54 protein-coding genes and 1 tRNA gene (2 of these 55 running past the window's edge) are annotated in these 57,671 nt (G+C 54.1%); 29 read left to right on the forward strand and 26 right to left on the reverse strand.

Features of this window, described 5'->3' with window-relative positions; genetic code table 11:
- Positions 1 to 3,471 carry the 3' portion of a hypothetical protein gene (locus HBM95_04480; protein ID NIH42193.1) on the forward strand. 3,234 nt of this gene lie to the left of the window's left edge, so the window shows 3,471 of its 6,705 coding nt (coding positions 3,235-6,705); the start codon falls outside the window, past its left edge; it ends in the stop codon at positions 3,469 to 3,471.
- 102 nt (positions 3,472 to 3,573) lie between these two features.
- Positions 3,574 to 3,834 carry a hypothetical protein gene (locus HBM95_04485; GenBank protein NIH42194.1) on the forward strand — a complete coding sequence of 87 codons (261 nt, stop codon included), beginning with the start codon at positions 3,574 to 3,576 and terminating at the stop codon, positions 3,832 to 3,834.
- A 23-nt stretch (positions 3,835 to 3,857) separates the two neighbouring features.
- Here the strand turns inward: HBM95_04485 and HBM95_04490 are convergent, their stop codons facing one another.
- The gene (locus HBM95_04490; GenBank protein NIH42195.1) at positions 3,858 to 4,052 is read right to left on the reverse strand and encodes a hypothetical protein; all 195 of its coding nucleotides are present in this window, start codon (positions 4,050 to 4,052) and stop codon (positions 3,858 to 3,860) included.
- Positions 4,027 to 4,455, reverse strand: a complete 429-nt coding sequence (locus tag HBM95_04495; protein ID NIH42196.1) for a hypothetical protein — start codon at positions 4,453 to 4,455, stop codon at positions 4,027 to 4,029. Before HBM95_04495 ends, HBM95_04490 begins: the two co-directional genes overlap by 26 nt.
- 271 nt (positions 4,456 to 4,726) lie before the next feature.
- Between HBM95_04495 and HBM95_04500 the strand changes: the two genes are divergently transcribed.
- The gene (locus HBM95_04500; GenBank protein ID NIH42197.1) at positions 4,727 to 5,641 is read left to right on the forward strand and encodes a hypothetical protein; all 915 of its coding nucleotides are present in this window, start codon (positions 4,727 to 4,729) and stop codon (positions 5,639 to 5,641) included.
- 79 nt (positions 5,642 to 5,720) lie between these two features.
- On the opposite strand, the gene HBM95_04505 is transcribed toward HBM95_04500, so the two are convergent.
- The 13 genes from HBM95_04505 to gspG all read right to left on the reverse strand — a co-directional run bounded on the left by HBM95_04505 (position 5,721) and on the right by gspG (position 16,466).
- Positions 5,721 to 7,277: a hypothetical protein gene (locus tag HBM95_04505; protein NIH42198.1), complete on the reverse strand. Its 1,557-nt coding sequence runs from the start codon at positions 7,275 to 7,277 to the stop codon at positions 5,721 to 5,723.
- 127 nt (positions 7,278 to 7,404) lie between these two features.
- Positions 7,405 to 7,893, reverse strand: a complete 489-nt coding sequence (locus tag HBM95_04510) for a type II secretion system protein (GenBank protein ID NIH42199.1) — start codon at positions 7,891 to 7,893, stop codon at positions 7,405 to 7,407.
- Complete coding sequence (locus tag HBM95_04515; GenBank protein NIH42200.1) at positions 7,880 to 8,242, reverse strand: prepilin-type N-terminal cleavage/methylation domain-containing protein; 363 nt, start codon at positions 8,240 to 8,242, stop codon at positions 7,880 to 7,882. The genes HBM95_04510 and HBM95_04515 overlap by 14 nt, the downstream gene beginning before the upstream one ends.
- A complete protein-coding gene (locus HBM95_04520) occupies positions 8,229 to 8,705 on the reverse strand; it encodes a type II secretion system protein (protein ID NIH42201.1) in 477 nt (158 codons plus the stop codon). The genes HBM95_04515 and HBM95_04520 overlap by 14 nt, the downstream gene beginning before the upstream one ends.
- On the reverse strand, positions 8,705 to 10,588 hold the full coding sequence (locus tag HBM95_04525; GenBank protein NIH42202.1) for a bacterial type II and III secretion system family protein: 1,884 nt from the start codon (positions 10,586 to 10,588) through the stop codon (positions 8,705 to 8,707). The genes HBM95_04520 and HBM95_04525 overlap by 1 nt, the downstream gene beginning before the upstream one ends.
- Positions 10,589 to 10,590: 2 nt before the next feature.
- Entirely contained in the window at positions 10,591 to 11,103 is a 513-nt protein-coding gene (locus HBM95_04530; GenBank protein ID NIH42203.1) for a hypothetical protein, read from the reverse strand.
- Complete coding sequence (locus HBM95_04535; GenBank protein ID NIH42204.1) at positions 11,100 to 11,618, reverse strand: hypothetical protein; 519 nt, start codon at positions 11,616 to 11,618, stop codon at positions 11,100 to 11,102. The genes HBM95_04530 and HBM95_04535 overlap by 4 nt, the downstream gene beginning before the upstream one ends.
- Positions 11,602 to 12,117, reverse strand: coding sequence for a hypothetical protein (locus HBM95_04540; GenBank protein ID NIH42205.1), 516 nt, complete (start codon positions 12,115 to 12,117; stop codon positions 11,602 to 11,604). Before HBM95_04540 ends, HBM95_04535 begins: the two co-directional genes overlap by 17 nt.
- A complete protein-coding gene (locus tag HBM95_04545; protein ID NIH42206.1) occupies positions 12,095 to 12,811 on the reverse strand; it encodes a hypothetical protein in 717 nt (238 codons plus the stop codon). Before HBM95_04545 ends, HBM95_04540 begins: the two co-directional genes overlap by 23 nt.
- Positions 12,795 to 14,414 carry a type II/IV secretion system protein gene (locus HBM95_04550; protein ID NIH42207.1) on the reverse strand — a complete coding sequence of 540 codons (1,620 nt, stop codon included), beginning with the start codon at positions 14,412 to 14,414 and terminating at the stop codon, positions 12,795 to 12,797. The genes HBM95_04545 and HBM95_04550 overlap by 17 nt, the downstream gene beginning before the upstream one ends.
- Positions 14,414 to 15,583, reverse strand: coding sequence for a type II secretion system F family protein (locus HBM95_04555; protein ID NIH42208.1), 1,170 nt, complete (start codon positions 15,581 to 15,583; stop codon positions 14,414 to 14,416). The genes HBM95_04550 and HBM95_04555 overlap by 1 nt, the downstream gene beginning before the upstream one ends.
- Positions 15,580 to 16,044 carry a lytic transglycosylase domain-containing protein gene (locus tag HBM95_04560; GenBank protein NIH42209.1) on the reverse strand — a complete coding sequence of 155 codons (465 nt, stop codon included), beginning with the start codon at positions 16,042 to 16,044 and terminating at the stop codon, positions 15,580 to 15,582. The genes HBM95_04555 and HBM95_04560 overlap by 4 nt, the downstream gene beginning before the upstream one ends.
- 2 nt (positions 16,045 to 16,046) lie before the next feature.
- Positions 16,047 to 16,466 (reverse strand): type II secretion system major pseudopilin GspG, encoded by a 420-nt coding sequence (gene gspG, locus HBM95_04565; protein NIH42210.1) that lies wholly within the window; start codon positions 16,464 to 16,466, stop codon positions 16,047 to 16,049.
- A gap of 404 nt (positions 16,467 to 16,870) precedes the next feature.
- On the opposite strand from gspG, the gene HBM95_04570 reads away from it, so the two are divergent.
- The 8 genes from HBM95_04570 to HBM95_04605 all read left to right on the forward strand — a co-directional run bounded on the left by HBM95_04570 (position 16,871) and on the right by HBM95_04605 (position 26,840).
- Positions 16,871 to 18,700, forward strand: coding sequence for a hypothetical protein (locus HBM95_04570; protein ID NIH42211.1), 1,830 nt, complete (start codon positions 16,871 to 16,873; stop codon positions 18,698 to 18,700).
- Positions 18,701 to 19,065: 365 nt separating this feature from the next.
- The gene (locus HBM95_04575) at positions 19,066 to 19,785 is read left to right on the forward strand and encodes a FadR family transcriptional regulator (GenBank protein ID NIH42212.1); all 720 of its coding nucleotides are present in this window, start codon (positions 19,066 to 19,068) and stop codon (positions 19,783 to 19,785) included.
- The gene (locus tag HBM95_04580) at positions 19,782 to 20,795 is read left to right on the forward strand and encodes an ABC transporter ATP-binding protein (protein NIH42213.1); all 1,014 of its coding nucleotides are present in this window, start codon (positions 19,782 to 19,784) and stop codon (positions 20,793 to 20,795) included. The genes HBM95_04575 and HBM95_04580 overlap by 4 nt, the downstream gene beginning before the upstream one ends.
- Entirely contained in the window at positions 20,792 to 21,874 is a 1,083-nt protein-coding gene (locus HBM95_04585; protein NIH42214.1) for an ATP-binding cassette domain-containing protein, read from the forward strand. The genes HBM95_04580 and HBM95_04585 overlap by 4 nt, the downstream gene beginning before the upstream one ends.
- 44 nt (positions 21,875 to 21,918) lie before the next feature.
- A complete protein-coding gene (locus HBM95_04590) occupies positions 21,919 to 23,391 on the forward strand; it encodes an ABC transporter substrate-binding protein (protein ID NIH42215.1) in 1,473 nt (490 codons plus the stop codon).
- Positions 23,392 to 23,409: 18 nt separating this feature from the next.
- Positions 23,410 to 24,351, forward strand: a complete 942-nt coding sequence (locus HBM95_04595; protein ID NIH42216.1) for an ABC transporter permease — start codon at positions 23,410 to 23,412, stop codon at positions 24,349 to 24,351.
- A 2-nt stretch (positions 24,352 to 24,353) separates the two neighbouring features.
- Positions 24,354 to 25,229, forward strand: coding sequence for an ABC transporter permease (locus HBM95_04600; protein ID NIH42217.1), 876 nt, complete (start codon positions 24,354 to 24,356; stop codon positions 25,227 to 25,229).
- Between the two features lie 9 nt (positions 25,230 to 25,238).
- Positions 25,239 to 26,840, forward strand: coding sequence for a gamma-glutamyltransferase family protein (locus tag HBM95_04605; GenBank protein NIH42218.1), 1,602 nt, complete (start codon positions 25,239 to 25,241; stop codon positions 26,838 to 26,840).
- A gap of 76 nt (positions 26,841 to 26,916) precedes the next feature.
- Here HBM95_04605 and HBM95_04610 read toward each other — a convergent pair whose 3' ends face one another.
- On the reverse strand, positions 26,917 to 27,687 hold the full coding sequence (locus tag HBM95_04610; GenBank protein NIH42219.1) for an amidohydrolase: 771 nt from the start codon (positions 27,685 to 27,687) through the stop codon (positions 26,917 to 26,919).
- Between the two features lie 108 nt (positions 27,688 to 27,795).
- A complete protein-coding gene (locus tag HBM95_04615; protein NIH42220.1) occupies positions 27,796 to 30,240 on the reverse strand; it encodes an acyl-CoA dehydrogenase in 2,445 nt (814 codons plus the stop codon).
- A 239-nt stretch (positions 30,241 to 30,479) separates the two neighbouring features.
- On the opposite strand from HBM95_04615, the gene lpcA reads away from it, so the two are divergent.
- Complete coding sequence (lpcA, locus tag HBM95_04620) at positions 30,480 to 31,058, forward strand: D-sedoheptulose 7-phosphate isomerase (GenBank protein ID NIH42221.1); 579 nt, start codon at positions 30,480 to 30,482, stop codon at positions 31,056 to 31,058.
- A 53-nt stretch (positions 31,059 to 31,111) separates the two neighbouring features.
- Complete coding sequence (locus HBM95_04625) at positions 31,112 to 31,879, forward strand: class II glutamine amidotransferase (protein NIH42222.1); 768 nt, start codon at positions 31,112 to 31,114, stop codon at positions 31,877 to 31,879.
- Here HBM95_04625 and HBM95_04630 read toward each other — a convergent pair.
- A complete protein-coding gene (locus tag HBM95_04630) occupies positions 31,850 to 32,590 on the reverse strand; it encodes a murein L,D-transpeptidase (protein ID NIH42223.1) in 741 nt (246 codons plus the stop codon). The genes HBM95_04625 and HBM95_04630 overlap by 30 nt on opposite strands.
- A gap of 298 nt (positions 32,591 to 32,888) precedes the next feature.
- On the opposite strand from HBM95_04630, the gene HBM95_04635 reads away from it, so the two are divergent.
- From HBM95_04635 to nqrM, 7 genes are read left to right on the forward strand one after another with little or no spacing between them, the layout of a single operon-like run.
- Positions 32,889 to 34,232, forward strand: a complete 1,344-nt coding sequence (locus HBM95_04635) for a Na(+)-translocating NADH-quinone reductase subunit A (protein ID NIH42224.1) — start codon at positions 32,889 to 32,891, stop codon at positions 34,230 to 34,232.
- Between the two features lie 2 nt (positions 34,233 to 34,234).
- On the forward strand, positions 34,235 to 35,470 hold the full coding sequence (locus HBM95_04640; protein ID NIH42225.1) for an NADH:ubiquinone reductase (Na(+)-transporting) subunit B: 1,236 nt from the start codon (positions 34,235 to 34,237) through the stop codon (positions 35,468 to 35,470).
- Complete coding sequence (locus HBM95_04645; protein ID NIH42226.1) at positions 35,463 to 36,257, forward strand: Na(+)-translocating NADH-quinone reductase subunit C; 795 nt, start codon at positions 35,463 to 35,465, stop codon at positions 36,255 to 36,257. Before HBM95_04640 ends, HBM95_04645 begins: the two co-directional genes overlap by 8 nt.
- Complete coding sequence (locus HBM95_04650; protein NIH42227.1) at positions 36,250 to 36,888, forward strand: NADH:ubiquinone reductase (Na(+)-transporting) subunit D; 639 nt, start codon at positions 36,250 to 36,252, stop codon at positions 36,886 to 36,888. Before HBM95_04645 ends, HBM95_04650 begins: the two co-directional genes overlap by 8 nt.
- A 6-nt stretch (positions 36,889 to 36,894) precedes the next feature.
- Positions 36,895 to 37,491 carry an NADH:ubiquinone reductase (Na(+)-transporting) subunit E gene (nqrE, locus tag HBM95_04655; protein NIH42228.1) on the forward strand — a complete coding sequence of 199 codons (597 nt, stop codon included), beginning with the start codon at positions 36,895 to 36,897 and terminating at the stop codon, positions 37,489 to 37,491.
- Between the two features lie 10 nt (positions 37,492 to 37,501).
- Positions 37,502 to 38,725 (forward strand): NADH:ubiquinone reductase (Na(+)-transporting) subunit F, encoded by a 1,224-nt coding sequence (nqrF, locus tag HBM95_04660; protein NIH42229.1) that lies wholly within the window; start codon positions 37,502 to 37,504, stop codon positions 38,723 to 38,725.
- Positions 38,725 to 38,928, forward strand: a complete 204-nt coding sequence (gene nqrM, locus HBM95_04665; protein ID NIH42230.1) for a (Na+)-NQR maturation NqrM — start codon at positions 38,725 to 38,727, stop codon at positions 38,926 to 38,928. The genes nqrF and nqrM overlap by 1 nt, the downstream gene beginning before the upstream one ends.
- A 30-nt stretch (positions 38,929 to 38,958) precedes the next feature.
- On the opposite strand, the gene HBM95_04670 is transcribed toward nqrM, so the two are convergent.
- Positions 38,959 to 39,822 (reverse strand): glycerophosphodiester phosphodiesterase, encoded by an 864-nt coding sequence (locus HBM95_04670; GenBank protein ID NIH42231.1) that lies wholly within the window; start codon positions 39,820 to 39,822, stop codon positions 38,959 to 38,961.
- 158 nt (positions 39,823 to 39,980) lie between these two features.
- Here HBM95_04670 and dinB point away from each other — a divergent pair, with 158 nt between their 5' ends.
- On the forward strand, positions 39,981 to 41,039 hold the full coding sequence (gene dinB / locus HBM95_04675; protein NIH42232.1) for a DNA polymerase IV: 1,059 nt from the start codon (positions 39,981 to 39,983) through the stop codon (positions 41,037 to 41,039).
- 61 nt (positions 41,040 to 41,100) lie between these two features.
- Here the strand turns inward: dinB and pepD are convergent, their stop codons facing one another.
- Entirely contained in the window at positions 41,101 to 42,558 is a 1,458-nt protein-coding gene (pepD, locus tag HBM95_04680; GenBank protein NIH42233.1) for a cytosol nonspecific dipeptidase, read from the reverse strand.
- Between the two features lie 260 nt (positions 42,559 to 42,818).
- Here pepD and gpt point away from each other — a divergent pair, with 260 nt between their 5' ends.
- The 3 genes from gpt to HBM95_04695 all read left to right on the forward strand — a co-directional run bounded on the left by gpt (position 42,819) and on the right by HBM95_04695 (position 45,085).
- The gene (gene gpt / locus HBM95_04685; protein ID NIH42234.1) at positions 42,819 to 43,277 is read left to right on the forward strand and encodes a xanthine phosphoribosyltransferase; all 459 of its coding nucleotides are present in this window, start codon (positions 42,819 to 42,821) and stop codon (positions 43,275 to 43,277) included.
- Between the two features lie 104 nt (positions 43,278 to 43,381).
- Entirely contained in the window at positions 43,382 to 44,626 is a 1,245-nt protein-coding gene (frsA, locus tag HBM95_04690; protein ID NIH42235.1) for an esterase FrsA, read from the forward strand.
- Positions 44,627 to 44,683: 57 nt separating this feature from the next.
- Complete coding sequence (locus tag HBM95_04695) at positions 44,684 to 45,085, forward strand: sigma factor-binding protein Crl (GenBank protein NIH42236.1); 402 nt, start codon at positions 44,684 to 44,686, stop codon at positions 45,083 to 45,085.
- A gap of 112 nt (positions 45,086 to 45,197) precedes the next feature.
- Here the strand turns inward: HBM95_04695 and phoE are convergent, their stop codons facing one another.
- Positions 45,198 to 46,250 (reverse strand): phosphoporin PhoE, encoded by a 1,053-nt coding sequence (gene phoE / locus HBM95_04700; protein ID NIH42237.1) that lies wholly within the window; start codon positions 46,248 to 46,250, stop codon positions 45,198 to 45,200.
- Positions 46,251 to 46,555: 305 nt separating this feature from the next.
- Between phoE and proB the strand changes: the two genes are divergently transcribed.
- The 4 genes from proB (at position 46,556) to HBM95_04720 (ending at position 50,498) form a co-directional block, all read left to right on the forward strand.
- Positions 46,556 to 47,659, forward strand: coding sequence for a glutamate 5-kinase (proB, locus tag HBM95_04705; GenBank protein ID NIH42238.1), 1,104 nt, complete (start codon positions 46,556 to 46,558; stop codon positions 47,657 to 47,659).
- Between the two features lie 11 nt (positions 47,660 to 47,670).
- A complete protein-coding gene (proA, locus tag HBM95_04710) occupies positions 47,671 to 48,924 on the forward strand; it encodes a glutamate-5-semialdehyde dehydrogenase (GenBank protein NIH42239.1) in 1,254 nt (417 codons plus the stop codon).
- Between the two features lie 111 nt (positions 48,925 to 49,035).
- Positions 49,036 to 49,111 (forward strand) — tRNA-Thr (locus HBM95_04715).
- A 163-nt stretch (positions 49,112 to 49,274) separates the two neighbouring features.
- Positions 49,275 to 50,498: a tyrosine-type recombinase/integrase gene (locus HBM95_04720; GenBank protein ID NIH42240.1), complete on the forward strand. Its 1,224-nt coding sequence runs from the start codon at positions 49,275 to 49,277 to the stop codon at positions 50,496 to 50,498.
- A 95-nt stretch (positions 50,499 to 50,593) separates the two neighbouring features.
- On the opposite strand, the gene HBM95_04725 is transcribed toward HBM95_04720, so the two are convergent.
- The 3 genes from HBM95_04725 to HBM95_04735 form a co-directional block, all read right to left on the reverse strand.
- Positions 50,594 to 52,219, reverse strand: coding sequence for an ATP-dependent helicase (locus HBM95_04725; protein ID NIH42241.1), 1,626 nt, complete (start codon positions 52,217 to 52,219; stop codon positions 50,594 to 50,596).
- Between the two features lies 1 nt (position 52,220).
- The gene (locus tag HBM95_04730) at positions 52,221 to 53,921 is read right to left on the reverse strand and encodes an AAA family ATPase (protein NIH42242.1); all 1,701 of its coding nucleotides are present in this window, start codon (positions 53,919 to 53,921) and stop codon (positions 52,221 to 52,223) included.
- Positions 53,922 to 54,327: 406 nt separating this feature from the next.
- Positions 54,328 to 54,762 carry a hypothetical protein gene (locus HBM95_04735; protein ID NIH42243.1) on the reverse strand — a complete coding sequence of 145 codons (435 nt, stop codon included), beginning with the start codon at positions 54,760 to 54,762 and terminating at the stop codon, positions 54,328 to 54,330.
- Between the two features lie 1,070 nt (positions 54,763 to 55,832).
- Between HBM95_04735 and HBM95_04740 the strand changes: the two genes are divergently transcribed.
- Positions 55,833 to 56,051 (forward strand): hypothetical protein, encoded by a 219-nt coding sequence (locus HBM95_04740; protein ID NIH42244.1) that lies wholly within the window; start codon positions 55,833 to 55,835, stop codon positions 56,049 to 56,051.
- Positions 56,052 to 56,448: 397 nt separating this feature from the next.
- Here HBM95_04740 and lpxP read toward each other — a convergent pair whose 3' ends face one another.
- Complete coding sequence (gene lpxP, locus HBM95_04745) at positions 56,449 to 57,357, reverse strand: kdo(2)-lipid IV(A) palmitoleoyltransferase (GenBank protein NIH42245.1); 909 nt, start codon at positions 57,355 to 57,357, stop codon at positions 56,449 to 56,451.
- Positions 57,358 to 57,541: 184 nt separating this feature from the next.
- On the reverse strand, positions 57,542 to 57,671 hold the 3' portion of the coding sequence (locus tag HBM95_04750) for a hypothetical protein (GenBank protein ID NIH42246.1). 59 nt of this gene lie beyond the right edge of the window; 130 of the gene's 189 nt are visible here — the last part of the coding sequence; its start codon lies off the right edge, out of view; it ends in the stop codon at positions 57,542 to 57,544.

The raw sequence follows: 57,671 nt of genomic DNA on the forward strand, positions 1-57,671 counted from the left end.
ACAATTAAAAGCATCACCCTGAACAAAACCGCCGGGCTGAAGGTCGGCGACACGGTAAGCGTGGAAAAGGTGGACGTGGAGCAAAACGGCGGCGGCGAGGTGACGCTGAGCTACCAGTGGCATCGTGACGGTGGCGCGATCGACGGTGCCACGTCGGGCAGTTATCACCTGACGGAGCAGGACGCGGGGGCAACCCTCTTTGTGGCGGTAACCGCCACCAACGCGGACAAAAATGAGGGGTATAAGGCGTCGTCGAAAACGGAGCCGGTGGTCGGGAAGGCATCGACCGTGACGGTGAGCGCCAGCGCGGACAGCGTGGAGGCGAACGGGCTGAACACCATTACCTACACCGCCACGGCGAAGGACCGCTTTGGCCGTGCGGTCGTGGGCGAGGCGATTGTCTGGGATATCGATAAACCGGAGCTGGTAAGCCGGGGAGAGGCCAGCGCTGCTACCGGCGCGGAAGGCGCGGGAACGATGACCGTCACCACGAAAAAGACCGGTGGAACCGTCACCGTGAGCGCCACGGTTAACGGGAAAAAAGGTGAGTCCGACGTTGAGGTTTATGGCACACCGTGGGTGACAGACCTGCATATCTCCGGCACACCGGAGGTGGGGCAGACCCTGAGGGCGGAATACACCTTCACGGCAAACGGGGCCGGTACGGATGCCTCCACCTGGCAGTGGCAGTGGAAGGAGGGTGAAGCATGGAAAAATGCTGAAGACGGAACGGCAAAAACCTTCACGCTACCGGACAGCTATGCGGGTTACAGCGTGCGGGTGGTGGTGACGCCGAAGGGCAGTAGTCACCCGTCGCTGACCGGGACGGTACAGGAGAGCCAGGCGGTGGCGGCGTACGGCGCCCCAGCGGTGGAGGGCCTGCGTATCTCCGGCACGCCGGAGGTGGGGCAGAACCTGAGAGCGGATTATACCTTTATGGCGAACGGAACCGGTGCGGATGCCTCAACCTATATCTGGGCGAGGTACGAGAAAACCAGCTGGATGCCGATCGAGGGGGCCACCGATCGGGAATATACCCTCCGGGCCGAAGATGCGGGTTACAGCATTAAAGTGACGGTAATACCGAAGGGCAGCAGCCAGCCGACGCTGGCCGGCGCGGCCCAGCCAGGCCCCGCAGTGGATGTTTATGGCGCGCCCTCGGTGACAGATCTGCGTCTCTCGGGCACGCCGGAGGTGGGTCAGGCCTTAAGGGCAGAATACACCTTCATAGCGAACGGAACCGGTGCGGATGCCTCAACCTATATCTGGGCGAGGTACGAGAAAACCAGCTGGATGCCGATTGAGGGGGCCACCGATCGGGAATACACCCTTCGGGCCGAAGATGCGGGTTACAGCATTAAAGTGACGGTAATACCGAAGGGCAGCAGCCAGCCGACGCTGACCGGGACGGTTCAGAGCAGCCCGGAGGTGAACGCTTTTGGGGCGCCTTCGGTGACGAATCTTAGGATTTCCGGCACGCCGGAGGTGGGTCAGGCCTTAAGGGCAGAATACACCTTCACGGCGAACGGAACCGGTACAGATGCCTCAACCTATATCTGGGCGAGGTACGAGAAAACCAGCTGGATGCCGATCGAGGGGGCAACGGGTCGGGAATATACCCTTCGGGCCGAAGATGCGGGTTACAGCATTAAAGTGACGGTAATACCGAAGGGCAGCAGCCAGCCGACGCTGACCGGGACGGTACAGAGTAGCCCGGAGGTGAACGCTTTTGGGGCGCCTTCGGTGACGAATCTGAGGATTTCCGGCGCGCCGGAGGTGGGTAAGGTCCTCAGGGCTGAATACACCTATACGGCAAACGGAAGCGGTACGGATAACTCTACCTATATCTGGGGGAGGTACGAGAAAACCAGCTGGATGCCGATCGAGGGGGCAACCGGCCGGGAATATACTCTGCGGGCCGGAGATGCAGGTTACAGCATTAAAGTGACGGTAATACCGCAGGGCAGCAGTCAGCCACAGCTGCAGGGCGAGACACAACATAGCCCGGCGGTAGATGCGTATGGCGCGCCGACGGTGACGAACCTGAGTATTTCCGGTACGCCGGAGGTGGGGCAGACCCTGAGAGCGGATTACACCTTTACGGCGAACGGTACCGGTGCAGATGCGTCTACCTACATCTGGGGGAGATATGAGAAAACCAGCTGGATGCCGATTGAGGGGGCAACGGATCGGGAATATACCCTCCAGGCCGGGGATGCTGGGCACAGCATTAAAGTGACGGTAGTACCGGGAGGCAGTACTCAGCCGTCGCTGCCCGGCGCGGTGCAGAACAGCCCGGCGGTAGACGTTTATGGTGCGCCTTCGGTAACAGATCTGCACATCTCCGGCACGCCGAAGGTGGGGCAGACCCTGAGGGCAGAATACACCTTCAAGGCAAATGGGGCCGGGACGGATGCGTCCATCTTCCAGTGGCAATGGCAGGACGGTGCTGCATGGAGGAATGCGGCAGGCGGCACGGCAAGTACGTTCACGCTGCCGGACAGCTATGCGGGCTATAGCGTGCGCGTGGTGGTAACGCCAAAGGGAAGCAGTCACCCGTTGCTGACCGGTGTGGCACAGGAAAGTCCGCCGATGGCAGCCTATGGTGCGCCAGTAGTGACGGGGCTACGTATTTCCGGCACGCCGAAGGTGGGGCAGACCCTTAGGGCGGAATACACCTTCAAGGAAAACGGGGCCGGTACGGACGCCTCCGGCTTCCAGTGGCAGTGGCAGGACGGGGCAACATGGAAGAACGCCGCAGGCGGCACGGCAAGCACGTTCACGCTGCCGGACAGCTATGCGGGTTACAGCGTGCGGGTCGTCGTAACGCCGAAGGGCGCTGGCCAGCCGTTGCTGCCCGGAACGGTACAGAATAGCCCGGCGGTAGCGGTATATGGCGTGCCGTCTGTGGTGGGGCTGAGGATCTCCGGCACGCCGGAGGTGGGGCAGACGCTGAGCGCGGAATATACCTTCACGGCAAACGGATCGGGTTCGGATGCCTCCACCAGGCAGTGGCAGTGGAGGGATGGTCAGACGTGGAGAAATGTTGCAGGAGGCACGGCAAAAACGTTTACGCTGCCGGACAGCTATGCGGGCTATGACGTGCGGGTAGCCGTAAAGCCTAAAGGTTCAGGGCAACCTGAGCCCGGCAATGAGGTCTTTAGTAATGCTGTTACCATAAGATCTAAGCCCGTGCCTTTCGTTACAAATTTGGGATACAGCGGCAAAACCGGGGCCTGTAACAGAATAACGGCAACCTACACTTATAATGCTAATGGCGGAGCATCTGAAGGCAACACTATATTTCAGTGGAAATGGGGAAGCACCGTCGTTTCCAACGTACAAGGCGTTACTTTAGGCTATTGGGGTGAGGTCACACTGTATGTGACGCCAGTAAATAAAGACGGTATCAGAGGTAAGACGGAATCAAAAACGTTTAAAAACACGGGCTCAAGTACCTGTGATTGGTAAGTAGGTTAATTCTTTCTGAGGTACTTTTGTAAACAGGGGGGCATAAGCCCCCCTGAATCCTACCTGTCGAATATTTGTTTACGGAGTACAGGGATAAAATTAATGAATAATGTTTATCCTGAAAAGCAAGCATCACTACTCATCGGTGATGCAGCCACGCATTTATCCTTGCAGGGTATTAATATTGATCATGTTTCGCTCAGTCATTACCTGAGTAAAAAACTTGAGTATGCCAGGCGTATTGATGATTGCTTGTATGCTGAGGTGATTGGTATTGCACTTGCAATGTTGAAGGAAAACGCCAGGCCAGCCGAACGGTTCTGTTATAACGATGAGGCGTGTCGCGATAAACCTGTCGCTTAAAAGCATGGCGTGTTATTGCATTATCAGTCCTGCCTTTTGTTGCCTCGGGCAATTTTCACTTGTTCAGCAAAATCCAGAGCTTCTTTATAATCAAAACTACGCGTTCTGGCGTTATGCCTGCCGGGTAACGGTGCCGGTATTTTAACGCCGAACAGCTTTCCCGTTGTCATCAGCGCATAAACTAATTCAGCCTCACTCACGTCGGCCATCTTTGCCATAATATTCGTCCTGATACAAAAACTTAATTTCACCTGCCTTCCTCCTTTTATAATGTTCAATAATATTGTCGAGATTGGGGAGCATAAAGTTCATGGCATCAATGGTGTCCCGCCAGCCCGCCAGGGATTCATTTGCTTTTACATACCATGCATGCTGCTCGCTCCGGGGGAGATGGCCGGTGATCAAAACAAGCATGTCGGGTTTTATTCTCCTGATGAACTCCAGATACTTCACCAGATGCGTCTTCGTACCAAATGTGTCTGCATCAACAATGCAGAGCATTTTGTCTCGGGCGATAAAGTAATAGCGTGCTAGTTCCGCAAGGCCCTTTTCGAATAAAAAAGAGTTCGTCCGCACACAAACCCGAATTTTTTCAGGAGTCTGTTTAATTGATTGATCCATCTTTTGTCTCGCTTATTATGGCACAAAGTATGAGATGGCTTTCAAGCCTACTCTTCCAGTCTGAATACTGGCAAGGCAGTATATTCATTCCTCAGAATAAAATAAGGCGGAATGAGTCTTGCGATTAATAAGAATTGTCTCTGCATCCGTGAGTTAAAAACAAATAAACGATGATTTTATTCAGAGTCATGTTTTACTGTCTGATACATTAAGGTATGGTCACTGTTGAGCAAATTTGTACTTTTTTATATTTCTCAAAGAGGACATTTTCATGACAAAGACCGTCGTAGCATTAGCCATGCTTAGCGCTTTTTCAACGGCATCAGTACTTGCCAGTGACTACGCGCGAATGATCAATATTGAAAACCCTGACCATCTGAAAATCAGGGTTCAGAATGCTATTTATGAAGAGGGTTACGATAGCGATTTTATTCCTCATGTCTGGTTTGGTAACGAAGATAACGGCGTGATGAATATCATTGTCGATAATGGTGCGGTGCTGAACGAATCTATTGAAAACGGCCTTAACTGCAACTATGCCATGATTGTCAGTAAAGACAACGGCGTCAACTTACAGGCAAACGGGAAAAACTGTCGTTATAAGAAAAAGAGTTACCGTTCCATTAACTCTCCGGTGATCACCATTATTAATGATTCATCTTTAACGCTTCGCCCCTATTTTTCCGTTAACGGGAATGATTTTTTTGCTGCCGCCAGCGCGATCATCCCCAACGGGATCCGCATGTTCACCGGGGACAGTGGCGACTGGAAAAAACAGGGCGTTCGCCACGGGGATAACCTGAAAGTGAAGTTTAGCTACACGCTGGCAGAGTCGGGTTCGCAAAAAGAGGTCGTCTGCCCGTCTCTTGACACCTTAACGGAAAACCGACTTTATCGCCTTCAGGGCGGTGAGCAAAATGCGCTCTGCGTCCTTGAGAGTAATGAGATTCACATTAAAAACGATCGTATTGTTGCCGGATGGAACAAACCTCTGACCAAAGCAGAGCTGCTGCAACGGATCGAAGCCACCGCCGCAGACGATGATGTCATCATTGATATGCCAGATGATAAATTCAAGGCCCTCTTTACCCAGCCGGATGAATATAAAATCCCGCTGAAAGCAGGGGATGCAAAGGCGACGATCACATTAGTGGTTATCAAAGGGACCATTCCCATCGCGCAGTAAAAACCGAAATAGGTTAGCGAAAAGCTAACAAGCCGTCAGGCAACATCTCAAAGAGCATGTTGCCTGACGCGTCATAGTCTTATGGAATGGCGGTCATCACCCATTGTGGTCGATATTTTTGCTCCCCACCTTTGATACCACACCAGGCCATTAGCGGGTCGGTAACAGCGCCAGTTTTTTCATAGAGTAACATTGTACTGCTCTCCGGGTTGGGTTCGGATGCTTTAACCCCTGCGGGTAGCCACCATTTGCAGGCAAACTGGGAAACATCGGGTATGGAGCCCGGATCCGGAATGACCTGCGCCACATTGACGCTCGCATAACCTTTCAATGATTTCTGAGCGGCAGCCACCTGGTCATTGATGATAAAAGACGTATCGGGAATCGCGCCATCAGGAAAGAATGCTTTAATCTGCGGCCAGATCCGGGCAATCGGCATTGCCTGGTTATAACCATTCACCAGCTCACCGCTGGTACTGAGCGCCAGAACACGCTGCGTGTAGTTATCGATCAGCGGCGCACCTACGCCCGGCTTCATAGGGTTGTTCTTATTACCCATATCGTTGTTGTATGTGCTACAACGATGCCGGAACTGACCCGCTTCGCGGTCGTATAGCTCAATAGCACAGTGGGTGCCATCTGACTTATTCACTGCAGCATACAAACGCGCATTATCTTTTTTAAACTGCGCCTGCGGCAGATAAAATTCGGTTTTTTGGGTGGCAATGTCGTTAGCCTTCGTCTCATCTCTTGGATCAATTCCTAAATAACCCAGTGATTTGACAAAATCTTCCTGCGCTTTATCGCCCGCAAAATCTAACGACAATAAACGATATTTACCGTCTCTGCTGGATGACTTGCCAAACGCTTTCACTTTGGCCGTTTTCTTTATCTGATAACTGGTACAATCATTTGGATTGACCTCAACCTCCTGAACAAACCAGACCTCTGTGGTTCTCACCTTTTTATCTTCTTTTAACGGGAAACTGCTCAATACCAGCAGGTCACCATCAACCCCTTTTTCGCCGATGCGCCATCCGGTATTGTAATGCGGTTTTTCTCGGTCATAGGTATCGCGGATCACCGCGACGGGTTTTGTATAGTTATAGATAAAAGGTGAGTCTTTAAAGCAGGAGTGCGGGAGCGGGTTTTTGTCACCCGGAATGATATTAAACAATGACATATCCTGAAGCGCTGGCTCGCCCCTGACCTGGAAGGCAATTTCGGCCTGTCGGGAAGAGGGAAGTGCAGAACCATCGGCAGCTAACAACCGTACCGTTACGCTATCACCAAAGATGGATAATGCATCGAAACTGACATGGTGCTCATCTGAGCCGCTCAGAATTTTCTCAGCCGCATAACGGTAAACTTCGTTGTTATTTTTACCTGCAATTTCCACTATCGCATCGGCGGGCAGGTTAGCATACGAGATATGGACATCAAGCAGCGCCGCATCTTCTATAACAACCGTCTCCTGCGTTTTATTTTGATTAAGATAATTATCAGCGACCTCCAGTGGGGTATTCGTTGCATGATTATTTACCGTTATTGCCTGCTTGCCTGCAAATACAGGAAGGATGCTTTGAGATCCCACGGCCAGTGAAATAAGAAGGTAAGCCAGTCGTTTTTTTGGCATATACGCACTCTCCAGTTTGTGTATTTCCGCACGTCCAGAGTGACGATCAATAACATGCCCGCCATGGCCCCGCTGGTAAGAAAAAGATATATTTTTATGATATTGTGTCTAACACCGTATTATTCCATTAGCGACCACAGGCCGCAGGCAGCGGGGCCTGCGGATCGCTCTCTACCTGAAATTTCCAGTCGTAATACGTTTTGGCTTTGGCAAACTGTTTTGGATCGTGACGAAAGCCGGTTTTTTTCCGTGGTGTACCTTTTCCGAGACTGCGCACGCCAATCCATCGCCCCTGAGGGTCGAGGATCATTCCCCAGTTTTTACTCCCGGTTAGCGGGTCGGCGTAGTGCTGGCGCAGGTGATAAAGCGGTTTTCGCCCGCGTTTATCAATAAGTAGCTGTTCAAAACGCACGGGAAAACAGCCATCACCGTTGCCGCGGTAGGCTTGTATTGCTGCGCGGATTTGATCGCCGCGAAATAAAAGCTCAGCCTCCTGCTGCGCCTGATAACGCATCTGCACCTCGTCGCGGCTTTTCAGCAGCGACAACGCCAGCGTGGAGAGCGCAATCAGCAGCAAAAGATAGGTAAAGCCTCCCTGTTGTTTAATCGAACGCATCGGGATGATCCTGCCCGGGTTTAGGTGGCGTCTCGACGTCAATAATTTGCCCTTCGTCATCGGTCTTCGCTTCCCAGATATCGCGGCGGTTGGTGATCGGATCCAGCGGCATCTGGCGCAGGTAACCGGCCTCGATCAGATCCTCCAGGCTGTATGGCCCCGCCAGGCGATCGCGGCGGTAGTGATCGATCGCGCTGCGCAGCGCATGCAGGTTATGCTCGCGCACCACCTCTTTGGCTCTGTCCGCGTGCTGGAAAAATCGTGGGGCGACAAGGGTCATCAATGTCGCGATGATTGCCATCACCACCAGCAGCTCGATGAGCGTAAAACCTTTTTCACCATTGCGCATAGGGCACTCCATTCAAACCGCTGGCCGTACTGGTGCTGCTGACATCAAACACGTCTTTCCCTCCGCCGCTGAAATCGCCGGGTGGCTGTGTGGATGCGCGTAACCGCCAGGTCTCTTCATCATTTTTTCCCTCGCAATCGCACATCGGATCGCGCGGAATATGGCGCAGAAAGTAGATCATCGCGCCAGTGGGCGACGTCTTATCCCGCACGCCTTCCACCAGGCTTTTTAGCGACGGCGGGTATCCGGATTCGCTGGTTTTTTTCTCAATGATGCCGTCCACGCTTGCCTGGTGATAACGGTCAATGGCATCGCGCAGCGTGCGCAGCGACTCGCGTAGCTGCGTCTCCTGCTGCCGCTGGTGGTAGTTACGCATCAGCGGCGCTGCGGCAGCGGCAAGCGTGGCGAGTAGCGCCAGCGTGACGATCATCTCAATCAAGGTAAAACCGCGCTGGCGCTGCATTACGATGCTCCGTTTTCCGTTTCAGACTCATCGAGGATCGGTGGCGGCAGGGTTGCCGCGCGGTCAGGGAAATGAGCCGGCGGCGCAAGCGCCGGTGCGGTAAACCCGCTGCCAGGCTCGTCGCGCTGCAGGTCGCGCAGCTGGATGCTGTCGCCCGTTAAATCGTCGCTGCCCATCTCAATGGTACTGACGTGGCTTCCCGGTAAATCGAGGTTGCGTTCGATGGTCGGCGTAATTAACAGCACGACCTCCGTGCGCTCTTTATTGTCGGAATTGCTGCTAAACAGGCGGCCCAGCCCTGGGATGTCACTTAATAATGGCGTTCCTTTTTGGGTCGTGGTTTCATCCTGCTTGATCAGCCCTGCCAGCATCTGGGTCTCGCCGTTCATACTGCTGAGCGTGGTATTGGCTTCGCGTTTCGTGGTGCGGTAATACTTTGCGCCGTTCTCACCGGGTTCCTCGGCACCCAGGGCACTGAGCGTGAACTTCACCTCCATTGAGATATTGTCATCCATACTGACTTCCGGAGTGACTTCCAGCTTCAGGCCGACATCCTGATAATCCACTTTCTGTTGCGAAATACCGTCGTTGACGGTTGTGGTCAGTACCGGGATAGTTTGACCAATATCGACCAATGCTTTTTTATTGTTTTTCACCCGGATCCGCGGGTTTGCCAGCACTCTGGCGTTGCTCAACACCTTTTTCATGTCAATGGTCATATTGTCGACATCGACCATGATATTTTTGGCGCTCAGGTCGCCCAGCGGGATCCCACTTCCCTTTAAATCACCGTCTTTACTTTTGGCAAAACCCGCGCTGATGGTTTGCGGCAACTTCACGCCAAGCGCTTCAAGATCGTTGGTATTCACCTCCAGCACCTCAACGGCCAGCGTGACCTCCGCTTCAGGCCGGTCGAGCGTCACTAACAGGCGCTCCGCTTTTTCCACGCTCTCTTTTGGCCCGCGCAGGGTGACGGAGTTGGTTCGCTCATCAACGTGCACATCCTTCAGCTTGACCATGTTGCGCAGGGCGACATTGACATCTTTCGCTTTCGCGTAGCCCAGGAAGATGGTTTTGACGACCACGTCACGATAAATCTTCTCTTTTTGCGCGGTAGCGGGGTAGATCAGCAACGTATTGCTGTTCAGCACTTTTTTCCGCAGGTTATTCGACAACAGCAGCACGTTGATGGCATCTTCCGCAGTGGTGCGTTTGGCGATAAGGCTGCCGGTGGTGCTGGAAGAAATATCTTTGTCGAAGATGATATTGACCCCGGTCATCTGGCTGATGGTGTTAAAGATGGCCATCAGGCTGTGCTCGCGAAAATTAAGCGCAATCGTTTTTTGCAGCTCCCGGTTCAGACGCTGCTCCGGCTGGTTGATCCGTGAAACCTCACGCATCAGATGATCGCGCAGGGCGCGCGCCTGTGGCCAGTTAGGGTCCTCTTCCAGCACCTGCTGGATTTTGTGCAGCGCGCGTGCCGGGTCGCGGGTGCTGTTAGCCACCGCCTCCTTATACAACGTGTCCAGCGCCCGACGGGCATCGAGTTTACGTAGCCCCTGCAGGGCGCGCAGGTTGCCGGGCTCATAGGTAAGCGCATCGCGCCACATTTGCGTCGCCAGGGTGTAGTTATTCTGACGCACCGCGAGATCGGCATTTTTCAGGTAGTCATTTACCAGCTTTTTGCTGATATCAGCCTGCTCGGCGCGAAGCGCAATATCCTGCGGACTGGCAATGCGCTGTTGGTCTATTTCCTTCAGCCGCTTAACCAGTACCTGTGGCGAGGCGGTCACCGATTCCCGGGCCGGAGGCGCCGCACGTTGTGCACAGCCGCTCAGTAGCGCGCATGACAACAAAAAAGTGAGAGCAATTGTTTTTTTCATGATTAATGTGTCGGTTCCGATTGCAGTTCATCCAGTTCCAGCCGCTGCTGGGTATGGGTGGGCTGCCATTCAAACAGGAGGTGGTCGTTCGCCACCGCTTTTAAAATCCAGTTGTTGACCGGCGAGCTACCGATCCAGATCCTGCCGTCCGCTCTGCAGTGCTCGCAGACCGGCCAGGTCTCTTTGCCATCCGTCAGCACAACGATCCTCTGACGGTTTTCCCACCAGGCGCCGAGAAGCTGGAACGGTAGCGGCGGTGCGGTCGGTATTGCCTCTTCAGGCCGATCGCTGTCCGGCTGCTCTTCTGCCGCGTCTTGCGCCCTGCTGTGTGGGGTTGAAAAGAGATCGACGCGCGTTGGGTGAGCCGTCTCAGGCTTTGCCGGCGCGGGGCGCGGGCGTGAGACCGGCTGCACCTCAGGCGGCGCTTGCGATATCTCTTCATCGGCAAACTGGCTCCAGAACACAGCACCGGCTGTCAGCACCAGTGCGAGCTGTAAATAGCGCGGCAGTTTCATGGCGACTCCTTCAACAGACGAAGCTGCACGGTGGCGCTGAGCTGGCTTTCCGATGGCCCGGCGCGCCGCAGGCTTAGCTGCTCAATGCGTAACGGCAGGGTGCGGCTCAGCGTTTCCAGCGCGTCCACCAGCGGCAGATATTCACCGCGCAGCGGAATATCCAGCCGTAGCGCGGTTTTACCGTCGTCGTTTTCCAGCTGGTAGCGGCTGGCGTCCACCTTCATTCCCCGGCTCCTGAGCTGCTCAAAAATGAGCCTGACCTGCTGATATTCTCCGAGGCTGATGCGGTTCTGGAGTTCCGGCTGCTGTTTATCCAGCGGCAGCGCGGTTTGTAGCTGCGTCTGGATCCGGGCAAGGTTCTCCTGCAAATGAATGGTGTGCGGCCGCACGCCGCCCAGCCATAACACCAGCAGCCCAGCGGGAAGCCCGGCGAGCACGAGCGGAAGCGTTCCGATGCGTCCGGCAAACAACGCCGCCTGCCAGCGCAGCACGGCGGATTTATTCTGAAGCCGCATGGTGCTCCTCCGTCGTCACCTTGACGTCGAGTACCGCGTTAATCGGCCAGGCGGGATCGCCCTGCGCCGACTGGCGATGGTTCTCCAGCACCACATGCGCGGGCAACTGCTGTAGCCGCTCGCTAAAGGCGAGCAGGGCGTCAAGATTGCTTGCATTCACCGTCAGTCGCGCATCGCCTTTACTGGCAATGACGTCAATGCTCAGTAGCGCAATATCAGGAGTTAGCACGCTGCCGATGTTGTCCAGCAATTTGATAGCTGGTGGGACGGCCTGTAGCTGCTGAGACATGCGCAACCGGCGCTGCTCTGCTTCACGCAGCTGGCGCAGAGCCTGCTGCCGTTGGGCGAGCTGCTGCTGTACCTTCGACGTCTCCAGCTCAATGCGCTGGTGCTCAAACAGGCCATACACTACGGCGCTGGCGAGCGGTAAACAGAGGAGTCCGGTTAACAGCAGCGTGCGTGCGGCCCACGGGGTGCTACGCGTAAACAGCGGTGCCATGTAGACTCTCCTGTAGCGCGACTTCCTGGTGATGCTCGCCGTCGGTATGAATGACGTAGCCTGGACATTCCTGCATTCCGCTTAGCCGGGCGATAACCCGCAGCTGGGCGTCCATCTCCTGCTGTGGAAGAGTCAGTGTCCAGACGTCACGCCAGCTGTGATGCTGACGGCTGGCAATCCGGCTATGGTGGGGACTCATCGCCACAAACAGGCCGTTTTCCGGCAGGGCGCGGGCGAAGTGGCTTAACAGCTTTTGAAACGGCGTGACAACCCCGCGAAAACGCAGCCGCTCCCGACGCGCCAGCGCGCCAAGCAGATGCCAGCAAGGTTGCTTCAGGCACGCGGCCAGCGCCGACTGCTGCCAGTTCAGGGTCTCGAAGCGCACCAGCCAGTCGACGGGCGGACTCGCGCGATGAACCGCCTGTTGTCGGGCGAGCTGGAGCAGCTCCTGCGGTGTGGTCACGCCGTCATGCCAGGGCTGGATTAAAAACGTCAGATCGTCGGTATCGAGGTGAAATTCCACCGCGTCACGCCACGGTAAGGCGGCGGGGCGCAGGCGCAGCAGCGTTTCGAGCGCGGCCTCCAGAGGCTGATCGGGCTGGCGTTCATGCGTGGCAAGTACCACATTGTTGCGGCGCAACCGCACTGCATGAGGCCAGATGTCGCACTGCCAGGTGTTAGTGAGTGATAACACGGTTCACCTCCTCCCAGGTGGTTTTGCCTTCGACCACGGCGCGCAGCGCGATGGTTGAGAGCGGAACAAAACCGTCATTCAGCGCCACCTCCTTTAACTTGCGCCGGGGCGAGCGCGCCAGCATTGCTTCTTTCATCGCATCACTGAAATGCAGCACTTCCGCCAGCGCCAGCCTGCCGCGAAAGCCGCTGTCGCGGCAGGTATCGCAGCCCCGCCCTCGACGCCAGCGGGGCGTAAGCTGCTGTAGCGGGCCGGATTGCCACGCCGCGAGAAGGTCATCCGTGGGCGTGGTGTCATCAATACAGTCCGGGCAAATCTGGCGAACCAGCCGCTGCGCCACGACGCCGTTAAGGGCGGTGATCAGGCTGGCGGGCTCGACCTGCATATATAAAAAACGTTCCAGTACGCTAAAGACGTCATTGGCGTGAACCGAGGAGAGCACCACGTGGCCGGTGAGCGCCGCCTGCACGGCAATGCCGGCGGTTTCGCCATCGCGGATCTCACCCACCAGAATGATGTCCGGGTCGTGACGCAAAATGGCGCGCAGGCCTCGGGCGAAGGTGAGCCCTTTTTTATCGTTGACCGGAATTTGCAGCACGCTGTTGAGCTGGTATTCCACGGGATCTTCAATGGTGATGATTTTGCATTCACCGCTGTTGAGTTCGCTGAGTGCCGAATAGAGGGTGGTGGACTTCCCGCTCCCCGTAGGTCCGGTGACGAGCACCATACCGTGGGGCAGATGGGTTAACTGACGAATGGCGCCCAGCGTGTGCTCATCAAAGCCGAGCGTCTCCAGGCGCAGGTTTTGATCGTGTGATTTATCCAGCACGCGCAATACGGCATCCTCGCCGTACACGCCCGGCATAATGGACACGCGAAAATCGACGGGACGCTGGAGAATTAACGCCTTAAAGCGTCCGTCCTGAGGCGTGCGCCTTTCGGAAATGTCCATGCAACTCAATACCTTGAGACGGGAGATCACCTGTTCCGCCTGCTGAAGCCCGGCGCAGTGGCGAATGCTGTGCAGGACGCCATCGATGCGGTACTTCACCATCAATCCATCCGCTACGGCGCAAAGGTGAATATCGCTGGCCCGGCTTTGCAGGGCATCAAACAGCGTGGCGTTAACCAGCTTAATGACGGCATGGGGTTCACTGGCAATGGCCGCAGGGGTGATCTCCAGCCACCGGGCCTCTTTATTCTCTTCACTCTGCTGCTGTTCCAGCTGATCGAGCGTGCGCTGCTGTTTGGCGAGATCATCAAGCCGGGCATTAAGCTGAGAAAGCGGAGCCAGCGCGGGTAACGCATTCACGTTATAGGCCCACTGGCGCAGCGCCAGCGAAAACGGATCGCCCAGCGCAACGTGGAGCTGACCGTTCACGCGCAGCGGCAATGCCCGCTGGCTGAGTGATTCGGTCAACGGTACGGCTTCGAAATCCTCTTCGCTGTCGGCGAGCTGTGTGGGTGAGAGCGGCGTGAGCCCCAGGGAACTGGCGGCTTCTTCTAATGCGCCGGGGAAACTGTCCAGCAGTTCCGCCAGGGCCTGACAGCGCTGCTCGTCCGGCAGGTCGAAAAGGGGGTCTACAGACGGTGAGTGAGACATTATTGCAATCCTCCTGCCAGTTCAAAAATGGGCATGTACAGTAAAAACACGACGAGCCCAACGATGCCGCCAACGACCATCATCAGAATCGGTTCAAAAATTTTGCTAAAGGTTTCAATCGCGCGTTCCAGCGATTCATCATAAAAAGCGGCGATCCGCTCGCACATGGCAGGCAGTTCGCCGCTGCGCTCGCCGACCTGCAGCAGACGGCTGGCGACAGGAGTCGTCATCTGCTGGGCTTCCAGCATGCGGGAGAGCGACTCGCCGGCGGCGACGTCGCGGATAACCTGTTCAACCTGCTGACGATGCGTGGCGGGCAGGATCTCCCGGCTCAGCATTAACGCATCAGGCGCGGGGAGGCCGCCCTGCAGCAGCAGGCCCAGTGTGCGGTAGAAACGCACCAGCACAGAAAGCTGATGCTGCTGGCGTAAGGCGGGAATGCGCAGCAACAAACCGAGCGCACGCTGGCGCAGGCGCGGGCTACGCACCGCCATCACGATGCCTGCAACCGCTGCCGCACAACCGGCCAGCAGCAGTGAACCATGGGTTTGCGTCAGACGTCCCCACCAGAGGATAAGCTGTGCGCTGGCGGACGGGTTCTTCATCCCGTCAAACACCACGGAAAAACGCGGAATAATAAAGCCGAGCAGAAAGAACAGAATTATCCCGCCGGCGGCGATCACAATCGTCGGATAGAGCAGGGTTGATTTAATCCGCTTGCGCAGAATTTCCATTCTTGATTCGTAAAACTGAAAACGCTTTAGCGCTTCGGGTAAGTGTCCGGTTTGCTCAGAAGAGGCGACGGTATTAATCAGCAGAGGCGGAAAGAGCGCCGGTAGCGCCATCATCGCCTGGGATAGCTGTGCTCCTTCATAGAGCTTTTTAACCAGCGTATCCAGAACCAGCGAGGTGCCACCGTCGCGGCTGCTTTCGCGCAGCGCTTCGACGGCCTCGACCACGACCAGCCCGGCCTCCAGCAGGGCGATAAGCTCCTGCAAGAACAGATTCAATGGAAAGCGTTTCTCCTTGCGGGCAGGGCGTTCCTGTACCTGCAAAACGATGCCGCCGGCGGCAATAATGCGGGCGCTGGCATCATCAGGCGATGCGGCAAGCACGGTTTGATTGACGCGCTTCCCCCCCTGAAGGATGGTGACGATATATGGTTTCATTTTGGCGACAGTGTATGGCTCTGCCTTTTAAGGCGGGCATAATGCGGAGCCACTTTTTTTATATATTGTTGACGAAGCGCGCGGCGTTGCGGCGTATTTGCCGTTCCGGCGTTATATGCGCCCACCGCGTCCCAGGTATAACCAAAGCGCTGGATTTGACCTGCCAGGATCCAGGCGCCGGTCATGACACTTTGGCAAGGGTCGGTCAGCAGATCTTTTTGACTAATACGAAATTTACGCAGCGCATCGAAGTGAATGCTATTGATCTGCATCAGCCCGACATCCAGTGAGCCATCACGGTTTTTGTTGATGGCCCGCGTGTTGCCGTTGGATTCCACTATCGCTATCGCCTGTAATAGCTCTGGCTCAATACCGTAACGTTCTCCCGCCAGCTGCCAGCAATCGGCACGGCATGAAAATACGCTGAAGATAAACAGCGAATATAAGGACAGGCGCAGCATGTTCAGAACCCGTACGTGACAGGCTTACCGTCTTTACCGCCGGAGGTAATTTCGACTTCATTAATAGCGTCTTTTGTCCGGGCGGGGTTATGCCACTGGTACGGATTGCCCCAGGGATCTAACGGCACATGCTGGCTGAGATAAGGGCCATTCCAGTTTTGTACGTTGGACGGTTTTTCGGTCAGTGCTTTCAGCCCTTGCGTTTCACTTGGATAACTGCCGGTGTCGAGGCGATATTGCCCTAGCGCCTCCGCAAGTGAGCGCATCTGTCGGGCAGCGGTTTTCTCTTTAGCCGAGTCGACATTGGAGAAGACCTTAGGTCCGACGAACCCTGCCAGCAGCGCAATAATCATCAGTACGACCAGCAATTCAAGCAGGGTGAAACCACCCTGTTTTCGCATCACGTTTGTTGCGTATTTCATTGAGAGCGTCCTTATTGGATATAAGTTGTGATTAATTTCTGAATTTTCCCTGAAAAAAGAGAGGGCACACAGGTATGCCATCTTTTTTAATTAGTGAAGATGGGAAAACTAAATAAAGAAGCGTCTTACAGGATGCGAGAATTTTCCCGGGCTGTCGTTGAGGTATTTATTATAAATACGAGAGATATTTCTGAGTGAAGTCGTAGGTTTTTGATGGTGTTCAATATACATCGAGCAAATAAATATAAATAACGCGTTTTTTTTTGGCAAAAGAAATTTCTTATTTAACGCGGACGGATTCCTGATTCGCCACTCTTTAATCCCCAACGATCTCAGCGCTAAAAAAAAAGACAATTTGAGAGGTAATCCACAGGACTATCATCACAAAGCAATAAGGAACTTTGATGAAAAAACTTACATTATCTCTGTTAATTGGTAGCGCATTAATGGCGCAGTCGGCTTTCGCGGCGCAGGCACCGCGAGCGGTCACCTATCTGACCTCCTGGGGGGTTCCGGTTGAGTCCGTTGAGGATATGAAAGAGGTGAAAGCGGATACGTTCCTGCTTTCATTTGGTGGCTGGGATGCAAGCGGTAAGCTGTCCAGTTCAGATAATATTGTTGCAGTACCACAATATGATCCCTGGTACATTAATGCGCCAGCCTATGTCGTGTGGAGTCAGTTGAAGCTGGCGCATCCGGAGAAAAAAATGATGCTGGCGCTCGGCGGTGAGACTTATTCCTCCATGTGGTCTTATCTGAATAACGCGCAAACGCGAGAAACGCTGGCGCAGAATCTGGTGAATCTGCTGAACACCAACTTCCCGGTGTATAAAAAGAACCTGAAGCCGGAAGAGATGGTCGGCGAATGCCTGAGCGCCGACTGGCAAGGCAAATGTAATATGGCGAACTACCAGAAGGCGGGTACCGTTCAGCTTGACGGCATCGATTTTGACTTTGAAAAACCCGAGCGCGTCACGCCAGAGGAAAACGCAAACCTGTTGGATCTGGCTGAACGGGTTCGTAGCAAGCTCAATGCGTCCGGCAGCAAAAAGCTGCTGAGCCTGACCACCTATCACGTTGGTGCTGACCCGGAGAACTGCGCAAACAGCGCGGTAACCGAGAATTGTTCCTTCGTTGAGGCGGCTCGCTCTTCACACCACGGCGAAGTTCTGCCGCTGCTGACGCAGGGGAAAAACGTTTTCGATTTCTTCAACGTCATGGCCTATGACGCTGGCCCGCGCTTTAAGTATGACGTGGCGATGGCCAACTACGCCCGGGCGGTGGGGGATAAGAGTAAAATCGTTCTCGGCCAGACTATCAACTCCCAGTGGGGGCCAGAAGGCCGCTTTGTTGAGAGCCGGCAGAACAACGTAAACCGTGCGGGATGGCAGGCGCAGAACGGCTATGGCGGTTTCTTTATCTGGACATTGGGTTCAAACGATCAGCAGCTTTCCATGTCGCAGCAGGTTGACTACTTCAATGAAATGAAAGAGCGCGCGGACCTGATGTCGCCCGAACGCCCGCAAGACACCGTCGCGCCAACTGCACCAACAGGACTGAAGGTGCTGAACAATGGCTTGACGATCACCCTTGCCTGGCAGCCCTCCACCGATGACCATGGCGTGGTGGGATATGACATCTACCGTAATGACAAAAAAGTCGGAACTTCAACGGACACCCAGTGGACCGATAGTGCGGTTGAAACCGGTGGTGTGGTGTATCGCTACAGCGTGAAAGCACATGATGCAGCGAACAATATTTCCGAAAGCAGCAACGTGGTTGAGGTGGAAACCGTCCAGGTCGAAGAGGGACGCCCGGGCGCGCCAACCGGTCTGACCCTGGTTTCTTCGACGGAAAACAGCCTGACGGTGAAATGGAATGCGGTAGATAAGGCGGTGAAATATCGCGTACTGCGCGATGGTGCGGAGTTGCTTACCGTGAGCGAAACGCAGATTTCCGACAGCGGCCTGCGCGCGGGAACGACTTACAGCTACCAGGTAATCGCCGAAAATGCCAAAGGTCATCAGTCTCTTGCGAGTGCGCCGCTTAAAGCCACGACGAAAGAGGGTTCAGTGACGCCTGAGCCGGAAGGCGAGTGGAAAGTCGGTACGAGCTATAAGACCGGAGAAATCGTTACCTATAACGGCACACAGTATCGCTGCGTGCAGGGTCATACGTCTCAGTCCGACTGGACTCCTTCAGCGGTTGCGACGCTTTGGCAGCCTGTACCTTAATCTTTCGCGGCCCTCGCAAGGGGGCCTTTTTCAGGCGTGAGCGCGACTTACCAATTACTTTTTGTTAACTAATTGTTATCATTTATAGTGCAATAAATTAACATAAGCGCTGTTTTGGTGCAATAATTGCACTGTTTTTGTGCGTTTTGTGTTCTTTTCTGGTCTCTGCCGTCTTCGGAACCCGCCTGCATCTGTAACAATACGTTGCTGTAACCCCTTCATTTCCTGTCGTTTTTCAAAATCTATTTTGAACCAATTCAAAATTGGTTCGTTTATTGCTTAATCATTAGCACGATAAGTAGCACCTCATATCAATAACTTATCGTTCATAACAAGAAAATAATGATGATAGTGAGCGAACCAATATGGAAAAACCGTCACGGTTTCTGGCCAATTCCAGCACCGCGCTTGAGCAGCTGCGCGGGCTAATCAACCAGCATGAGTCAACACCAGGCATTCCGCTGCCCACGGAACGTGAGCTGTCGGAAACACTCGGCGTAGGACGACGCGAAGTGCGTCGCGCGCTGGACGTGCTGGAAGAAGAGGGGCGGATCTGGCGTAAACAGGGGAAAGGCACCTTTATTGGTCCGGCTGCCCCGGTTGAACCGCTGGCCCTTCAGGGATTGGTTCAGCAGACCAATCTGCTGGAAGTGATGGAAGCTCGTATACAGATCGAACCCGGCTTAGCCCGGCTTGCGGCACTGCGTGCCACCAGGGAAAACCTCGCGCTCATGCAGCGCATGCTGGAACGCATCGACAAGGTCAGCCCGGATGACCGCGATCTCAACGAACTGTGGGATAGCGCCTTTCACCGCGCTATTGCCGAGGCGGCGGGTAATCGCCTGATGCTCGGTCTGTTTGATGCCATTGATGCTGTGCGGCGCGAACCCGGCTGGCAGCATCTGCGTGAATTGGCCCGCACGCCCGAACGTGTCGACAGCTACAACGACCACCATCACAAGATCATGTCCGCGATTATCCATCGCCAGCCTAATGAAGCAGCGGCCGCCATGCGCGAACACCTGCTCAGCCTGCAAACCGCCCTGATTCAGGCGATCCATCTTGAGGACGACTTCACGCTATGACGACGATCCCGTTTAAGGACTCCGCGCCTGTACTCCGGCTGAATAATCTCAACGTTAAATTTTCCGGCTCGCCGGTCAGCGTCCTGGACGGCATTTCCCTGACGGTCAAAGCGGGCGAAACGCTGGCGCTGGTGGGCGAGTCCGGCTGCGGAAAAAGTATCACCTCACTGGCGCTGATGGGGCTACTGCCCGCCAGCGCGCAGATCGTCAGCGGCGAGATGCAGTTTCGCCGCCACGACCTGCGCAAGCTCTCGCCGCGGGAGTATGCCGACCTGCGCGGAAGCGAGCTGGCGATGATATTCCAGGAGCCGATGACCTCACTCAATCCGGCGTTTACCCTGGGGGATCAGCTGAGCGAAGCGGTGATGCGGCACCAGAACGTTTCGCGCGCCGAGGCGATGAAGGTCGCGCTGCAGATCCTCGAGAAGGTACAGATCCCGGCGGCGGAGATGCGCCTCAAGGCGTATCCGCACCAGCTTTCCGGCGGCATGCGCCAGCGCGTGATGATTGCGATGGCGCTGATCAACCATCCTAAACTGCTGATTGCTGATGAACCGACCACCGCGCTGGACGTCACCATTCAGGCGCAAATCCTGACCCTGCTGAACACCCTTAAAGAAGAAATCGGCACGGCGGTGCTGATGATCACCCACGATTTGGGCGTGGTGGCAGAAGTGGCCCAGCAGGTGGCGGTGATGTACGCCGGGCAGGTGGTGGAGCAGGGAAGCGTGGAGGCTATCTTTGCCGACCCGCAGCACCCGTACACCATCGGCCTGATGGGCTCGATCCCCTCGCTGGGGGCACGCAAAGGCCAGCTCTCCACCATTCCCGGATCGGTTCCGCTCCCGGAGTCCATGCCGAAAGGCTGTCGTTTCGCGACGCGCTGCCCGTTTGCGCAGTCGCGCTGCCATGATGAAAAACCGCAGCTCACTACGCTCGGCGCGGGCCATCAGGTTGCCTGCTTCCGCGTGCCGCTCGAACACCACATTGCCCTGGGAGAGACCGCATGACCACGCCCATTCTTGAAGCCCGGGACCTCAGCAAGCTTTTCCCCGGCCCGAAAAAACTCTTTTCTCCGGCCCGGTTTGTCACGGCGGTCGATCGCGTTTCGCTTGCCGTGATGCCGGGCGAAACGCTGGCGATTGTTGGCGAGTCCGGCTCCGGGAAATCCACCCTCGGTCGTCTGCTGCTGCGCCTTCTGGCCGCCAGCGAAGGGCGCGTGTTTTACCAGGGGGAGGATATCACCGACGCCTCCGGCGCCCGTCTGAACCAGCTCCGGCGCGAGCTGCAGATTATCTTCCAGGACCCTTTTACCTCGCTGAACCCGCGCATGACGGTGGAGCAGATCGTCGGCGAGCCGCTGTGGCTGCACCAGAACATGAAGAAAGCGGATCGTCAGTATCGCGTCGCGGAGCTCCTCAAGACCGTTGGCCTGCCTGCCGCCTGGGCCGGGCGCTATCCGCACGAGTTTTCCGGCGGGCAGCGCCAGCGTATCGGCATTGCGCGCGCGCTGGCCTCGGGGCCAAAGCTGCTGCTGGGCGACGAGCCGGTTTCCGCGCTGGATGTGTCGGTGCAGGCGCAGGTGGTCAACCTGCTGGAGAGCCTGAAGCACCAGCTGGGGCTGACGATGGTGATTGTCGCCCACGGTCTGGCGGTGATCCGCCACATGAGCGACCGCGTGGCGGTCATGTATCTTGGGCAAATCGTTGAGCTTGCTACCGTCGACGAGATCTTTGACGCACCGCTGCACCCTTACACGCAGGCGCTGATCGCCTCGGCTCCCCAGATGCAGCCCGGCGTGGAACGCGACGCGCCGCTGCTGCAGGGGGATCTGCCGAACCCGGCTAACCCGCCGTCCGGCTGTCGCTTCCACACCCGCTGCCCGTACGTCACCGATGAATGCCGGCAGGTCGAGCCGATTAATCAGGTGCTCGACGGCGGGCGTCAGGTTGCCTGCCACCGCTGGCAGGACATTAATCGCGATCGCAGCGTTATCCAGATCGCACCGCCATCCGCAGCCTTTCTGCGCCGCCGCGCGCTGTTTGAACACGCGGCTACTCACTCCTCCCTTCCTTCAAGGAACTCATGATAATGACAATGCGTAATTCTCTTTTGACCGTACTGGGAAGTGTTATGTTGCTTGGCGCGGCGCTGCCCGCCCATTCTGAAAGCGTGCTGCGGATCGGTCTGGGGGCAGACCCGGACATGCTCGACCCACATCTGGCGCGCACCTACTATGGCCGCTTCGTCTTTGCCTCCCTGTGCGACAGGCTGGTGGACGTCGACGAGCACCTGAAGGTGGTGCCGGGTCTGGCGAAATCCTGGGCCTGGAGCGAAGACGGAAAAACCCTGACCATGGATCTGCGTGAAGGCGTGACCTTCCACGACGGTGAAAAATTTGATGCCGCCGCCGCGAAATACAACCTCGACCGCGCCCTGACCCTCAAAGGCTCCCTGCGTAAAAGCGAGATCTCTTCCGTGGAGTCGGTAGAGGTCACCGGCCCGATGCAGATTGCGCTGCACCTGAAAACCCCTGACGCCGCGCTGCTGATGCAGCTTACCGACCGTGCGGGCGCGATGATGGCACCCGAAGCCGCGAAGAAGCCTGACTTTGCCGCCCATCCGGTCTGTTCCGGCCCGTACAAGTTCGACAGCCGCGTGTCGCAGGACCGCATTGTTCTGACCCGCTTCGACAATTACTGGAATAAAGACGCCTACCACTTCGACAAAATTATCTATCTGCCGATCCCGGACGCCTCCGTGCGCCTCGCGAACCTGCGCGCGGGCGATCTCGATCTAACCGAAGGCATCGCCGCCAGCGACGTTAAAACCGTCGAAGCCGACAGCAAGCTGGCGCTGGCGAAGATAACCGGTCTGGGCTATCAGGGGATCACCTTCAACATCAACAATGGCAAGGTCCCGGCGAACGATCCGTTCAGGGATGCCCGCGTGCGCGAGGCGTTTTCTCAGGCTATCGACCGTGAGGCGTTAAATCAGGTGGTCTTTGAAGGCCTCTACACCCCGGCAAACCAGGCGTTTTCTACGGTGAGCCCGTATCACGTCAACCTGCCGGTGCCACCTCGTGACGTCGAGAAGGCCAAAGCGCTGCTCAAAGCCGCAGGCGTCACCGCGCCGCTGACCGTCAACCTGCTGGTGCCGAACAACCCAACCTCGCAGCAGGTGGGACAGGTGCTGCAGGCGATGGTTGCTGAGGCGGGCTTCACGCTGAACCTGCAGATGACCGAATTCGCCACGCTGCTGGATCGCCAGCAGAGCGGTGACTATCAGCTGAGCTTCTCCGGCTGGTCGGGACGCCCGGACCCGGACGGCAGCATCTACGGCTTTATCCACAGCAAAGGTACCCTGAATGACGGCCGCTACAGCAACGCTCAGGTCGACGAGTGGCTGACCCAGGCGCGCCAGAGCACCGACCAGGCCGCGCGCCAGCCGCTGTATGACAAGGTGGTGAAGCAGCTGCAAACCGACATGCCGATTGCCTACCTCTACTTCGAGCCGCGCATTTTTGGCCTGAACAAAAGCGTGCAGGGCTTTAAGCCGTACCCGGACGGCATCGTGCGTCTGGCCGGTTTGACGCTGGCGAAATAAAGGTCCTGAGGAGAACCCATGCTGGAACTGATTTGCAAACGTCTGCTGCTGGCCGTACCGACGCTGTTGCTGGTGAGCATGATGGTGTTCGGCCTGCAAAAGCTGCTGCCCGGCGATCCGCTGATCGCCATGGCCGGGGAAGAGCGCGACCCGGCGGTGATCGCCCAGCTGCGCGCGGAGCTGAACCTGGATGCGCCGATCCCTGTGCAGTATTTTCACTGGCTGACGCGGGCGCTGCAGGGCGATCTGGGCGTCTCCTTACGCACGCACGAACCGGTGACTGAGCTTATCGCCAGCAAGCTGCCGGTTACGCTGGAGCTGTCCCTGCTGGCGATGATTATCGCGCTGGTGTTTGGCATTAGCATGGGGATCCTCGCGGCGGTGAATAAAAACAGCTGGGTCGATCACGGGGCGAACTTCGTGGCGATCTCGGGGATCTCGATACCCCACTTCTGGCTGGGGATCCTGCTGATTCTGGTCTTCTCGGTGAACCTGCAGTGGCTGCCCGCGTCCGGCTACGTGCCGTTCAGTGAAGATCCGCTCCAGAACCTGCGCACGCTGCTGTTGCCCGCGTCCGTGCTCGGAACCGGCCTCGCGGCGACGCTGATGCGCCACACCCGCGCGTCGATGATTGCGGTGCTGAAGGCTGACTATATCCGCACCGCCCGGGCTAAGGGGCTGCTGCCGAAAGCGGTGATCCTGAAGCACGCGTTTCGCAACGCGCTGGTACCGGTGATCACCCTCACCACTCTGCTGTTCGGCGAGCTGCTGGGCGGCGCGGTGCTGACCGAGCAGGTCTTCACCATTCCGGGCTTTGGCAAGATGATCGTCGATTCGGTGTTCAACCGTGACTACGCGGTGGTGCAGGGCGTGGTGCTGATCGTGGCGATCGGCTTTCTGCTGCTCAACCTGCTGGCCGACGTGCTTTACGTCCTTATCAACCCGAAAATGCGAGGTTAACGATGGCGGAACTGACGACGCAAACCGTTGCGCCCGCGCTGCCGCGCGCGGAAAACCGGGTGCTGAAGAAATTCCTCGCCAACAAAAGCGCGGTGATTGGCGCGCTTGTGGTGGGCTTCTTTGTGCTGGTGGCGCTGCTGGCTCCGTGGATTGCCCCGTTCGATCCGGTCAAAGCCAACTTCCTGGCGGTGCGTAAAGCGCCGTCGGCGATGTACTGGTTCGGCACCGACGAGCTGGGACGCGACATTTTGTCCCGCATTATCTGGGGGGCTCGCACCTCGCTGATGGCGGGTTGTATGTCGGTGGTTATCGCCGTGGTCATCGGCGTGCCGCTGGGGCTGGTGGCGGGCTACTTCCAGAAGATGTGGGACGGCGTGATATCGCGCTTTATCGAGGCGCTGCTGGCCTGTCCGTTCCTGATCATGGCGATCGCGCTGGGGGCGTTTTTAGGCCCGAGCCTCACCAATGCCATGATCGCCATCGGTCTTTCGGCAATGCCGATCTTTGCCCGCCTGACGCGCGGGCAGGTGATCGCCATCCGCAACGAAGAGTACATCGACGGCGCGCGGGCGATTGGCCTGCCGGATCGCTGGATCATCATTAAATACGTTTTGCCAAACGTGATGTCGCCGATCCTGGTGCAGGCCACGCTGGCCATCGCCTCGGCGATTATCGCCGAAGCCAGCCTGTCGTTTTTAGGGCTAGGGCAGCAGCCGCCCAATCCGTCCTGGGGCTCCATGCTCAACACCGCGAAAGGGTTTCTTGAGCAGGCACCGTGGATGTCCGTTTTCCCCGGCGTGGCGATTTTTCTTGCCGTGCAGGGCTTTAATTTACTTGGCGACGGGCTGCGCGATGCGCTCGATCCGCGCCATGACTAAGGAGTCATGATGACCAAAGCGCTTGATTTTACGTCCGGTTACGATTCACGACGCCCACCGATGATGGGCCATAATGCCGTTGCCACGTCGCAGCCGCTGGCGGCGCAGGCGGGAATGAAAATGCTGCAGCTGGGTGGCAACGCCGTCGATGCGGCCATTGCTACCGCGATGGCACTGACGGTGGTTGAGCCGACCGGCAACGGGATCGGCAGCGACGCCTTTGCCATCGTCTGGGATGGTGAAAAGCTGCACGGCCTGAACGCATCCGGGCGCTCGCCGGCCAGCTGGCATGCGGATCTGTTTGCCGGCAAAACGGCGGTACCGGAAATCGGCTGGGACGCGGTGACGGTGCCCGGAGCTGTGTCCGGCTGGGTTGCCCTGGCGGAACGTTTTGGCACGCTGCCGCTGACCACGCTGGCGCAGCCTGCGATTGACTACGCGCGCAACGGTTTCCCGGTCTCACCGCTGATTGGTCATCTCTGGCAGCGCGGCTATAACAAGCTGAAAGATCAGCCGGGCTTTAGCGCCTGCTTTGCGCCGGAAGGCCGCGCACCGCGCGTGGGAGAGATCTTCCGTAACCCGGCGCAGGCTAATTCGCTGGAGCTGATTGCCGAAACCAACGGCGACGCGTTTTACCGCGGCGAGCTGGCGCAGAAAATTGCTGCTTTTGCCAAAGAACACGGCGCGCACCTGACGGCTGAGGATCTGGCAAACCACCGCGTGGACTGGGTCGAGATGCTGTCGCGCGACTTCGCGGGCGGCTCGGTGCAGGAGCTGCCGCCAAACGGCCAGGGGATCGCCACGCTGATTGCGCTCGGTATTCTGGAGCAGTGCGGAATTGAGAAGCATCATCCGGACTCCGTGCAGTCCCTTCACCTGTCCATCGAGGCGATGAAGCTGGCGCTGGCGGATCTCGACCGCTACGTGGCGGATGAAGAACACATGGAGTTCGCCGCAAAAGAGCTGCTGAGCGACCATTATCTGAAGTCGCGCGCGGCGCTTATCGACCACGATAAAGCCTCTGATTTTGTCTACGGCTCCCCGACGCAGAGCGGCACGGTCTACATCAGCACCGCCGACGACAGCGGGATGATGGTCTCGTTTATTCAGTCCAACTTTATGGGATTTGGATCAGGCATCGTGGTGCCGGACACCGGGATCAGCCTGCAAAACCGGGGCTGTGGATTTGTGCTGGATCCGAATCATCCGAACGCGCTGGCGGGCAGCAAGCGTCCGTTCCACACCATCATTCCGGGCTTTGCGATGGACGGCAGCGGCCAGCCGCTGATGTCCTTCGGCGTGATGGGCGGCCCGATGCAGGCGCAGGGGCACATGCAGATGGCGCTGCGCATAATGCTGCACGGGCAAAACCCGCAGGCGGCCATCGACGCGCCGCGCTGGCGCGTGGTGCAGGGCAGGGAGGTGATCGTCGAATCGACGTTCGATCGCAATACGATTGCGGCGCTGCGCGAGCGCGGGCATCAGATCGTAGTGGAAGATCCGCTCCAGGATTACAACTTTGGCGGTGCGCAGGTGATTTACCGCATGCCGGAAGGGCACTACGTGGCCGCGACGGAAAGCCGCAAAGACGGGCAGGCGTTAGTGAGTTAATGTTTTATCCCCCTAATGCGAGCAGCGAACAATCCCCTCTCCCCTTTGGGGAGAGGGTCAGGGTGAGGGGAAAATTTCACCCAATGCTAAACGGATCCGCATCCTGCCACGCCGGAAACTTCTCCCGATATTCCTTCAGCGCCGTTAACGACAGCTCGGCATCAATGCGCGTCGCCTGATGCGGCTCGGCGGTGGCAATAATCTCGCCCTGCGGATTCACCACCCGGCTGTCGCCGCGGTAGTGATGCCCGTTGCCGTCCGTTCCCACGCGGTTACAGCCCACCACGTACGCCTGGTTCTCAATCGCGCGGGCCACCAGCAGCGCCTGCCAGTGCAGCGAGCGCGGCGCGGGCCAGTTGGCGACGTACAGCGCCAGGTCGTAATCGTTGCGGTTGCGCGACCACACCGGGAAGCGCAGGTCGTAGCAGACCAGCGGCAGGATGCGCCAGCCGCGCCACTCGAACACCACGCGTTCGTTACCGGCTTCATAGTGATGATGTTCATCGGCCATGCGGAACAGGTGGCGTTTATCGTAAAAATGCACTTTTCCTTCCGGCTCCACCAGCAGGAAGCGGTTCACCGGTCCGCGCTCCGTCTGCAGGGCGGCGCTACCGGCGATCAGCGCGTTGGTCTGCTGCGCTTTGGCATGCATCCAGGCGACCACCTCTTCCTGGGGCATCGACTGTTTAGCCGCTTCCATCGCGAAGCCGGTGGTAAACATCTCCGGCAGGACAATCACATCTCGCCCGGTAATTTCTTCCAGTTGACGATCAAAGTGGCGCAGGTTGGCAGGACCATCCATCCACACTAAAGGCTGCTGCAAAATCGAAATCTTCAAACCAGGCACGATACAGACTCCTCAAACGACCCCTTTTTGACACTGTAGCACGTCATTACGAGAAAATGTGGCAATAAAAAACCCCGCACCGGGCGGGGTTTGTCAGAGCGAAGCGGGTTATGCCGCTTCAGGTTTGCGGTGCTTCTCCGGCAGCTTTACCGGCTGCGTCGCCAGCTCTTCCGGTTCGAAATCATCCACGTTAATACTGCGCAGACGGCTCTCTTCGGCTTTCACCAGCAGCGCAGCTTCGTCGTTATTGATAATGCCACCGGCCAGCGCCTGTTTCGCCAGTTCGTCCAGACGGGTAAACGGCAGGTTTTTACCCAGCTGTTTACAAATTTTCTGGTGAATCGGATCGGCGGCCATCACGTCCAGCAGCGCCTCTTCCAGCAGGCCCACCGGGTTATGCGGCGTTGGCGCCAGATACTGACCGCGGCCGATACGGGAGCGGGTTGCGCTCGGAACCTGCAGGATCTTCGCCACCTTGTGGTCCAGTTTGTCCGACGGCGCCAGATGATGGCGACCGGTCGGGAAGATCACCGCGCGCAGGGCGCCCGCCACGAAGCGGTTCGGGAAGTTGGCCAGCAGGTCGTCAATCGCCTGTTCCGCCTGATACATTGCATCTTGTACGCCCCAATGCACCAGCGGCAGATCCGCTTCCTGACGGCCTTCGTCGTCGTAGCGCTTCAGGACCGCAGAGGCCAGGAAGATCTGGCTCAGCACATCACCCAGACGGGCAGAGATACGTTCGCGACGCTTCAGGCTACCGCCCAGCACCGCCATAGAGACGTCAGACAGTAGAGCCAGGTTGGCGCTCAGACGGTTCAGATGCTGGTAGTAACGTTTGGTCGCATCCCCGGTTGGCGTTGCGCTGGTCAGGCCGCGCGTCAGGCCGAGCCAGAAGCTGCGCACCTTGTTGCTGCCCACGTGACCGATATGTTTGAACAGCAGCTTGTCGAAGGCATCCACGTCGTTGTTCTGCGCGGCGGCCATCTCTTCCAGCACGTATGGATGGCAGCGAATCGCCCCCTGGCCGAAGATCATCATGCTGCGGGTCAGGATGTTTGCCCCTTCCACGGTGATGGCAATCGGTGCGCCCTGATAGCCACGCGCCAGGAAGTTGCCTTCGCCGAGCATAATGCCTTTACCGCCTGCGATATCCATCGCGTCAATAATCGACTGCTGCGCGCGGTGGGTACAGTGGTACTTCACAATCGCGGACAGCACGGCCGGTTTTTCGCCCAGCATAATGCCGTAGGTAATCAGGGATGCAGCGGCGTCCATCACGTAGGCGTTGCCCGCGATACGCGCCAGCGGCTCTTCGATACCTTCCATCTTGCCGATGGAGATTTTGAACTGACGGCGGATATGGGCGTACGCGCCAATCCCCATTGCCACCGACTTCAGACCGCCGGTTGAATTCGACGGCAGGGTGATCCCGCGGCCCACCGACAGACATTCAACCAGCATGCGCCAGCCCTGACCGGCCATTTTCGGGCCGCCGATGATGTAGTCAATCGGCACGAAGATATCCTGACCGCGGGTCGGACCGTTCTGGAACGGCACGTTCAGCGGGAAGTGACGACGACCAATTTCAACGCCCGGAGTAGAGGTTGGGATCAGCGCACAGGTAATGCCCAGATCTTCTTCTCCGCCCAGCAGTTTTTCCGGGTCGGAGAGCTTAAACGCCAGGCCGAGCACCGTGGCGATAGGCGCCAGGGTGATATAACGTTTGTTCCAGGTCAGGCGCATGCCCAGTACCTGCTGGCCCTGCCATTCGCCCATGCACACTACGCCGGTATCCGGGATTGCGCCTGCATCGGAGCCCGCTTCCGGGCTGGTCAGCGCGAAGCAAGGGATTTCCTGACCGCGCGCCAGGCGCGGCAGGTAGTGATCTTTCTGCTCTTCCGTACCGTAGTGCTGCAGCAGCTCGCCCGGCCCTAAGGAGTTCGGCACGCCAACGGTAATCGCCAGGATCCCGGAGACGCCCGCCAGCTTTTGCAGGACGCGAGCTTGAGCGTAAGCGGAGAATTCCAGACCGCCGTACTCTTTCTTAATGATCATCGCGAAGAAGCGATGCTCTTTCAGGTACGCCCACAGCTCCGGCGGCAGGTCGGCCATCTCGTGGGTGATAGCGAAGTCGTTTGCCATGCGGCACGCTTCTTCCACCGGGCCGTCGATAAAGGCCTGCTCTTCGGCGGTCAGACGCGGCTGTGGATAGTTGTGCAGCTTTTTCCAGTCCGGGTTGCCCTGGAACAGATCGCCTTCCCACCAGGTGGTACCGGCGTCAATCGCTTCTTTCTCCGTGCGCGACATTGGCGGCATCACTTTACGGAAGCCCTTGAACACCGGCGCGGAGATCATCGACTTGCGCATCGGGGCCAGGTTAAACGGCAGAAGAATGATGGCAAGAGGGACTAAAATCCAGATATTCCAGAGGCCTGCGACGCCAAGCGCAGCCGTCCAGGCCAGAAGAATCAGGCTGCTCAGGAATAAACTGACGCGGTGATAGAACAACACACCGAGCAGTACAACGGTTGCGAGAATGCTCAAAATCATCATAAAGAAAAGCTCCCTTGCTTGTAGGAGGTCTGACCACTTGTGATGATATGGTTGTAGTTGATGTGAATTCCTTTAGCAATGTGTTTACAAAATAATTACAACCTGGTTCACATTGTTCGTGTTTTCGCCGGCACAAAAAATCAAAACGCCGGACGATTCGCATGGCTTTAGCTTCTCGCTTTTCCCGCTATCCGGTACACTCCACTGTGTTATTTCATCAATACTGAAGGATTATCCTCATGTACCAGGATCTTATTCGTAACGAACTGAACGAAGCGGCGGAAACGCTGGCGAACTTTCTGAAAGATGATGCCAATATTCACGCTATTCAGCGCGCAGCGGTCCTGCTGGCCGACAGCTTCAAAGCCGGTGGCAAAGTACTCTCCTGCGGTAACGGCGGTTCCCACTGTGACGCCATGCACTTCGCCGAAGAGCTGACCGGACGCTATCGCGAAAACCGTCCGGGCTACCCGGCGATTGCGATTTCCGACGTGAGCCACATCTCCTGCGTAGGCAACGACTTCGGTTACGACCACATCTTTTCCCGCTACGTTGAGGCAGTAGGCCGTGAAGGCGACGTGCTGCTGGGTATCTCTACCTCCGGTAACTCCGCGAACGTGATCAAAGCGATCGCCGCCGCGCGTGAAAAAGGGATGAAGGTCATCACCCTGACCGGTAAAGATGGCGGTAAGATGGACGGTACGGCGGATATCGAAATTCGCGTTCCGCACTTCGGCTATGCAGACCGCGTTCAGGAAATTCACATCAAAGTGATCCACATCCTGATCCAGTTGATCGAAAAAGAGATGGTTAAGTAAGGCTTCGCTGGGGGGCGCCAGCGCCCCCCGCAGTTGTGGAGTGGAGGTAATCTATGTGCGAACTGCTCGGGATGAGCGCCAATGTGCCAACCGATATCTGCTTTAGTTTCACCGGGCTGGTTCAGCGCGGTGGAGGAACCGGGCCGCACAAAGACGGCTGGGGCATCACCTTCTACGAAGGCAAAGGGTGTCGCACGTTCAAAGATCCGCAGCCCAGCTTTAACTCACCGATTGCCAAACTGGTGCAGGATTACCCCATTAAATCCTGTTCGGTGATCGCGCATATTCGTCAGGCAAACCGCGGCGAAGTGGCACTGGAAAATACCCATCCCTTTACCCGTGAGCTGTGGGGCCGTAACTGGACCTACGCGCACAACGGGCAGCTCACGGGCTATAAGTCGCTGGAGACGGGGAACTTCCGACCGGTTGGCGAAACGGACAGTGAAAAGGCCTTCTGCTGGCTGCTGCATAAGCTGACGGAACGTTATCCGCGTACGCCCGGCAACATGGCCGCCGTATTCAAATACATCGCGACGCTGGCCGCTGAACTGCGAGAAAAAGGCGTGTTTAACATGCTACTGTCTGACGGGCGCTACGTGATGGCGTTCTGCTCGACGAATCTCTTCTGGATCACGCGCCGCGCGCCGTTTGGCGTCGCTACGCTGCTCGATCAGGATGTGGAGATAGATTTTCAGAAAGAGACCACACCCAACGATGTGGTCACAGTCATTGCAACGCAGCCGCTGACGGGCAACGAAACCTGGCAAAAGATTATGCCAGGCGAGTGGGTGCTATTTTGTCTCGGGGACCGTGTAATTTGACGCCAGCTGTGGATGGACAACTTCGTGGCTCAGCGGTTTGCTGACCACGTAACGACCATCGACGATGGAGACCACTGGTGGTTTGTGGGTCTGCTCAAAGTAGTCATAACCTGGCTTCAGCTGTTTCCAGAAATCGGCGTAGTAAGAGTACTTATGGCGCGCCATGTTGGCATCCGTCATGCGGAACGGATAGATGCTGACCTGAACGTTAGGCTGCCCAAAGACCAGTGCGCCGGTCACGAACTGGAAAATCTCATCAATGCCGGAATCGGTCATCGCGTAGCAGCCGACAGACACGCAGGCACCGTGGATCATCAGGTATTTCCCTTCATAACCGTGAGCACGGTCATAGGCGTTCGGGAAACCGATGTTGATCGCTTTATAGAAGCGGCTATCCGGCTTTAACTGGTTACGCTGAACGTTGTAAAACCCTTCCGGACTCTTGAAATCGCCCTGACGCTGTTTCGGGCCCAGCCCGCCGGAATAGTTACAAATCTTGTAGCTATCAAGCAGCTGATACGTCTCGCCCATTTTTACAAACAGATCGAGCGTGCGCTCTTCCTTGAAGATTTGAATATAAACCGGGGATCCCATTAACTGCTGTTTATATTCTTTGCTGATCGGCGTCGTGGAGCTGTTGCTGCTGAGCAGCCCGGCAAACGACATGCACGGAATCAGAAGCATCGCAATGAACAATGCGATTTTACGCATACTACTAGTTCCTTGATAAAACCATGACCAACTTGCCAGGACGGCAAAAGAGACCCGAAATCAGATTATTCTGTTAGGAGCGCTCACATTAGCACCGCTATAGATTTTCGCAAGAGCCGGGCGGTGAGTTTACAAATTAGTTTTACTTTATAAACCATCAAATACCCGCTGGCTCCAGGAACTTTGCGTAATAGCTCGCATTTTGGCGCGCCCGACGGCGGATTACCTGCCCGTCAGAAGGGGAAAATGTTACACTTCGCGCCCACTGGATTGTTGTTTATGGAAACCTGCTAACCACATGTTTAAAATAAAAAAAGGACTTAATCTGCCGATTGCAGGCGTGCCTGAGCAGCACGTCTCGTCTGGCGCAAGCGTCCGTCATGTCGCAATTTTAGGTGACGATTATCTGGGAATGCGTCCTTCAATGCTGGTGCAGGAGGGCGATCGCGTGCTCAAAGGGCAGGCACTCTTTGAGGACAAAAAAAATCCCGGCGTCATGTTCACGGCCCCCGCCAGCGGCACCGTTGTGGCGATTAACCGCGGCGAGCGTCGCGTGTTGCAGTCGGTGGTTATCCGCATCGAAGGCGATGAACAGCGTGAGTTTGCTCGTTATGATGCGGCAGACCTCGCGACGCTTAGCCGCGAAGATGTGCAGGCTCAGCTGCTCGCGTCCGGCCTGTGGACGGCGCTGCGTACGCGTCCTTTCAGCAAATCGCCCGTTCCTGATACCGCCCCGGCCGCTATTTTCGTTACGGCCATCGACACCAACCCGCTCAGCGCGGATCCGCAGCCCATTATTCTGGCGCAGCGTAAAGCCTTTGATGCCGGGCTGACCGTTCTGACTCGCCTGACGCCCGGAAAAGTGCACGTTTGCCAGGCCGGGGGCGGCAAGCTTGGCGGCCATCCTCAGGGGCAGGTCACGTTTAATGAATTTTCCGGTCCGCATCCGGCGGGGCTGGTCGGGACCCATATCCACTTCCTTGAGCCGGTGAGCCTGAAGAAACAGGTCTGGCACCTTAATTATCAGGACGTCATTGCCATCGGTAAGCTCTTTACCACGGGTGAACTCTGCGCTGAACGGATCGTCGCTATCGGCGGGCCTCAGGCCGCCAACCCGCGTCTGGTTAAAACGCTTCTGGGAGCAGACATTAATGAGCTGCTTGCGGGGGAAACGAAAGAGGGTGAAAACCGCCTGATTTCCGGTTCGGTACTCAGCGGCCGCCGCGCTGTAAATGCGCACGCGTACCTGGGACGTTTCCATCTTCAGGTGAGCGTAGTTATGGAAGGGCGCGAGAAAGAGCTGTTCGGCTGGGTTCTGCCAGGCGCAGAAAAATACTCCGTCACCCGCACCACGCTGGGCCACTTCCTGCGTCATAAGCTGTTTAACTTCTCTACCAGCACGAACGGCGGCGAGCGCGCGATGGTCCCGATTGGCAACTACGAACGTGTAATGCCGCTGGATATTCTGCCCACCGTGCTGCTGCGCGATCTTCTGGCCGGTGACACCGACGGCGCGCAGGCGCTCGGTTGTCTTGAACTGGATGAAGAAGATCTGGCGCTCTGTACCTATGTGTGTCCAGGTAAATACGAATATGGACCCGTATTGCGCGAGGTGTTAACCCGCATTGAGCAGGAAGGATAACCATGGGATTAAAACACCTCTTCGAAAAAATTGAGCCGCACTTTACCGAAGGGAAGCTCAAAAAGTACTACCCGCTGTATGAAGCAACGACGACCATTTTCTACACCCCGGGTCTGGTAACGAAAGGGGCAGCGCACGTTCGCGATGCCATCGATCTGAAACGCATGATGATCCTGGTGTGGTTTGCGGTCTTCCCGGCCATGTTCTGGGGCATGTACAACGTCGGCCTGCAGACCATTCCGGCGCTGCACCATATGTACGACGCCCAGCAGCTGGCGCAGGTAATTCAGTCTGACTGGCACTATCGTCTGGCCCAGTCCCTGGGCGTGAGCTTTGCGGCAGATGCCGGCTGGCTCAGCATGATGACGCTGGGGGCCGTCTTCTTCCTGCCTGTCTATATGACCGTCTTTATCGTGGGCGGTTTCTGGGAAGTGCTGTTCGCCATCATCCGTAAACACGAGATCAACGAGGGCTTCTTCGTTACCTCCATTCTGTTTGCGCTGATTGTTCCGCCTACGCTGCCGCTCTGGCAGGCGGCAATGGGAATCAGCTTTGGCGTGGTGATTGCCAAAGAGATTTTCGGCGGCACCGGACGCAACTTCCTCAACCCGGCGCTGGCGGGGCGTGCGTTCCTCTTCTTTGCTTACCCGGCGCAGATTTCGGGTGACCTGGTATGGACGGCGGCGGACGGTTTCTCCGGCGCGACGCCGCTTTCTCAGTGGGCGGCAGGCGGCGGTGAAACGCTGGTCAACAATGCTACCGGCCAGCCTGTGACCTGGTTCGACGCGTTTATTGGCAACATTCCGGGCTCCATTGGTGAAGTGTCTACCCTGATGATTTTGATCGGCGGGGCCATCATCCTCTTTGGCCGCGTGGCGTCCTGGCGCATCGTCGCGGGCGTCATGCTCGGCATGGTGCTTACCGCCACGCTGTTCAATCTCATTGGTTCAAACACGAACCCAATGTTCTCCATGCCGTGGTACTGGCACCTCGTGCTGGGAGGCTTTGCGTTTGGCATGATGTTCATGGCCACCGATCCCGTCTCGGCCTCCTTTACCGACAGAGGTAAATGGTGTTACGGCGCGCTCATTGGCGTGATGTGTGTACTGATTCGCGTGGTCAACCCGGCCTATCCGGAAGGGATGATGTTGGCCATTCTGTTTGCCAACCTGTTTGCGCCGCTGTTCGACTACCTGGTCGTGCGCGCCAACATTAAGCGGAGGAAGGCGCGTGGCTGAGGTTAAAAATAACGACAGCATCAGCAAAACGCTGCTGGTGGTTTTGGTACTGTGTCTGGTTTGTTCCATCGTGGTTGCCGGTTCTGCCGTAGGGTTGAAACCGCTGCAGCAGGAGCAACGCGCGCTGGATAAACAGCGCAACATCCTGGCCGTAGCCGGACTGATGCAGGAAGGCATGACGAAGGACGACGTCGCGGCCGTGTTTGCTGAACGTATTACCGCACGGCTGGTGGATTTAAAAACCGGCGAGCTGATGGATAAAGACCCGGCGAAATACAACCAGGCGCTGGCGCTGAAAGATCCGCAGATGAGCACCGCGCTTGACGCCTCGCAGGATCCGGCAGGTATTAAGCGCCGCAGCAACATCGCGGAGATTTACCTGGTGCGTGACGAGCAAAAACGCATTCAGGAAGTGGTTTTGCCGATCTACGGTAACGGGCTGTGGTCAATGATGTACGCCTTTGTGGCACTGGATACCGATGGCCGCACGGTCAAAGGCATCACCTATTACGATCAGGGCGAAACGCCGGGGTTGGGGGGGGAAGTTGAGAACCCTAACTGGCGTGCGCAGTTTGTCGGTAAAAAAGTGCTCGACGACAGCGGCCAGCCTGCGCTGAAGGTGGTGAAAGGAGGCGCGCGTCCCGGTGATGAATTCGCCGTTGACGGCCTTTCCGGCGCCACGCTCACCTCTAACGGGGTACAGCACAGTTTTGATTTCTGGATGGGTGAACTGGGCTTTGGCCCCTTCCTGAAAAATGTACGTGAAGGAGCGCTGAATAATGGCTGATACGGGTGAACTGAAAGAAGTTAAAAAAGTGCTGATTGGCCCACTTTTAGCCAATAACCCGATAACTCTGCAGGTGCTGGGCGTCTGTTCAGCCCTGGCGGTGACCACCAAGCTGGAAACGGCGGTGGTGATGACGCTGGCGGTAACGCTGGTTACGGCGTTCTCCAGCATGTTTATCTCGATGATTCGCCACCACATCCCCAACAGCGTGAGGATCATCGTGCAGATGGCGATCATCGCCTCGCTGGTGATCGTGGTCGATCAGCTGCTGCGCGCTTTCGCCTACGAAACCTCGAAGCAGCTTTCGGTGTTTGTCGGCCTGATTATCACCAACTGCATCGTGATGGGGCGCGCTGAAGCCTACGCCATGAAAATGCCGCCGCTGGCGAGCTTTATGGACGGTATTGGCAACGGCCTGGGTTACGGCGTAATCCTGCTGACGGTCGGTTTCCTGCGCGAGCTTATTGGCAGCGGCAAGCTGTTTGGCGTTCAGGTGCTGGATACGGTACAGAACGGCGGCTGGTATCTGCCGAACGGCCTGTTCCTGCTGGCCCCAAGCGCATTTTTCATTATCGGTTTGCTGATCTGGCTGATTCGTACGTTGAAGCCTGAACAGCAGGAAAAGGAGTAACCGACAATGGCTCATTACCTGAGTTTATTTGTGCGCGCGGTGTTTGTTGAAAACATGGCGCTCGCCTTCTTCCTGGGCATGTGTACGTTCCTTGCCGTTTCTAAAAAGGTTTCGACGGCATTTGGCCTGGGCGTGGCGGTCACCGTTGTGCTGGGGCTTTCGGTTCCGATTAACAACCTGGTGTTCAACTTCGTGCTGCGGGACAGCGCGCTGGTGGAGGGGGTTGATCTTAGCTTCCTGAACTTCATCACCTTTATCGGGGTGATTGCGGCGCTGGTGCAAATCCTGGAGATGATCCTCGATAAGTATTTCCCGTCGTTGTACAACGCGCTGGGGATCTTCCTGCCGCTGATCGCGGTGAACTGCGCCATCTTTGGCGGCGTCTCGTTTATGGTGCAGCGTGATTACAACTTCAGTGAATCGGTGGTGTACGGCTTCGGTTCCGGTATCGGCTGGATGCTGGCGATTGTCACCATGGCGGGGATCCGTGAAAAAATGAAATATGCCAACGTGCCTGCGGGTCTGCGTGGCTTAGGGATCACCTTTATCACCACCGGCCTGATGGCGTTGGGCTTTATGTCCTTCTCCGGTGTGCAGCTATAAGGGCTAACAGATGGAAATTATTCTTGGCGTGGTGATGTTCACGCTGATAGTACTGGTGCTGTCAGGGCTGATTCTGGCGGCGCGCGCAAAGCTGGTCAATTCCGGGGATGTGATCATTGATATCAATGACGATCCGCAGAACCAGATCCGCACCCCGGCAGGGGATAAACTGCTTAATACGCTCTCGGGGAACGGGATTTTTGTCTCGTCAGCCTGCGGTGGCGGTGGTTCATGTGGGCAGTGCCGTGTGACGGTGAAAGAGGGAGGCGGGGATATTCTGCCAACTGAACTGTCGCATATCACGAAGCGTGAAGCGAAAGAGGGTTGCCGCCTGGCATGCCAGGTTGCGGTGCGCCAGAACATGAAGATTGAGCTGCCGGAAGAGATCTTCGGCGTGAAAAAATGGGAGTGCGAGGTTATCTCTAACGATAACAAAGCCACGTTCATTAAAGAGCTTAAGCTGCGTGTCCCTGAAGGGGAGAGCGTCCCGTTCCGCGCGGGGGGCTATATCCAGATTGATTGTCCGGCGCACACCGTGGCGTATGCTGACTTCGACGTGCCCGATGAATACCGGGCCGACTGGGATAAATTTAACCTCTTCCGCTTCGTTTCCGAGGTAAAAGAGCCCGCGCTTCGCGCCTATTCCATGGCTAACTACCCGGAAGAGAAGGGCATTATTATGCTCAACGTGCGTATTGCCACGCCGCCACCGAATGTGCCTGATGCGCCGCCGGGCGTCATGTCGTCATATATCTGGTCCCTCAAGCCGGGTGACAAGGTGACGATCTCCGGCCCGTTCGGTGAGTTCTTTGCCAAAGATACCGACGCGGAAATGGTCTTTATCGGCGGCGGTGCAGGTATGGCCCCGATGCGCTCGCACATCTTCGACCAGCTCAAACGTCTTAGCAGCAAGCGTAAAATCAGCTTCTGGTACGGTGCACGTTCCCTGCGCGAGATGTTCTACGACGATGAGTTCGAGCAGCTGGCGCGTGAGAACCCTAACTTTACCTTCCACGTGGCGCTTTCCGATCCGCAGCCGGAAGATAACTGGACGGGCTATACGGGCTTCATCCACAACGTGCTGTATGAAAACTACCTCAAACAGCATCCGGCACCGGAAGACTGCGAGTTCTATATGTGTGGTCCGCCAATGATGAACGCCGCGGTGATCAAGATGCTAAAAGATCTCGGCGTGGAAGATGAGAACATTCTCCTTGATGATTTCGGAGGCTGATCGTGTTGACCTTTCTGGCAACCTTCGCGGTGTTTGTGCTGGTGATCTTCGGGATGTCGTTGGGCTGGATCATCAAGCGTAAAAGTATTCAGGGCAGCTGTGGAGGCATCTCTTCCATCGGGATGGAAAAGGTGTGCGACTGCCCGGAACCGTGCGATGCACGTAAAAAACGGATGGCTCGGGACCAGCAGAGGATCATCTAGAAAAAGGCCGCTTTGTGCGGCCTTTATCATTTATTTTGCCCAGCTTTTGGCTTTGGCTGGCGAGTCCACCAGAACTCCTTCGGCACCCAGTGTTTTCGCCTTCTGGTAGTCCTCTTCAGAGTTCACGCCGATAAAAATCAAATGGGCATTGCCCTGAGAGCGGAAGCAGTCAACGGCCTCTTTGTCCCACGTTAATGTTGCAGGAGAGACACCTTCGCCTAAGGTGAATTTCTCGACTACCTCTACTTTTCGGTTTAACTCAAGCCCATACCAGTAATCGTCCATTTTTTGTGAAGGAGGCAGACATTCGTGGCTCAACGAAATCGTGGCCAGACGCGTGCGAGTCTCGCTGCGTGTGACAAAGCGGGGGATTTCGGCAGGCAATGCTTCCATATAGCGATCTTCGGTTGAATAGACGCGAACGCGGTTCAGGCTGTTGGTCTCTTTCAATACGTTAAGCAGCGTATTGCCCATGGTCGCTGGATCTGCATCCGGCGATTTGATGTCAATGAAAAATCGCGTATCTGGCCAGGCGGTCAGTACCGACTTTAGCGTCGGTATCGGGGTATTAAGCAGGTTTTCCGGCAGGCCTTTATCTTTCCACTTCACGCTGGCATCCGCCTTTGCCAGTTCATCAGCGGTATACTGTGACACCTTTCCCTGCAGATTGGTTAACGCCTTCAGGTCGGCAGGCCGAAAGAGAACCGGTACGTCATCCCGGCTTAACTGCACGGTTATCCAGACGATATCTGCTTTGTTTTCGAGCGCGAGCTTTATGGCTGGCAGGGTGTTTTCAGGTGCATCCGCGGTACCGCCCCGGTGGGCGACGATTTCTGGATTTGCTGATGCGGCACTCGCCAGAAACAGTAGCGAAACCGATAATATTTTCTTCATGAATGATTGCCCTTCATTAATTATCTAACTGTATGTAAATAAAGGATTTGTTCTGAGGATTTGTAACACGTTTTTATGACAACTGTGAGTAAGGAAAATTGCTGACGCATTTTTTGCCTTTTGTTATACTGTATATAAATACATGTGTGGTATGACCGATGCGCAAAATAATCCATGTTGATATGGACTGCTTTTTTGCCGCAGTGGAGATGCGTGACAACCCGGCGCTGCGGGATATTCCCATCGCCATTGGCGGCAGCCGCGTTCAGCGCGGTGTGATAAGCACCGCCAACTATCCTGCGCGCAAATTTGGCGTGCGCAGCGCCATGCCGACGGCGATGGCGCTGAAACTGTGTCCGCACCTCACCCTTTTGCCCGGTCGCTTTGACGCCTATAAAGAAGCCTCAAACCATATTCGGGAAATTTTCTCCCGCTACACCTCACTGATTGAACCGCTATCGCTGGACGAAGCCTATCTGGACGTCACCGATAGCCTGCACTGTCACGGCTCCGCTACCCTGATGGCGCAGGAGATCCGACAGACCATTTTCAACGAGCTGAATCTCACCGCATCGGCAGGCGTCGCGCCGGTAAAATTTCTCGCCAAAATCGCCTCCGATTTAAATAAACCCAACGGCCAGTACGTCATCACCCCTGAAGAGGTCCCGGCGTTTTTAAAAACGCTGCCGCTTGGCAAAATCCCCGGCGTAGGCAAAGTCTCCGCCGCTAAGCTGGAAAGTATGGGGTTACGCACCTGCGAAGATGTGCAGCGAAGCGACCTGGCGATGCTGCTCAAGCGCTTTGGGAAGTTTGGTCGCGTGCTGTGGGAGCGCAGTCAGGGCATCGATGAGCGCAGCGTAAGCAGCGAACGGTTACGTAAATCGGTCGGGGTTGAACGCACGCTGAGCGAAGACATCCATGACTGGTCGGAATGCGAAACCATTATTACGGAACAGCTCTATCCGGAGCTGGAACGACGCCTGAGCAAAGTAAAGCCTGATTTACTGATAGCCCGACAGGGCATCAAACTGAAATTTAACGACTTTCAACAGACAACGCAGGAGCACGTCTGGCCGCGCCTGAACAAGGAGGACCTTATCGCAACGGCGAAAAAGGCGTGGGAAGAACGACGAGGCGGACGAGGGGTGAGGCTGGTGGGACTGCATGTCACATTACTGGACCCGCAGTTAGAACGTCAGTTGGTTTTGGGATTGTAATAGCCCCGTGGCACGAGGTTGTTCACCCTCTCCCTTGAGGGAGAGGGTTGGGATGAGAGGATTACTTCGCAGGAATCGCCTTCAGCAGTTCCGTCAGCAGCGTCCAGTAATGGCCGACGCTTTCGATATGAACCTGCTCATCAGGAGAGTGCGGACCGGTGATGGTCGGCCCGATGGAAACCATGTCCATATCCGGATACGGTTTCTTGAACAAACCACACTCCAGACCGGCGTGGATCACCTGGATGTTCGGGGTGCTGTTGAACAGACGCTGATAGGTTTCACGCACCAGCGCCATTACCGGAGAACTTGCATCCGGCTGCCAGCCCGGGTAGCTGCCTTTTGCAGACGTTTTCGCGCCTGCCAGCGTACCCAGAGATTCCAGCATGCTCACCACGTACTCTTTACCACTATCGATCAGGGAGCGGATCAGGCAGATGATTTCCGCGCTGTCATCGCTCATGGTCACCACGCCCACGTTAAGGGAGGTTTCCACCACGCCTTTCGCCACGTCAGAGTTGCGAATAACGCCGTTTGGCGTCGCATTCAGCAACTGAACGAAAGTGTCACGAGACTGCGCGGTCAGCGCGGCTTTATCCGTAGAAACGGATTCCAGCACCACGGTCAGGTTCTTCTCTTTCGCCGACAGTTCGTTTTTCAGGATATCCAGGTAGACGCTGGAGAGTTTTTTCAGCTCGTCCGCTTTCGCCGCTGGCACCGCCACGGTGGCAAAGGCTTCGCGTGGGATTGCGTTGCGCAGGGTACCGCCGTTGAAGTCCACCAGACGAAGATCCAGCTCGGCCGCGTGGCCTGCCAGGAAGCGCGCCAGCAGCTTGTTGGCATTACCCAGTCCCAGGTGAATATCACCGCCCGAGTGACCGCCTTTCAGCCCTTTCAGCGTCAGCTTGAAAGTCTGGAAGCCTGCAGGAATCGCTTCGCGAGACAGCGGCAGAGTAGAGATGAAATCAATCCCGCCCGCGCAGCCCATGTAGATCTCACCTTCTTCTTCGGAGTCGGTGTTGATCAGGATGTCTGCCTGCAGCCAGTTCGCCTGCAGACCGAACGCGCCGTCCATGCCCGCTTCTTCTGTCATGGTCAGCAGCACTTCCAGCGGACCATGCTCAACGCGGTCGTCGGCCAGCACCGCCAGCGCAGAGGCCATACCGATACCGTTATCCGCGCCCAGCGTGGTGCCACGCGCTTTCACCCAGTCGCCGTCGATGTACGGCTGGATTGGGTCTTTAGTGAAATCGTGAACGGTGTCGTTGTTTTTCTGCGGCACCATGTCCAGATGCGCCTGCAGCACAACCGGTTTACGGTTTTCCATGCCTGTGGTGGCAGGTTTGCGGATCAGAATGTTGCCAACCTGGTCGCGCTCAGCGTGCAGGCCTTTTTCCTTCGCCCAACCCATAATATGTTCGGCAAGCTGTTCTTCATGGTAGGAAGGGTGTGGAATGGAGCAAATTTTGGCAAAAATATCCCACAGCGGCTGCGGAGATAATTGAGACAGTTCAGACACGATAAGTCTCCTTGTCGAGGCGCTGCAAACAGGGTTGCAGGCCACAGGGTTAGCAGGTTAATAGTTACCACAAGACAGGCTTGCGAGATGCAACTGAGAATACCACTTTCTCTGCTGGCGGGTAGCATAAAGCATGTAAAAACTCAGGCAGAGGGCGCTAAACACTGGTTTTTAGTGCGTCAGATCTCTATAATCTCGCGCAACCTATTTCCCCCTCGAACACTTTTTAAGCCGTATAAAAACAGGCTGGGACACTTCACATGAGCGAAAAATACGTCGTCACCTGGGACATGTTGCAGATTCACGCACGCAAACTGGCTGCGCGTCTGATGCCTTCCGAACAGTGGAAAGGCATTATTGCCGTCAGCCGTGGCGGTCTGGTACCGGGGGCGCTGCTGGCACGTGAGCTGGGTATTCGTCATGTCGATACCGTCTGCATCTCCAGCTATGACCATGATAACCAGCGTGAGCTGAAAGTGCTGAAACGTGCTGAAGGCGACGGTGAAGGCTTCATCGTTATCGACGATCTGGTGGACACCGGCGGTACCGCGGTGGCTATCCGCGAAATGTATCCAAAAGCGCACTTCGTGACGATCTTTGCAAAGCCGGCGGGCCGTCCGCTGGTTGACGATTACGTAATTGATATCCCGCAGGATACCTGGATTGAACAGCCGTGGGATATGGGCGTTGTCTTCGTACCGCCTATTTCAGGCCGTTAATTTCAGTACGTAACTTTACACGCCCGGCTATGCCGGGCGTTGTTCTTTTTATCCCGCCACGCGTTACAATGGGCACTATATGACGTATCCATGGAGGCAACGCAATGACGCAGGCGAATCTCACCGAGACTCTTTTCAAACCCCGTTTCAAACACCCTGAAACGTCGACGCTGGTCCGTCGGTTTAATCCGGGTACCATGCCTGCCGTCCAGTCTGCGTTAGACGGTAAAAACGTGCCCCACTGGTACCGCATGATTAACCGCCTGATGTGGATCTGGCGCGGTATAGACCCCCGTGAAATCCTCGACGTGCAGGCGCGTATCGTGATGAGCGAGTCGGAGCGTACCGACAGCGAGCTTTACGATACGGTGGTGGGCTACCGGGGCGGAAACTGGATCTACGAATGGTCTAAACAGGCGATGCTCTGGCAGCAAAAAGCCAGTCAGGAAGAAGATGCCACGCGCAGCGGCAAGCACTGGCTGCATGCAGCCAATCTCTACGCCATCGCCGCCTATCCGCATTTGAAAGGGGATGAGCTGGCCGAGCAGGCTCAGGCGCTGGCGAATCGTGCCTATGAGGAGGCGGCTCAACGCCTGCCGGGTCAGATGCGCGAGCTTGAGTTCGCCGTTCCGGGCGGTGCGCCCGTCACCGGGTTCCTGCACATGCCTGAAGGCGATGGCCCGTTCCCGACCGTGCTGATGTGCGGCGGTCTGGACTCCCTGCAAATTGACTATTACAGCCTGTATGAGCGCTACTTCGCACCAAAAGGGATCGCGATGCTGACGCTCGATATGCCATCCATTGGCTTCTCGTCGAAGTGGAAATTGACTCAGGATTCGAGCCTGCTGCACCAGCATGCGCTTAAAGCCCTGGAAAATATTCCCTGGGTTGACCATACCCGCGTGGCGGCTTTTGGCTTCCGGTTCGGGGCGAACGTTGCGGTGCGTCTGGCCTATCTTGAATCTTCGCGGCTGAAGGCCGTCGCCTGCCTGGGCCCGGTGGTTCACGCCCTGCTCAGCGATCCTGCCCGTCAGGGGAGCGTGCCGGAGATGTACCTTGACGTGCTGGCCAGTCGCCTTGGCATGCATGATGCATCAGACGAAGCGCTGCGTGTCGAACTCAATCGTTACTCGTTAAAAACGCAGGGGTTGCTGGGCCGCCGCTGCCCGACGCCGATGCTTTCCGGTTTCTGGAAAAACGATCCGTTCAGCCCTGAGGAAGAGTCACGCTTAATCACTTCGTCATCTGCGGATGGCAAATTGCTTGAGGTGCCGTTCAGCCCGGTGTATCAGAATTTTGACAAAGCCTTGAAAGAGATCACGCGCTGGATCGCCCAGAGAGTGTGTTAATAGATTGCTAAATTTCGCTGGTTTGGTAAAACAGTGGCTTCACAAAAGGAGATCGCAATGACGTTACCGAGTGGACACCCGAAAAGTAGGCTGATTAAGAAATTTATGGCTCTCGGCCCGTATATTCGAGAAGAGCAGTGTGAAGAGAATCGCTTTTTTTTCGACTGCCTGGCTGTTTGCGTCAACGTGAAGCCTGCGCCCGAAAAACGTGAATTCTGGGGCTGGTGGATGGAAATGGAAGCAGAGGAGAAACGTTTTACGTATAGCTACCAGTTTGGCCTGTTTAATAAAGACGGCAACTGGCAGGCGACCACCATTAAAGATCAGGAAGTGATCGATCGCCTGGAATATACCCTGAAAGAGTTCCACGACAAAGCGAGCGCACTGCTGGCCACCCTGGACCTTAAATTCGAGCCAGCGGATGACTTTTCCAGCGAAGCGGTGAAGCTGACCGCGTAATGGTTTTCTCCCTCTCCCTGTGGAAGAGGGCCGGGGTGAGGGCATCAGACCGCATTTATCTCGGGCAAAAAAATCCCGGCTTATATGCCGGGATTATCTTATTTGGATAATCTTAGAACTGGTACGTCACGCCCAGCGCAACGATATCATCGCTGCTTACGCCCAGTTTATTATCGTCGTCAATCTGGTTGATTTTATAATCAACAAACGCGGACATATTCTTGTTGAAGTAATAGGTCGCGCCAACATCAATGTATTTCACCAGATCTTCATCACCAATACCTTCGATATCTTTGCCTTTAGACTGGACATAACCCAGCGACGGGCGCAGACCAAAATCGAACTGATATTGCGCAACAACTTCAAAGTGTTGTGCTTTATTTGCAAAGCCGCCTGAAATTGGCGTCATATTGCGGGTTTCAGAATACATCGCTGCCAGATAAATATCGTTCGCGTCGTATTTCAGACCGGTAGCCCAGGCCTCTGCTTTCTGCCCCTGGCCGCGCGCCAGCAAGTTCTGCGCGTTGGTGCGGTCAGAGTTGGTGTACGCGCCGCTGACCGCGAAATCGCTGCCGCCGAAGTCATAGGTCAGAGACGTACCGAAACCGTCACCGTTCTGTTTCTTGGCGTCACGGTTTTCGTTTTTACCCTGGTACTGAAGCGTCATGTCCAGGCCGTCAATCGCACCGAAGAAATCCGTGTTACGGTAGGTGGCAAGACCGGACGCACGCTTGGTCATAAAGTTGTCGGTCTGCGCGGAAGAGTCGCCGCCGAACTCCGGGAACATATCGGTCCACGCTTCGACGTCGTACAGGGCACCCAGGTTACGACCGTAGTCCAGAGAGCCAAAGTCTTTCACTTTCAGACCAGCAAACGCCAGACGTGTTTTCTGCGAGGAGTCGCTTTCCGCTTTATTACCGGCAAATTCTGCTTCCCAGCGGCCATAGCCCGTCAGTTGATCGTTAATCTGGGTTTCGCCTTTAAAACCGAAACGAACGTACGTCTGGTCACCATCTTTGGTGTCATCATCACTGATATAGTGCATAGCTTTCACTTTGCCGTACACGTCCAGTTTATTACCGTTTTTATTATAAACTTCTGCTGCGTGAACAGATGCGGAAGCCACCACGCCCATAACCACTAATGCCAGAGTGCTCTTTTTCATTTTCGATCCTGTCTTATAAACGCGCTTAAAAAATTCGCTGGACGATAAGCTCATGCTTAAGTCCCGTGAAAAAACAGGAAGGGTTTTATCGTTCTGGAATGAAACTTTTATGACAAACTAAGAATAATTTTAAAAAACTGTGATTTATTATTACGGTAATAAATTTGTCAAATTCTGCCGCTACGCTTCCTGATCCCGCGCAACAAAGTGCCTGGTGATGCACTAAGGCAGTTGGCAACCGGGCTGACTCCTGTTAAAACGTTCGTTCGACATTACTTTCCCTTATCGTTGAACGGCAGAGAATCATGAGTGACAGCCAGACGCTGGTGGTAAAACTCGGTACCAGTGTGTTAACAGGCGGATCGCGCCGCCTAAATCGCGCCCACATTGTTGAGCTTGTACGTCAGTGCGCTCAGCTGCATGCCGCAGGGCACCGTATTGTGATTGTGACCTCCGGGGCGATTGCCGCCGGGCGTGAACACCTGGGTTACCCCGAACTCCCCGCGACGATCGCCTCTAAGCAGTTGCTGGCCGCCGTGGGACAAAGCCGACTCATTCAACTCTGGGAACAGCTGTTCTCTATCTACGGTATTCACGTCGGGCAGATGCTGCTGACGCGTGCGGATATGGAAGACCGGGAGCGTTTCCTTAACGCACGCGATACGCTGCGCGCGCTGCTGGACAACAACATTGTTCCCGTTATCAACGAAAATGATGCCGTTGCCACCGCTGAAATTAAAGTGGGCGATAACGATAACCTCTCTGCGCTGGCCGCCATTCTGGCCGGTGCCGATAAATTGCTGCTGCTGACCGATCAGCAGGGGCTATTTACCGCCGACCCGCGTTCCAACCCGGATGCTGAACTGATCGCCGACGTTCACGGCATCGACGATGCCCTGCGCGCCATTGCCGGTGACAGCGTTTCAGGCCTGGGTACGGGTGGCATGGGCACTAAGCTGCAGGCCGCTGACGTGGCCTGTCGTGCCGGTATCGACACTATTATTGCTGCGGGCAGCCGCCCTGGCGTGATTGGCGATGTGATGGAAGGCATTTCCGTCGGCACCCGCTTCCATGCCCAGGAATCCCCGTTGGAAAACCGCAAGCGCTGGATATTTGGTGCGCCTCCCGCTGGCGAACTCGTCGTCGATGAAGGGGCAACCGCTGCGATTCTGGAACGAGGGAGTTCATTGCTTCCTAAAGGAATTAAAAGCGTGACAGGCAACTTCTCCCGTGGTGAAGTGATCCGCATCCGTAACCTTGAAGGTCGCGACATCGCCCACGGCGTAAGCCGCTATAACAGCGATGCCCTGCGCCGCATTGCGGGCCACCACTCGCAGCAGATCGACGCCATTCTGGGCTATGAATATGGCCCGGTTGCAGTGCATCGCGATGACATGATTATTCGTTAAGGAGCCGGAACATGCTGGAACAAATGGGCGCAGCCGCGAAGGCCGCCTCTTACAAACTGGCGCTCCTTTCCAGCCGTGAGAAAAACCGCGTGCTGGAAAAAATCGCTGATTATCTGGAATCACAGTCCCAGGAAATTTTGCTCGCCAACGAGCAGGATTTACTGGAAGCGCGTCGCAACGGCCTGAGCGAAGCGATGCTCGACCGCCTGGCGCTGACCCCGGCACGCCTGAAGGGCATCGCCGACGATGTGCGTCAGGTCTGCAATCTGGCTGACCCGGTAGGGCAGGTGATTGACGGTGGGCTGCTCGACAGCGGTTTACGTCTGGAACGCCGCCGCGTGCCGCTCGGCGTCATCGGCGTGATTTATGAAGCCCGTCCAAACGTGACGGTTGACGTCGCTTCCCTGTGCCTGAAAACCGGTAACGCCGCCATTCTGCGCGGCGGGAAAGAGACCTGGCGCACCAATGCCGCGACGGTAAAGGTCATCCAGCAGGCGCTGGAAGAGTGCGGCTTGCCGGCGGGTGCCGTGCAGGCGATAGAAAGTCCTGACCGCGCGCTGGTCAACGAGATGCTGCGCATGGACAAATACATCGACATGCTGATCCCACGCGGTGGCGCGGGCCTGCACAAGCTGTGCCGCGAGCAATCGACCATTCCGGTGATCACCGGCGGCATCGGCGTATGCCATATCGTGGTCGACGACAGCGCTGAAATTGAACCGGCGCTGAAGATTATCGTGAACGCAAAAACCCAGCGTCCAAGCACCTGTAATACGGTGGAAACGCTGCTGGTGCACCAGGATATCGCAAACACCTTCCTGCCGGCCCTGAGCAAGCAGATGGCGGAGAGCGGCGTGACGTTGCATGCTGACGCCAACGCGCTCGCACTGCTTCAGAATGGCCCGGCTAACGTGGTTCCCGTAAAAGCGGAGCAGTACGACGACGAGTTCCTGTCACTGGATCTGAACGTGAAGTTGGTGGCGGATCTCGACGACGCCATTGCGCACATCCGTGAACACGGCACCCAGCACTCGGACGCCATTCTGACGCGCACGCTGCGCAATGCCGATCGCTTCGTGAACGAAGTGGACTCATCCGCTGTGTATGTGAATGCCTCCACCCGCTTCACCGACGGTGGACAGTTTGGGTTGGGCGCAGAAGTGGCGGTCAGCACGCAGAAACTGCACGCGCGCGGTCCGATGGGACTGGAAGCGCTGACCACCTACAAGTGGATCGGCTTCGGTGACGATACGATTCGTGCGTAAATAATCACGGGTGATGCAAAAATAGCCGTTTGATTCAAAAGGGCATTGACGCATCACCCGGATAGATCTAACCTTTTGCCCCGTGGTTACACTCGTAACCGGCCTCTCAGGGCCGATATAGCTCAGTTGGTAGAGCAGCGCATTCGTAATGCGAAGGTCGTAGGTTCGACTCCTATTATCGGCACCATTTCAAACTCTTCCCAAGTCTACCGAAATCAACTAAAAGCCCGTATACTGCGGTTTCTGGCTCGTATCTTATCTCCTGTTATCAACTGGACTCAACCGAAATCAAGTTGCAGTTGGGGGCATAAGTGGGGGCATTCTATGTTCGGTCCAGGGAGATGCCCCCAATGAAGCTAAATGCACGACAGGTAGACGCTGCTAAACCCAGAGAGAAAGCCTACAAGCTGGCAGATGGTGCTGGTTTGTATCTTGAGGTTGTGCCCTCTGGTTCTCGATACTGGCGAATGAAATATCGCTTCAATGGAAAAGAGAAGCGTATGGCTTTTGGTGTTTATCCAGCAGTGTCTCTCGCACAAGCGAGGGCGCTACGTGATGAAGCCAAGAAAAAACTGGCCGAGGGTATCGATCCATCGTTTGCCAAGAAAGAAGAAAAGCTGGTTCGAAATGTGCAGCTCAATAATACGTTTCAGGCTGTGGCACTTGAATGGCATGGAACGAAGGTGAGCAGATGGTCAGAAGGTTATGCCTCAGACATTATCGAAGCCTTTAATAAAGATATTTTTCCCTATATCGGCCAACAACCGGTGAATGAAATCAAACCGCTGGTTCTGCTTAATGTGCTGCGTCGAATGGAAAGCCGTGGCGCGACAGAGAAGGCTAAGAAGGTTCGCCAGCGCTGCAGCGAAGTTTTTCGTTACGCCATCGTTACTGGCCGTGCGGAATACAACCCTGCAGCAGATCTAACCAGCGCGATGTCAGGGCATGAATCAAAGCATTATCCCTTCCTGACTGTTGAGGAGTTACCAGACTTCTTTAAAGCCCTCGCAGGCTACACAGGAAGCCCGTTAGTTGTTCTTGCAGCACGTCTTCTGATCCTTACGGGAGTTCGCACTGGCGAGCTCCGAGGTGCTTCCTGGAGTGAGTTTGATCTTGAAAAAGCGGTGTGGGAAATACCTGCCGAGCGTATGAAGATGAAACGGCCCCATCTTGTCCCCCTTTCTACCCAAGCGCTGGAAATCGTACAGCAGCTCAAAGTGATGACTGGGCAATATCCACTGGTATTCCCAGGGCGAAATGATCCCCGCAAAACGATGAGCGAAGCGAGTATAAATCAGGTGTTCAAGCGGATTGGATATACGGGGAAGGTAACAGGGCATGGTTTTCGTCACACGATGAGTACCATCCTGCATGAAGAAGGCTTTAACTCAGCGTGGATTGAAACGCAGCTTGCGCATGTGGATAAGAACGCGATACGTGGGACTTACAACCATGCGCAGTATTTGGAGGGGCGTAGGGAAATGATGCAGTGGTATGGGAATTATCTGCACACTTTTATTGTTGATAGAGATAGTACAAATTCCTTTCCACAACTAAAAACCATCAATATGTAATGTGTTAATTATATTTATTAATGCAGAAGCCATTGATGATATTTAAAGAAGATAAAAATAAATATGGTGCATATTTTAATATGCACCAGTATTTCCTAGCGATAAAGACCCTCTAGTTGGGGTAACTTGAAAAAGTAAGATGGTTCAGAGTTCTTAAATGCCCCAGTCGAGTTTTGGCGTAACTCCGCATTAATTAATACGCAGCATTTCTCAGCTCTTGTAATACCAACATAATGAAGGTTTGTTTCTTGCGGAAGGCTGGGATATAGTGCTGTATTTCTATCAACTTCATTAACTGATCTATATGGAAAAGACCATTCATCCATATCCAAATGCAATACTATTTTAAATTCAAGCCCTTTAGACTTATGAAGGGTCATGACTTGAACTTCATTTTTATCTAATGGCATAAACTGCTTTAAGTAAATATCGTCTGATATAACGTCCAAAACTGCATTATCATTAGGTATAGAAAACTGAATGTTTAGCATTTCAGCGATTTCGTGGAACTTATGAATTAGTTCCTCATTTGTTAGTTTACCCCTGAGGGTTTTAATTTTTTTTCTTAATAAAAACTGATGATTGTCATTTATAATCAATCCATCAAATACTTTATTAATTAACTCTTGTGCAGTACCTATGGCCTTATACCTATACGCTAGAAGGTCTTTATATAAATCCGAACATTCTGTGCCCAGTTTATCTAATGGTGTATCAATATAAACTCTAAAATTTGATGTTAATCCTGAGCATAATAATAGCAATGATTGCTCTTTTCTTGCAAATATAGCTACTTGGTTAGCTTGCTCCAACCCCCATCTTCTTTCATTTAACCATTTTGAAATCCATGATGATATTGTCATCGAAACATCTTTTAAGTTCCCAGATAATCTCTTTCTGTAAACATTGATGCTTTCGCTTGGTAATAACACGAAATTTGAATCGAGTAGCCTAGATGCATAATTAATTATTGATGGATGACATCTATGATTTAAATTTATTTCAAAATGTGCAAACACCTGCTTATCTCTAACCAAGTCAAGTAACAGCTCAGCATTTCCACCTCGAAACTCATAAATTGATTGCCAAACATCACCAACAGCAGTAGAGCATAAACCAAGTTCATTTATTTTTAGAAATAATTGATGCTGAGATAAGGATGAATCTTGATATTCATCTATAAATATATGGCTATATCTCGCTTTGATATATCGCGTTGCTGCAGGAGATTCATTAAGTATTTTTAATGCTAAGGCAGCAAATGAACTCATCCAAAGCATTCCCTCATCGTACAGTTTCTTATAACCGGAATCTTCATTGACATTAACGACTGATGGTGTGCCAATAAATTCTTCCTTGAGGTAATGTTTATATGGAGACTCTAACCTCTTTAATACTTTGCATTCTGTTGGTTTACCCCCCCATATTCTTGGAAGAAATGGAATGATTATCTCCTTCAAGCAAAAACTATCAATCGTACCGAAGAAACTGTGTTTTGTATCGTGTCCTTCCGCCTTACATCTGCGCTCTAGTTCTGAACTTGCTTTCCTTGTGAATGTAATTGCAATGACACCTTTATGCTCAGGAAGACAGGCGGTAATATTTCTAATCTTTTCTTTTATAACTGTAGTTTTACCACTTCCAGGACATGCTGTTATTACCATGCTTTTAGGGTAATCAATGGCTAATATTTGCTGAGTAGTTGGAGAGAAAACACTCATTTCATTCACCTTTAACTATTTTTACTAGGTGGTCTAGCGGTTTAGCCAGATCACCCGAGTTAAGAGTATGAAGGTCTTTTTTGATTTTTTTTAGAAGCATACGCATTCGGATTGCTTTTTTCTTTTGTAAGTATTCAATTGCGCTTTGATTATCTTTTTTATCTAACGCATCTAATATTGAAGCACTCAGCTCCTCGACAAGATCGGTTTCTAAATCAATTTTTGACAAATACACTCCCGATTTATTTATTTCCTCAGAAACTGTTTGCCAGTCACCGTTGGTAAGAGTATCTAGAGATGTAATTTTTTTGTCGCTATGCTCAAACTTTTCGATACCAACTATATCTAAACATCGGTTTATGCCTGCAAAGTTCCACTTCTCTTGACCTTTTAGCTTTGATATATCGTTATCAGTTCGCATTACCCATGGAATTTCTAAAGCATCAAGTATTGCTGCATATATTTTAAATGATATTCCATCCACTGAAATTAATGAAATATTCAAATAATCCAGATCAATATTTAAACTTTTAGCTAAGGAATGGTAAAATAAAATTTCGGATGGCCCTTCGATTAAAAAAACACCATTTGAAAAGAATGATTCTGCTGGCAATATACTCATCCGATAGCTCATATCTTCCCAGCCATCTGAAATACCTTTAGAGCATCCTTCACTTGCGGCTACAGTGTGTCCCTCCCTGTCAAGCAATCTTATTATTGAGTCTGGCTCGAAGTTTACCGCTATTTGGGGGGAATGGGATGAAATGATTGTTTGACCTGGAAGTTCAGTTATCAAATAATCAGCTAATTTTCTTTGTTGATGAGGGTGTAGGTGTACTTCAGGTTCTTCGATAACATAGAAGATAACTTCGTTATCGATATCATGTTCCTTAATACTTTTCGCTTTCCATAATGCTAATAAGATTTGGTTGTTTCGCCCGTCTCCTCCAAGCATTACGTTAGAGCCATTTGTATTAGCTCCAAGTTGTAGGTTATCAATAAAGTCATTTATTCCAATTGCCCCAGTATCTAACTGTACAGAATATTCAGAGTAATGATGTGCAAGTTTTTTTAGCTCATCGTTGACTTCTTTTGTTGCTCTTTCTACATATATAAGCTGAGATATTTTATCATTAATTGAATGTAAATCTGAACTTATCTCTCCTAACAAATCATCATCTTCTTCTCTTTCATCAGAGTTCAATGATTGCTGTGCAATTTTTAAGAGTTGTCTTTTTTCTTTGCGAATAAACCTCTCCAAATCTCGTTGTGACTGAATATATTTTAAATTTACGAATTTAAGATAATAACGAGAATTGATTTCTTGTAAAGACTCTAAAGAATCACCAATAAAAAGTTTGTAGCTGAGATCAGATTTTTGTGCGACATACTTAATGAATGATTCACCTGAGTCACTGACATTCCCTTTCAAAATCGAAAGTACTGCATCTTCATTAATATCTTTAAAATGAATGATAATTTCAAATTCTTCACATGATTTTCCTTTTTCTAAATGAAAATCAAGTTCATTTGGTTCAATTTCTGATTCTGAGACACTTTTATCTAATAGCATTCTTAGCGAATGCAGCATATTACTTTTGCCAACATCATTAGCTCCGATGATTAGAGTGTTCGAATTAAACTTGATGTACGCATCTTTAAAATTCCTAAAACCTTTAAGTTTCAGAGATGAAATTTCCAACTTAAAACCCCTCTTTAAAGTAAAAAACCTTTTTATGATGAGGTTTCACGTAAAGTATGCAACTGAATTTTGCTCATTTTTTGCGGCAGATCTATCCAGAATCGTTTATTATCCTAAAATGATGTTCAGACAAGTTATGCTTCTGGCACAAAATGATAGCTGAAGGCAGATGCGCCTCGTGACTCATCACGAGATGTTATTTAAGAGTCTGAGACTGCATTGGGTACAACCGGGAAAACGTACATTCGGCTGAGTCCTTTGGGCTGTTTTACGATGTTGTGATCGCAGCCCATACATCCTCTGTTGATGGGATAATGAACACAACCTGACGAATAGGATGTAACTGTTGGTGAAATCAAGAGCAGACCAGACCGGAGCACACTAAAATGCTTCGGTCTGGCGAATTTTATTTCCAGCTAGCCCTGTCTTCCCAAACGCTACGCAGCATTCCTGTTGTAGGTACTCTTACACTAAACCAGTCATAACTGAACACTGCCTTCTGATCGTCATCAAGCGAATCATCACCTGTCAGCACAACTTCACTTCCCGGTACACGAGTACTTTTGTTGACAACGATGCAGTTGATGGGTGGTAAGCCATTTTCAAGGCACAAATTACCCAAGATGCCCAATTGTCTCGAAAGGAACAATCCGGCATTCGGCTCCTCACGTTTCATGCGGGAAGCGACTTCACTGTACGTAATAGGTTGCACCCATCGCGGGCGAGGGTTACTCAGTTTGGAACTTTCGATATGGCTAACGAGAATTAACCATATTTGTTGAGCCTGAACATGAATTCTGTCGCCTTTCACAAAATGTTTTAGCTCGTACAATTTATTCACAATAGCCACCTGTTAGAATTGAACTGATCGTTACATATTGCCCTTTGTGTTCAATATTGCACGTATTGTTCTTTATCGCAACATGTTAAGTCCGGCATCTTAAGATGCTCCTCTACCGTTTCTGGCACAAAGCCGGCCATGTTGGAGGGACATGACTTCACCTATGAACGAGAAGGATGTATCTTGAATTTCCTCTCAGGACCACCCCGGTATCTGACTGCACTCGATGCAAGAGACTCCAAGTCAATTTCGGCTTGATTTAACAAGTCCTTCAAGTCTTGCTTGGGAATCTGGTTTTGCACAAGCAGGGGAAGAAGGCTTATGAGTGAACAAGGATTACTGGAGACTAAAAACAATGTTATCGGTGTTGAACAGCTCCGCCGTTTGCTGCTTGGCATTTTAAACACCCGCCTTGGAGGTAGTAATGCAGCAAAATGATTTACGCTGACTGGTTGAAGGCCGCAAGTATATCGGGCAGATGGAAATCAAAGGTCCGCGCCATAACCCGTTAATTCTCCAGTTCTGGAAGGACATCAAACGAGGCGGTATCAAAGATGACGCCCCTCCTGGTGCGCTGCTTACGTCGGGTCAATGCTCGAACGCGTCGACATCATCGCCGTCGCCAACGGCGATGCTCGGCTTGGGCGAACACCTCGACACATTGTTGAAATCGAGGTTCGCCGCCAATCTGATTAATGCTTCGGGGAGAAATTCATACTCCAACTATAGGGCAGGATCGTCTACCGGGGCGAAGTCAGTCCAGCCTAATTGACCTACACCCCGTTGATTCCCACAGATTGTTCTCATTAACGTCCGCTCCTGGCACAAAACTGACATCCCAACCTGTATCAGATCATTAAAATTGCCATAAGTTAAGCCAGTAACTCTCTGGTATGACGTAGCGCTTGCGCATCAGGCAGGACAGCCAAATTTGATGTTCGCTGAAAGCTGATTGCTCCCTGGCGCAATGCCTATTGTTAGCTTGCAGGTGAAATAATAACAGAAGGCCTATCCAAAGCGTGTTATAAGCGAGTATGAAAACCTCCACACGGGTGGTTGAGAGGCATGGCATGAAATTACGAATCACAAGAGCAATCGGCCTCAGCAGGTTCTCGCCACGTTGGGTTAAGGTTATCTGTTTACAGTTAACAAAAAATGATATTGAGCGCTCCCTCAATGCTCTACTGGCCAACATTGATGAATCTGAGCTTTCTCCGGAGCAAGTCAAAGCGTTTAGGGAATGCGTTGACAGGATTAACCTGGCACGGGGTAAGGGGATGCAGGCGTGAGCACTTTTAATTAAGCATTTTTCGATGTTGCTTTGTCAATGATGGCTTTTATCCAAAAAATTCGGCAGGTGAAAAGTAGTCTAACCGTTTGATAAAAGGTAAGCCCAAACCGTATATGCGCGGCGTGTTTGCTGCGCAAGTATCGCTGACAGGCCGACAGCAGCGGAGCTCTCGAAAGCCACATATGAGCCAATGAAGACTGATGGGAGCGCGTAGGGATGAAACTGTCCGCTATGAGCGAAAAACGGACCTTCAAATCCGAACCGGTTCAATTGATTAACCTTGGCTGTCAGTCAAGCTATCGTTAACATGAATCCGATCGAAAATTCCTTATCGCATTTTTACAAATACGCAGTGGCAAGAAAGATAGATTCTGGCTCATGACAAGTAGAGTTGTTCATTTGTATAAAGAGACTTCGCCTTCAGGACGCGTTTTGAACCTGCGATGCATCCACAGGTATTGCTCAGGAGCACGGAGAATTTCACGCTCGATGATCTTGTTCATATAAGCCGCTGCGGCGACCTTGTCTTCCCCTGGATAGCCTGACAACGGCTTGCTGATATACATGTGATAACCTTGTTTATCGCTACGTCGAATCATGCTAAGTGTGATCAAGGGTGCACCAGCGAGTTTTGAAAGAACATACGTTCCGTTCGTCGTTGCTGCTTTTTTTACCGAGAAAAAAGGTGCAAAAACGCTTCCTTTAGACCCATAATCCTGGTCTGGTGCAAACCAAACGGCTTCACCTGCTTTTAGCGCATGAACAAAACCTGATAAATTACGTCGATTAATCATAGCCTTATTTGAACGCATACGCCCTTTTGTCTGTACCCATTCCATTAATGGATCATTGTGTGGGCGATACGTTGCCATCATAGGATGGCATAACCCCATTATTCTTCCACACAACTCAAGGGACATAAAATGAATCCCGACAACCATTACTCCTCTTGTCGCACCGGTCAGGTTTTCAAGCCCTTCGACATCAAACCATTTTTTGACTCTCGCATCGCTCCAGAACCAGGCCATTCCTGTTTCCATCAGTCCCAGCCCGAGAGAAACAAAGTTTTTATTGACCATCTGGCTCCGGGCAAACGGTGTCATCTCGGGAAAGCACAGTTCGATATTTCTAATCGCAATCCGTTCCCGGCGTTTCAGAAAGGGTCTTGATATTTTTCCAAGGCCAGAGCCCAGAATATGTAAAACCGGGTAAGGAAGTTGAACGAGAAGCCACAGCAGACCCAAACCAGACCAGGTAAGCCAGTGGCGAGGATGAAGTAAATTATGAGTTAAAGTCTGTGCCATAAATTTCCTTAATGCTAATGAAGGTTATAACGCAAAAGGAAAACAATGAGGCAATTCGTCTTTAGCGATACATTTTGTTTTAGATGATTTAAATTCATCTAAATTCAGGAAAAAAATATTTTCCAGTGGCTGGTGAATAATTTAAAGAACCAGGAGTGAATTGTAAGCCAGCAAATTTATTCTGTTATAAATCCATGGTTTTATCATTGATACTCAAGGAATTGTCTTCTTGATTCATCATCATCAAGGTACTCAAAAGAAAGAAGCCGAATTTTGGTAAGTTTACAAAACCACTCACAATCGTTTCGTTGAAT

This window comes from Enterobacter asburiae, assembly GCA_011754535.1.
Lineage (GTDB): Bacteria > Pseudomonadota > Gammaproteobacteria > Enterobacterales > Enterobacteriaceae > Enterobacter > Enterobacter cloacae_N.

Bases quoted from the DNA above. Each gene is read 5' to 3' on its own strand.
- HBM95_04595 (NIH42216.1), top strand. From the start codon at position 23,410: ATGCTGGAACTGATTTGCAAACGTCTGCTGCTGGCCGTACCGACGCTG.
- HBM95_04505 (NIH42198.1), bottom strand. From the start codon at position 7,277: ATGCCAAAAAAACGACTGGCTTACCTTCTTATTTCACTGGCCGTGGGA.
- proA (NIH42239.1), top strand. From the start codon at position 47,671: ATGCTGGAACAAATGGGCGCAGCCGCGAAGGCCGCCTCTTACAAACTG.
- HBM95_04605 (NIH42218.1), top strand. From the start codon at position 25,239: ATGACCAAAGCGCTTGATTTTACGTCCGGTTACGATTCACGACGCCCA.
- HBM95_04635 (NIH42224.1), top strand. From the start codon at position 32,889: ATGTTTAAAATAAAAAAAGGACTTAATCTGCCGATTGCAGGCGTGCCT.
- HBM95_04600 (NIH42217.1), top strand. From the start codon at position 24,354: ATGGCGGAACTGACGACGCAAACCGTTGCGCCCGCGCTGCCGCGCGCG.
- HBM95_04575 (NIH42212.1), top strand. From the start codon at position 19,066: ATGGAAAAACCGTCACGGTTTCTGGCCAATTCCAGCACCGCGCTTGAG.
- gspG (NIH42210.1), bottom strand. From the start codon at position 16,466: ATGAAATACGCAACAAACGTGATGCGAAAACAGGGTGGTTTCACCCTG.
- HBM95_04615 (NIH42220.1), bottom strand. From the start codon at position 30,240: ATGATGATTTTGAGCATTCTCGCAACCGTTGTACTGCTCGGTGTGTTG.
- HBM95_04585 (NIH42214.1), top strand. From the start codon at position 20,792: ATGACCACGCCCATTCTTGAAGCCCGGGACCTCAGCAAGCTTTTCCCC.
- HBM95_04625 (NIH42222.1), top strand. From the start codon at position 31,112: ATGTGCGAACTGCTCGGGATGAGCGCCAATGTGCCAACCGATATCTGC.
- HBM95_04555 (NIH42208.1), bottom strand. From the start codon at position 15,583: ATGAAACCATATATCGTCACCATCCTTCAGGGGGGGAAGCGCGTCAAT.
- HBM95_04530 (NIH42203.1), bottom strand. From the start codon at position 11,103: ATGAAACTGCCGCGCTATTTACAGCTCGCACTGGTGCTGACAGCCGGT.
- HBM95_04520 (NIH42201.1), bottom strand. From the start codon at position 8,705: ATGCAGCGCCAGCGCGGTTTTACCTTGATTGAGATGATCGTCACGCTG.
- HBM95_04670 (NIH42231.1), bottom strand. From the start codon at position 39,822: ATGAAGAAAATATTATCGGTTTCGCTACTGTTTCTGGCGAGTGCCGCA.
- HBM95_04630 (NIH42223.1), bottom strand. From the start codon at position 32,590: ATGCGTAAAATCGCATTGTTCATTGCGATGCTTCTGATTCCGTGCATG.
- HBM95_04650 (NIH42227.1), top strand. From the start codon at position 36,250: ATGGCTGATACGGGTGAACTGAAAGAAGTTAAAAAAGTGCTGATTGGC.
- HBM95_04550 (NIH42207.1), bottom strand. From the start codon at position 14,414: ATGTCTCACTCACCGTCTGTAGACCCCCTTTTCGACCTGCCGGACGAG.
- HBM95_04580 (NIH42213.1), top strand. From the start codon at position 19,782: ATGACGACGATCCCGTTTAAGGACTCCGCGCCTGTACTCCGGCTGAAT.
- HBM95_04560 (NIH42209.1), bottom strand. From the start codon at position 16,044: ATGCTGCGCCTGTCCTTATATTCGCTGTTTATCTTCAGCGTATTTTCA.
- phoE (NIH42237.1), bottom strand. From the start codon at position 46,250: ATGAAAAAGAGCACTCTGGCATTAGTGGTTATGGGCGTGGTGGCTTCC.
- HBM95_04515 (NIH42200.1), bottom strand. From the start codon at position 8,242: ATGCGCAATGGTGAAAAAGGTTTTACGCTCATCGAGCTGCTGGTGGTG.
- gpt (NIH42234.1), top strand. From the start codon at position 42,819: ATGAGCGAAAAATACGTCGTCACCTGGGACATGTTGCAGATTCACGCA.
- HBM95_04495 (NIH42196.1), bottom strand. From the start codon at position 4,455: ATGGATCAATCAATTAAACAGACTCCTGAAAAAATTCGGGTTTGTGTG.
- HBM95_04535 (NIH42204.1), bottom strand. From the start codon at position 11,618: ATGCGGCTTCAGAATAAATCCGCCGTGCTGCGCTGGCAGGCGGCGTTG.
- HBM95_04485 (NIH42194.1), top strand. From the start codon at position 3,574: ATGAATAATGTTTATCCTGAAAAGCAAGCATCACTACTCATCGGTGAT.
- HBM95_04490 (NIH42195.1), bottom strand. From the start codon at position 4,052: ATGGCAAAGATGGCCGACGTGAGTGAGGCTGAATTAGTTTATGCGCTG.
- HBM95_04590 (NIH42215.1), top strand. From the start codon at position 21,919: ATGTTGCTTGGCGCGGCGCTGCCCGCCCATTCTGAAAGCGTGCTGCGG.
- HBM95_04510 (NIH42199.1), bottom strand. From the start codon at position 7,893: ATGCGTTCGATTAAACAACAGGGAGGCTTTACCTATCTTTTGCTGCTG.
- nqrF (NIH42229.1), top strand. From the start codon at position 37,502: ATGGAAATTATTCTTGGCGTGGTGATGTTCACGCTGATAGTACTGGTG.
- frsA (NIH42235.1), top strand. From the start codon at position 43,382: ATGACGCAGGCGAATCTCACCGAGACTCTTTTCAAACCCCGTTTCAAA.
- HBM95_04640 (NIH42225.1), top strand. From the start codon at position 34,235: ATGGGATTAAAACACCTCTTCGAAAAAATTGAGCCGCACTTTACCGAA.
- nqrE (NIH42228.1), top strand. From the start codon at position 36,895: ATGGCTCATTACCTGAGTTTATTTGTGCGCGCGGTGTTTGTTGAAAAC.
- dinB (NIH42232.1), top strand. From the start codon at position 39,981: ATGCGCAAAATAATCCATGTTGATATGGACTGCTTTTTTGCCGCAGTG.
- lpxP (NIH42245.1), bottom strand. From the start codon at position 57,357: ATGGCACAGACTTTAACTCATAATTTACTTCATCCTCGCCACTGGCTT.
- lpcA (NIH42221.1), top strand. From the start codon at position 30,480: ATGTACCAGGATCTTATTCGTAACGAACTGAACGAAGCGGCGGAAACG.
- HBM95_04525 (NIH42202.1), bottom strand. From the start codon at position 10,588: ATGAAAAAAACAATTGCTCTCACTTTTTTGTTGTCATGCGCGCTACTG.
- HBM95_04540 (NIH42205.1), bottom strand. From the start codon at position 12,117: ATGGCACCGCTGTTTACGCGTAGCACCCCGTGGGCCGCACGCACGCTG.
- HBM95_04695 (NIH42236.1), top strand. From the start codon at position 44,684: ATGACGTTACCGAGTGGACACCCGAAAAGTAGGCTGATTAAGAAATTT.
- HBM95_04500 (NIH42197.1), top strand. From the start codon at position 4,727: ATGACAAAGACCGTCGTAGCATTAGCCATGCTTAGCGCTTTTTCAACG.
- proB (NIH42238.1), top strand. From the start codon at position 46,556: ATGAGTGACAGCCAGACGCTGGTGGTAAAACTCGGTACCAGTGTGTTA.
- HBM95_04720 (NIH42240.1), top strand. From the start codon at position 49,275: ATGAAGCTAAATGCACGACAGGTAGACGCTGCTAAACCCAGAGAGAAA.
- HBM95_04570 (NIH42211.1), top strand. From the start codon at position 16,871: ATGAAAAAACTTACATTATCTCTGTTAATTGGTAGCGCATTAATGGCG.
- HBM95_04740 (NIH42244.1), top strand. From the start codon at position 55,833: ATGAAATTACGAATCACAAGAGCAATCGGCCTCAGCAGGTTCTCGCCA.
- HBM95_04725 (NIH42241.1), bottom strand. From the start codon at position 52,219: ATGAGTGTTTTCTCTCCAACTACTCAGCAAATATTAGCCATTGATTAC.